This is a genomic window from Citrobacter sp. Ce006, assembly GCF_030336535.1.
Classification (GTDB): Bacteria; Pseudomonadota; Gammaproteobacteria; order Enterobacterales; family Enterobacteriaceae; genus Citrobacter; species Citrobacter europaeus.
The window spans coordinates 1-57,671 of sequence record NZ_JAOWDO010000074.1; the positions used below are offsets into that span (position 1 = coordinate 1).

A 57,671-nucleotide genomic window follows, 5' to 3' on the forward strand; every position below is an offset into this window, starting at 1 on the left:
ACGCTACAACCAGGGTTACCAGCTGCACGGCGCGGTGTGCCAGCCGGGAACCAGCCATGTCCGGGAGCGGTTTGCGCTGATGTGGACGGTGGGGGATAAAGAGGCGCTGCGCGAGCTGTGGTGCTACTGCTGCCACTATATGCTGCACCGTCCGGTGCCTGAGACGGCGCGTTTTGCAGAACACCCGCAGCAATGGGGCCATATTCACTGGCCGGAAGCGCTTGACGTTGAATCACGGACGGCATCGAATAATGATTCAACCGCCGGTGTGTAAGAATGTAATCACACTTTTCCGCAATCAAATCTTATTTATCTCTGTCGCAATAATAAATCATGCCCGTAAATTTAAAGTTGATTCCACCGGTGGCTCAGAAACCTAAACTTCCGATCGGCAGACGCTGGTTGAAAGGTCTGACTGGATTACTGGTGATAGGTTCCGGTTGGGCTTATTTTACCGGGTTGTCATTTCATTCGTCGGTATTCTGGATATTTTCAGCCGGACTCCCACTTACCGTGTGGCTGGTTGCAATATGGCTGCGTATTATGGTTTACCTTCCCGTGTTAATTCAGGCCCAGGCCTGGGATCGACGAAGAGAGGAGTTATTACTGCGTGAAATTCGTCGTGGTCGTCGCGCATTGCAGATATTGCACTGCGCATTTATTACGCCACACAGTGAGCACCAGCCAACGGGCAGCTCTTCTGTAAATATGTTAAAGCAGAATAAGCCGCTCCTGCATATGCAACCATCATGGCATGGAATAGAACGTTTTCGCCATAGTCGCTTACCCCTGGAGCCAGGGATGAAGCGAGATGACCTGGTTAAGCAGATATTCGACAGATTAATGGCTGGAATTGCACGACATCTTAACCAACTGCCGGACCATCAGCCCATAGCGCTATTGTTTGAAACCAATACATCACTATCTCGCCAGCGGTTGCACACGCTTTGGTGCAATGCCTGGCAACAACGTGATATTCGTCAACCCATCGAGCCTGTGACCGGGTACGGGTTGAACGTTATTGATAGCTGGCTGGACAGTCGAATCCACGAAGAAACGGTATTACTGATCATCGCGCTGCAGGTTGCTCCAGACGATCCAGATGGGACCGGGGAGGCGGCCGTTGCACTGCTGCTTGGCAATCACATGACCCAAAATATCCTTCCTCCTCTGGCATGGGTTCATCGACCGGAAGCGAGTTTTGCCGACACGTTGGCAGAGAGCATTGCTCAAGCGTTGGATTGGGTGCCCGTTCAACCTGAAGATGTCCACGATCTCTGGTCATCCGGTCTGTCGCACCAGCAGCAAAGTACGATAGCTGCGCTGAATGCGCATCCGCCTCTTCAGGGGATAGAGATGAATAGCCGGTTATATAACCTTGACCGAACGTTAGGTGAAACGGGGTGCGTCGCCCCCTGGCTGGCTATCGCTGCCGCAGCACAAGGTACAAAAGAGTCGCAACTGATTATGAGTGGTGAAACAGGGAGCACAAAAATGTGGAGCGTGGTGGTTTCACCTTGTCAGACTGCAAAGGAGAAGGTCTAAGTGATGCGGTTTTTATTACCGATTAAAAATCCGACAGTGCGTTACTGGCTGATAGCAATGGCACCTATGCTGATTTCGGCAATTGCCTGCCTGATAATCTGGTACTGGCCAGAAAAAGTCGGCATGGTGCCGGGAAGCCTGAAACACTCTCGCTGGATAACCGGGTTGGGGGCGACAACTGCGGTAACCGGTGTATATGCGGTATTGACCTGGTTTAGCGCGCGATCTTCTGGTCGCCAGAGTTTCGACCTTACCCGGGCGCATATCCAGGGTGATGATCAACCTCGCATTAGTGAGAGTTACCAACATCACCAGCAGTCGACCCCATTTGCGGATATGTACGCGTATCTACACCGTCAGTATGGACTCTTCTGGCGTCAGCGGGTGCGTGTAATACTTGTCATCGGGGAAGAGACTGAAGTCGCATCGATTGCGCCAACGCTTGCCGAGAAACAATGGCTGGAAGGTGAGGGTACCGTACTGATTTATGGTGGTAGCCCGCAGGAATCAGTAGATCTCGGACCTTTATCGACGTTGCGTAAATTACGCAGTGCCCGACCTGTGGACGGAATCATTCTGTCGCTCAGCTACGAACAAGCATCAAGCTCTCAATGGATGAGTGATTCGCGACGAAGCCTGGAGCAAACAGGTAACGCATATCACTGGCTACCGCCAATATGGTTGTGGCAAACGGACCCGAGCATGCAAGGGACCCGCATTACTCAGGCGGTAGGTGTTTTCTTTCACGAAAAGACTTGCCCGGAGAGTGTGGGTCGCGAGCTAACCCGTTTGCTGCCGCAGCTATGTGAACAAGGGATGCGTCAGATTTTTACTGATAACCGCCATGATTATCTATTGCGACTTGGGCAGTGGCTGAAGTTGGGAGGGATTGAAAGCTGGCAGCGGATCCTCACGCCGTGGCTGTCTGGTAAGCAATGGCGGATGCCCATATGTGGGCTGATGTTTAGTCCCTCTGTAACGGTCGCGGCGGCGTCAGTTATTCATGCGCATTACTGGTCACCACCAGCCGCGTTTCATGGCGTACTGAAAAGGGGGACTCAGGCTACTGGGCGGCATATGGGGTTATCCCAAGGTCGGATAATGTGTTACGTGGTGGCGGTAGTTATCGGTCTGTGGGGCGTTGGCAGCCTGCTATCGTTTGCCGCCAATTATTATCAAATGACTTCCCTGACAAACAAAGCGCAGCAGTTGGCGATCGGTGAGCAGGTATCAGATGCTGAACTGATACAACTGAATGAACTGCGAAATGATATTGAGCGCATTCAGACACAAAAAAACACAATAGGGTGGCGTCATTTTGGTCTGAATCATGATACTGAATTATTGGCCGTTTTACTCCCGATTTATGGGGTGGCAAATAATCGCCTGATGAGAGACGAGGCTGCGCGGGTGTTGTCTGAAAAACTCGATGCTCTGACGCATCTTCCGCCGGGAAGTCAGCAACGCGCTGACCTGGCAAAATCGGCATACGATCAGCTTAAAGCCTGGCTGATGATGGGCCGCCCGGAAAAGGCCGACCCCGCCTTTTTTTCTCAGGTGATGACGCAGACACAACCGACGCGTAAAGGGATTTCTACCGGTATCTGGCAGAGTCTGTCGCCGGACTTGTGGGGATTTTACATGCAAACTTTACCTGGGCAGCCTGACTGGAAAATTATCCCAGATGCACAGGTGATGATGGCAACCCGGCAGATCCTGCTAGCGCAGATTGAACAACGTAATGGCGATAATGCTATATATCTGAAAATGCTGGGATCCGTTTCCCGCAATTTTCCGGATATGCCCTTGGCGCAGATGACGAATGATACGGATGCCGCGCAATTGTTTACCACTTCGGAAACCGTTCCTGGGGTATTTACCCGCCAGGCATGGGAAGGGCAGGTGCAGCAGGCAATAGCTGACGCAGTGGCATCACGCCGCGAAGAAATTGACTGGGTGCTGAGCGACAATCAAAAAAATAGTCGTGCTGAGGTTTCTCCTGAAGCATTAAAACAACGACTGACAGATCGCTATTTTAGCGAATACTCTGGGTCATGGCTTAAGTTCCTCAACAGTTTACGCTGGAAGCCGGCGCGAAATCTTTCAGATGTTGTGGATCAGCTTACGCTAATGAGCGATGTACGCCAGTCACCGGTAGTTGCACTGATGAATACTGTGGCATGGCAGGGGCAGGCAGGTAAAAAACGTGAAGCCCTGTCCGATTCATTAATGAAATCGGCAGAAAAAATATTGCAGAAAGAAGAGGAGGCACCGGTTATTGACCAACATGCAAACGATATGACCGGTCCGTTAGATGAAACGTTTGGCCCATTACTGGCGATAGCCGGTAAGGGTGATACGCCGAATAACCTAACGACTGAAACCTCATTAAGTTTTCAAACATTTCTCACTCGCGTGACCCGAGTCCGCCTGAAGCTGCTCCAGGTCACTCATTCAGCCGATCCGCAGGTCATGATGCAGCAACTGGCACAGACGGTGTTTCAGGGCAAAAATATTGATCTTACCGATACGCGGGAATATGGCAGTTTGTTAGCAGCGGGGTTAGGAGAGGAGTGGAGTGGTTTTGGTGACGCGCTTTTTGTGCAACCCCTGACGCAGGCATGGGAGCAGGTCCTGCAACCATCGGCTGCGGGAATAAATGAGAGCTGGCAACGTACGGTTGTTTCTGACTGGCAGGAAGCAACAGATGGCCGATATCCGGTGAGTGAGGGGCGCAGTGATATTCCACTGCCGGTTCTGGCTGAGTTTATTCGACGTGATACCGGAAAGATCGACCAATTTCTTCATGAGAATCTCGCGGGTCTAATGCACCGTGAGGGGCGTCGCTGGGAAGTAGACGAAATGAATACCCAGGGATTAATTATTAATCCGGAATTTATCCAAGCCGTTAACCGTCTTGGTGAGGTTCGCGACGCCTTATTTGCTGATGGTAGTCAGGGGATGCGTTTTGAGCTGCGCGCGCGCCCAGTACCGGACGTTGTGGAAACGATACTTTCCATTGACGGACAGCGACTGCACTACTTTAACCAGATGGAAAGCTGGCAGAGTTTCCGTTGGCCGGGAGAAAGCCAGAGACCCGGCGCCATGCTGACCTGGACAACCACGCAGGGAGGGGCAAATCTTTACGGGGACTATCCGGGAGAATTAGGCTTAATTCGTTGGCTGGAACAAGGACGAGCGGAGAAACGTGATGATGGAATGTGGCAACTCACCCTCAGTGCGCCAGACGGTAAAAAACTGTGTTGGTTAATGCGCACTGGGCCGGGCGGTGGGCCGCTGGCATTATTAAAATTGCGAGGTTTTGTCCTGCCGAAGGATATTTTTTTGGTGAGTCGCCAACGAAATTCAGACGCCGGAATAAACTAGCCCAGCCTTCAGATGCTCAAATACGTTCCTGACGAATGTGTCCCTCTTATGTCACTTCAACGCAACTCGAAATCTATCGGTATATAAAAATAATATGCTGACGATAAAGAGCAGTAAGGAGAATATATGGCTGGATGTTATTTGGTTGTAGGCGATAAAACCACCTGCGGAGGGGTAATTATTGAAGGTGATCCCACGCATACTATTATGGGGATACCTGTAGCAAGAGAATTTGACCGGGTTACCTGTGGGCGTTTTATTGGCATATTCAGCATTGTTGGCGGAATTGTGCCCGATACTATCAACGGTCGAATGCCTGCCGGCTCGCAGGAAAGTCAAAGTACCTGTCCATGTCAGTCTTTGTTTATTCCTTCCATGATAACTGACACCTACACTATTTAATAAATGAGTATTCCATGGATGATTTAACCCTGCGTTACTTTGACGCCGAAATGCGCTACCTGCGCGAAGCGGGCGAGGAGTTTGCCCGCGCCCATCCTGACCGGGCGGCGATGTTGAATCTGGATCGCCCTGGTGCTCGCGATCCTTATGTCGAGCGGTTGTTTGAAGGCTTCGCTTTTCTTATGGGGCGGCTGCGGGAAAAACTGGATGACGACCTACCGGAACTGACCGAAGGGTTGGTGAGTTTACTATGGCCGCATTATCTGCGGACGATCCCTTCGTTAGCGATTGTGGAGTTGACGCCACAATGGCGCGAGATGAAAGAGCGGATGGTTGTAGAGAAAGGATTTGAGGTGCTTTCTGGCCCGGTAGGTGATAAGCGCACCCGCTGTCGTTACACCACTACTCGGGATGTCACATTGCTGCCGTTGTTACTGGAGATGGCGCGACTGGACACCGATCCGGACGGACGTTCCGTGATCAAACTGCGTTTTTCCTGCAGTGAGCTGGCCGACTGGCAGCAGGTAGATCTGAGTCGACTTGCATTTTATCTCAATGCCGATGCGCCGCTGGCCTGTGCATTACATGAAGCGTTGTCGCTAAATGTGGCGACTATACGTTTGCGATTGCCAGGACAGACAGATGATCAAGCGCTGGAAGCCTGGTTCACGCCAGGGGGATTTGGCAATGAGGATAACCTCTGGCCGAAGGATAGCGGTGCGTTTGGCGGTTATCAGCTGTTGTTGGAGTACTTCACTTTTCGGGAAAAATTTATGGCGCTGGCGCTCTGCGGACTTGAACAGGTTGTTCTCCCGCAAAGGCTCCCCTGGTTCGAACTTGATGTCGTTTTGAAACGCCGCTGGGATTATGACTTCACCTTCAGTGAAAAACATATCCGCCTGCACTGTGTGCCAGTGATAAACCTTTTTCCTCTGGAGTCTGACCCGCTGACCCCTGATGCCTTGCAGACCGAATATTTGTTACGTCCGATGCGTATTCAGGATGGCCACACTGAAATTTACTCTGTAGATTCCGTTATTTCGTCAAAGCACTCCGGGCATCAGGTTTTTGTGCCATTCACCAGTTTTCGCCACAAAGGGGGAATGTTACGCCATGACGCACCAGAATATTATTATCACACCCGAGTAAAACGTGGCCCTTCCGGTCTACATGATACCTGGCTAATCCTCGGTGGTGAGGCTTTTGATAACTACAGCGTACCTGAAGGCGAAAGCCTGTCATTAAGTCTTACCGGTACGAACGGTCAACTACCTCGTCGGGTATTACGCAGTACGTTGCTCGACACCGTTGTAAAGTCTACCGCGGCGAATGTCCGAGTCCGTAATCTGACGGCGCCAACGCTTCCCTGTTATCCACCAAACCGTGACCGTTTTCACTGGCGTGTATTAAGCCATCTGGGGAGCAGTTTTCTGTGGATGATGGATAACCCGGAAGTATTGCGTGGAACTCTGGCGCTTTATGACTGGACGGACGATGAAATGAATCGACGCCGTCTGGCCGCTATTGTTGACGTTAAGCACAGCGAAACGGAGCGTTTCGAGCGCGGGCATCTGCTACGCGGTGTGCAGATAGAGGTCACCCTTGATAGCAATGGTTTTGCCGGCCGCGGAGACATCTGCCTGTTTGGTGAAATGCTCAATCGCTTTTTTGCACTCTATACCGACATCCACCTGTTTAATCGGTTGATTCTGATCTTACAACCTACGGGGGAGCAGCTAGCATGGGACGAAAATCCGCGCAACCCAGGGATGCGCTAACATCACGTCTGAAAGAAGATATTAGTCGTATTAATTTTTATCGATTTTGCCAGCTTCTGGAAAACCACGGCGCTCACCGACTGGGGGAAAGTGATAACCCGCATGATGATATGGTGCGTTTTCGTCCCCATCCTGGTGTAGGGTTTCCCGCTAGCGAACTGAAAGCTATTGAGTGCGATCCTGAGCATCCGGATGCCCCTCTTACGGTCCGCTCAACCTTCATGGGGCTTTACGGTGTGGATTCACCGCTGCCGACAACATACATAGATGACATCACGCAAAGGCGCGATGGCCACGAGGTACTGGAAACCTTCCTCGATATTTTCAACCATCGTATTTTGACGCAGTTTTACCGCATCTGGCGAAAATACAGTTACCCGGCCACTTTTGAAGCGGGGGGGCGCGATAGTACTTCGCGCTGCTTATTGGGACTCATTGGCTTAGGGATCGCCGGTACACAGGAGCATATTGCCACACCGTCATCGCGTTTCCTCGCCCTGTTGGGGATTATGCGCCAGCCCGGGAGAACGGCAGAAGGTATTGCCCGGTTGGTCAACTTACTGGCGCCGAACACGCGTACTGACGTCATAGCACACGATCTGCGTACGGTGGCGATTCGACAACCTGCAGGACTGTTTGATGAACAACCATTAAGGCTGGATGGCCATACGATACTGGGGGATGAGGCAACCGATGCAGCCAGTCAGTTATTAATTTCACTCGTGACTGATGATGCAACAGAAACGGAGGGCTGGTTACCCGATGGGGGGCTTTTGACCGACTTGCTGGTATTACTGCGTGTTTATCTGGGGTGGCGCTATCGGGCGCGGATTATGTTGACTCTTCCCACCCGTCTGCTTCCTGAGCCTGTGCTGGGTGAGTCACCTGTGCGACTGGGTCTTACCTGTGTTAATGGTCTGCAAAAAGGAGACAGGGACTTACCGGACGACTTCACGGTAGAACTTGAACATTACCGTGGTCTGACACCCGCTATGATAAATAAGGACATAAAGCGTGTTCATTACCGTTTTTAAAATGAAAAATATTCTTCCCGTACTGGCATTAATACTCAGTGGCTGCGGCTTCTTTCAGTCAGTAAGTGACGGTACCCGCTCCGCTGCAAGCTCTCTTTTTTATAAACAGATTAAGATATTACATCTTGATATCTCTGGCCGGGCCGCGCTCAATACTGACAGCCGCGAGCAAAACAGCGCGCCACAGTCGGTTATAGTGCGTATTTACCAGTTAAAAGATGAGAAGCGTTTTAATCAGACTCAGTACGAACAACTGGTCGGTTACGGGGCTAACCTGTTAAAAGAGGATTTACTGGCTGAGCAGTTTGTGGTGGTTAAGCCCAATAGCGCCGTGACGCAGGATATGCCGATGGAAGAGGGAACACAATTTGTGGCGATTGTGGCTCTGTTTCGCGATCCTGATATGACCAAGGGCAACTGGCGGTTGGTGGTCAAACGCAACGATCTTGACCCCGATGAGGCACGTAAAATCGTGCTTGATGGCCATAGTATGACGATGCTGCCAGAGGAAAAGTAATCCCTCATAGAAAAGGGCGCATCGGCGCCCTCTGTTTTATTAGTCAGTGAACGGGATGATGATTTCGCCCGGTTTCACCTCAATACCTTTCGCCAGTTTTTTCGCCAGCGCTTCACCCTGGCTACTGTCATCCTGCAGAATATACGCTGGTTGCTGATTGAAATAGTTTCGCAGCGACTGATTCAAATAAGGCATCAGCGTTTGCAGCACCGACTGCATTTTTTCCGGTGTGACGGTGGCATCCACAACTTCCATCTCTTGCAGATAAATCGCGCCTTTTTCTTTATTGAAGACCGGTAAGGCTTTGAGTTTCAGCTTCATGGTCGCTTTTTGAGTGCCAAACAGCGAGTTCATGTCCAGGTTGGCATCACCGGTCAGCGTCACTTTATTGGGTTCTTCACGGCCTATCTGGCTGGCGAGATTGTTTAGTACGATATGCGCTTCAGCGACGCCAGGCAATCCGATATCTTTAGAAAAGTTATTATGTTTCGCCAGGGCCTGATTAATCTCTTGCTCGCTAACCGTGTATTGAGTGAGTTGATTACAACCAACCAACAGGCCGCTGACAATGAGCGCAGCGGCAAAAAGAAGCTTTTTCATGGGGTTCCTCAACATGATGCTTGTGGTGTAATCGTGACACAAAGCATCATCGAGTACCAGCGCCGCGGCTACCAGCAGAAAAAACTGAAAAATGCGCGTACGCCGGATTGGCTATCAGGCGTCAGGCTCCAGCATACCCCTCGTTGGGCGTTTGAGGCTGAATTGCCAGCCCAGCGCCAGGAAAGTGATGAAGCCGATGATACCGAGCATCATCCAGGGCAGTTCAGGCTGCGCCAGGGCTTTACCCATGTCAAACAGCCAGCCGCCGCCGACATAACCAATTGCACCACCGATAGCGAGCCCCAGTCGACTGAATCCCATATAGCTTCCTCGGGCACGTGCATTCGCCAGCGAGGCGCTCAGGGTTTCACGCGCCGGTTCGGCGATGATCGAGCCAATATAGAAGGTGCAGATCAGGGTAAACAACTGCTGCAAATTCCCGACCAGCCCGATGGGCATCATGCTCAGAGACATCACCAGCAGCCCGGCCATCAGGCGATGCTCAAGGCGAAAGCGTTTTTCGCTCCAGCGAGCAACCGGGTAGAGCAACGTTAAAGAGAGGCACGCCTCGATGGCGTACATCCATTTTACAGCAGCCGGTGAGCCAGCGATGTCGTTCACCATGATTGGCAGCATCAGCATCACCTGCACTGCCAGCATGTAATAGCCTGCCAGCGTCAGCACATAGGTGACAAAGCGCTTGTCATGCATGACATGGCTCATCCCTTCGCGCACCGGTATTTTTACCGTCGACAGCTTCCATGCCGGGAGCAGCCAGGCGTTAAACGCCGCGCACAGAACGAATAAAATTGCGCCGGTGGCACATACCAGACGAAAATCGTATTGTAATAACCAACTGCCGAGCAACGCGCCGACCACGGCCCCGGCGCTATCCTGCATCATCAGAATAGAGAAAAAACGCCCGCGCTTTTCCGGGCGAATCAGTTTGACCACCAGCGCCGAGCGGGGAGGGTCGAACAGCGTACCGCCCAGCCCGGAAAGAAAGCAGGAAAACCACAGCAGCCACGGCTCATGGGCAATGCCCATGGTAGCAAATCCGGCAGCGCGCATCAGCATGCCGGTGACGATCATTGGTTTGGCGCCGAAACGGTCCGCAATAGCGCCGCCGAAAATACCCAACCCCTGCTGGATAAATTGACGTAATCCAAGTGCGATACCGACCATCACGGCAGCCCAGCCCATTTGGTCGACGAAACGAATTGAGATCAGCGGGAAAACGACGAAGAAACCCAGCACGACCAGCATATTATCGATGAGAAGGAAGTATTTACCCAGGTTCCTTGCCTGCGAGACTTGCGACATTTCCCCTCCAGGGAAAAACTCGTCACTCTGGATAGAGTTTAAAAGATAAGCACCTCCTATTCTGCGGTGTCGTCATCGCTTTTCCCACCCTTCGCGGGACAATATTTTTTTATCAAAAGTCCGTCTTGATAGAGAGTTTTCATCAAAATGTGTGAATAATTCAAAAAATGGCATTTTGCTCTTTTCACAGGGTGTATTCGCACAGGTATAGTAATGCGAATAGCGTATTGAAGACGTTACGGGAAGGAGTAGGTATAGAATGTTTGGCTATCGCAGTAACGTGCCAAAAGTGCGCTTAACCACGGACCGCCTGGTCGTGCGTTTGGTGCATGAGCGTGATGCCTGGCGTCTGGCAGATTATTACGCAGAAAATCGTCATTTCTTAAAACCCTGGGAACCCATTCGCGATGAAAGCCACTGTTATCCGTCCGGCTGGCAGGCGCGTCTGAGTATGATCTCTGAGTTTCATAAACAAGGCACCGCTTATTACTTTGCGCTGCTTGATCCGGAAGAAAAAGAAATTATCGGCGTCGCTAACTTCTCGAACGTGGTGCGGGGATCCTTCCACGCCTGCTATCTCGGTTACTCCATTGCGCAGAAGTGGCAGGGACAGGGGCTGATGTATGAAGCCTTAACGTCGGCCATCCGTTATATGCAGCGTACGCAGCACATTCACCGCATTATGGCTAACTACATGCCACATAATAAACGCAGCGGTGACCTGCTGGCGCGACTGGGTTTTGAAAAAGAAGGATATGCTAAAGACTACCTGCTGATTGACGGGCAGTGGCGCGATCACGTGCTGACGGCGTTGACGACATCAGAATGGACCCCCGGCCGCTAAGTTTCAGATGCAGCCATGATTAATGGAGAAGACGATGAAATACGAATTAACCGCCACCGAAGCACGAGTGATTGGCTGTTTATTAGAAAAACAAGTGACTACGCCTGAACAGTATCCGCTCTCCGTAAACGGAGTGGTAACCGCCTGCAACCAAAAAACGAATCGTGAACCGGTGATGAACCTGTCGGAATCGGAAGTACAGGATCAGCTTGATAACCTCGTGAAGCGGCATTTCCTGCGCACGGTAAGCGGCTTCGGCAATCGCGTCACGAAATATGAGCAGCGGTTCTGCAATTCGGAGTTTGGCAATCTTAAACTCAGCGCGGGGGAAGTGGCGCTCATCACCACGCTATTGCTGCGCGGCGGCCAAACGCCGGGTGAACTGCGTAGCCGCGCATCCCGTATGTACGAATTCAGTGACATGGCCGAAGTGGAGTCGACGCTGGAGAAGCTGGCGACCCGGGAAGATGGTCCTTATGTCATTCGCCTGGCGCGCGAGCCGGGCAAACGGGAAAGCCGTTATATGCACCTGTTTTGTGGTGACGTTGATGAAGCAATTGCCGCGGCAGATGAACCTCCGGTAGCAACGGGGGATCTGCAGGCGCGCGTTGAGGCGCTGGAGTCAGAAGTTGCGGAGCTCAAGCAGCGGCTTGATTCCTTACTGGCGCATTTGGGAGACTAACGTGAATAAATTACGCATCGGCGTTGTCGGCCTCGGTGGGATTGCACAAAAGGCCTGGCTACCCGTGCTGGGCGCTAGTGCCGACTGGACGCTGCAAGGGGCATTTTCACCTTCGCGGGAAAAAGCGCTGCGTATCTGTGATACCTGGCGGATCCCCTACGTTGATTCTCTGGTGAATCTGGCGCAAACCTGCGATGCGGTTTTCGTTCATTCCAGTACCGCGACGCACTATGCGGTAGTAAGTGAACTGCTAAACGCCGGGGTGCATGTGTGTGTGGATAAACCGCTGGCGGAAAATTTGCGCGAGGCAGAGCAATTAGTGGAGCTGGCCGCGCGGAAAAAGCTGACGCTGATGGTCGGGTTTAACCGACGATTTGCGCCGCTTTATCAGGATCTCAAAGCTCAGTTGGCTAATGCGGCGTCTGTCCGTATGGATAAGCACCGTACGAACAGCGTCGGGCCGCACGATCTGCGCTTCACTCTGCTGGACGATTATCTGCACGTAGTCGATACCGCATTGTGGCTGGCGGGAGGAAAGGCGCAGTTAAACAACGGCACGCTGTTAACCAATGAATCCGGTGCGATGCTTTATGCTGAACACCATTTTTCTGCCGGTCAAATACAGATAACGACCAGTATGCATCGCCGCGCAGGTAGTCAGCGTGAGAGTGTGCAGGCGGTGACGGACGGCGGCCTGATAGACGTAACTGATATGCGGGAATGGCAGGAAGAGCGTGGGCAAGGCGTGGTGCACAAACCGATAGCAGGCTGGCAAACCACTCTGGAACAGCGGGGTTTTGCCGGATGCGCACGTCATTTTATTGAGTGCGTGCAAAATCAGACGGTTCCCCAGACGGCAGGCGAGCAGGCGCTACTGGCCCAGCGCGTTGTCGAAATGCTGTGGCGGGAGGCGATGGCTGAATAACCCCCTGTAACATCTGGCGGTAGTAATTCATTGTAATCCAGGTACTATATGCCAACTCAAAAATAACACCTCTTTTCAATCATAGGCTGGTTTGTTGGCCTGGTAAGATGCTGCGGCGTCGCCATCAGGCACAGCAAAAGTGTCGGATAGCGGCGAGCATGCCTTATCTGACCTACGGGCAGGTTTGTCGGGGTTTTGCCTCAGAGTCTGGAATACAACATAGATGAATTTATTAAAGTCGCTGGCAGCCGTCAGCTCGATGACGATGTTTTCACGTGTGCTGGGTTTTGCGCGTGATGCGATTGTCGCCAGAATCTTTGGCGCAGGGATGGCGACAGATGCCTTTTTTGTGGCATTCAAACTTCCTAACCTGCTGCGCCGAATCTTTGCTGAGGGCGCTTTTTCGCAGGCGTTTGTGCCTATCCTGGCTGAGTACAAAAGTAAGCAAGGTGAAGATGCGACCCGCGTGTTTGTCGCTTACGTTTCCGGGCTGTTGACCCTGGCGCTGGCCGTGGTGACGGTCGCCGGGATGCTGGCTGCCCCGTGGGTGATTTTAGTCACCGCGCCTGGGTTTGCCGACACCGCCGACAAATTTGCGCTGACTACTCAACTGCTGCGCATAACCTTTCCGTATATTCTGCTGATCTCACTGGCTTCGCTGGTTGGTGCGATCCTTAACACCTGGAACCGCTTTTCTATTCCGGCGTTTGCGCCGACTTTTCTGAATATCAGCATGATCGGTTTCGCGCTGTTTGCAGCACCTTATTTTCATCCTCCGGTGCTGGCGCTGGCGTGGGCCGTTACGGTTGGCGGCGTGCTACAGCTGATTTACCAGCTGCCGCATCTGAAAAAAATTGGCATGCTGGTGCTGCCGCGGGTGAACTTCCACGATGCGGGTGCGATGCGCGTCGTCAAGCAAATGGGCCCGGCGATCCTTGGGGTTTCCGTCAGCCAGATTTCACTGATCATCAATACGATTTTTGCCTCGTTTCTGGCCTCTGGCTCGGTTTCATGGATGTACTATGCCGACCGTCTGATGGAGTTTCCGTCCGGCGTACTTGGCGTAGCGCTGGGGACTATCCTGCTGCCATCGTTGTCCAAAAGCTTTTCCAGCGGGAATCATGATGAGTACTGCCGTCTGATGGACTGGGGGCTGCGTTTATGTTTCCTGCTGGCATTACCGAGTGCCGTAGCATTAGGGATTCTGGCCAAACCGTTGACGGTGTCTCTGTTCCAGTACGGGAAATTTACTGCCTTTGACGCCGCCATGACTCAACGCGCGCTGGTGGCGTACTCGGTCGGTTTGATTGGCTTGATCGTGGTGAAAGTGTTGGCCCCAGGTTTTTATTCGCGCCAGGATATTAAAACGCCGGTCAAGATTGCCATTGTCACGCTGATTATGACCCAGGTAATGAACCTGGCGTTTATCGGACCGCTGAAACATGCCGGGTTGTCGCTGTCGATTGGTCTGGCGGCGTGTCTGAACGCTTCACTACTGTACTGGCAGTTGCGTAAGCAGAAAATCTTCACCCCGCAACCGGGCTGGGCCTGGTTCCTGACGCGACTGGTGATTTCTGTACTGGTGATGTCGGCGGCGCTGGTCGGGATGCTATACATTATGCCGGACTGGTCGCAGGGAACGATGTTGTGGCGCCTGCTGCGTCTGATGGCTGTCGTAGTGGCAGGTATTGCCGCTTACTTTGCCGCGCTCGCCGTGCTGGGCTTTAAAGTGAAAGAGTTTGTGCGCCGGACGGCGTAACAGATCAATGCCGGATGGCGGCTTAACGCCGTATCCGGCCTACAAAACGCGTAGGCCTGATAAGCAAAGTGTTATCAGGCTTGCATCAGATAGAGAATTTTTTCCCGCCGCGGTGCGCAGCAGAGGTTTGACCGTTTGCGCCATACAGCGCCGGTTCCTGGTGCGGTTTCAGCACTTGTATTGCTTGTTGATTGCGCTCGATCTGTCCTTCCAGCAGCCAGCCATTGTGCTGATTGAGGTCGCGTAGGTGCTGTGTTTTCATGGTGATGGTTTGCCAACGCTCGGCAATTTCATCATTAGCACTGCGCGTGGCGTCATGCTCCAGACGGCGCTGTTGCTCCAGATAATCAAGGGTTGCCAGCAAAGAGCTTTTTTCTTCTGTAATACGCTGAAGCAGGCTGCCGTTGATATATCCTGCGGAAAGTTGCTGTTGTTCAGCATCCATTACCGTTTTCAGGTCATTGAGGACGGTCGTCATCTGGTCAAGTATTTCTGACAAACGAGTCATACTTTATTTACTCTGTAAGTAGCTCTGCGCCTCGCGGATCAGCGAGTCGGCAATTTTTCCAGTGTCCATCTTCAGCTCACCGTTACGGATCGCGGTTTTCAGTGCTTCGACGCGTTCCATATTGATGTCATTGGTGCCGGGCTGCATCAGTTTAGCCTGGGCGTCGCTCAGCATGACGCTGGTGCTGGTGGTGGCGGTGGTTTTTTCCTTCCGCGCTTTTTGTACCGGCGCATCGCTGGTTTCACGTGGCTGAACGGTACTTACTGGTTTCAATGGTGAGGTACGATCAATGCTCATTTTGTTTTTCCTCATCGAGGGGTTACGCTATAGCGGCCCGCTGTAATCATTGGTTGTTTATCTATCGGCACACGCTAAAAAATCTTTAACCTATTATAGGTTAATCAGAATATTCCCATCAGAATCGACGATGCCGCTCACCACCTGGCCTGAAACCATCCGCACTCGCGCATTCTGTGCAACGGCGGCATTGTTCAGCGCTTTGCCTTCGGCATTCACCCGAAAACCCTCTCCGTTGGCGATAACCAGTACGCGCTGACCGGCCTTGATCCGCCAGGCCTGGCGCAACATTGAAAGCTGTATCGGTTGACCTGGCACCAGATCGCGCAGGCTTACGGCATCCTGTACTTGACTCATATCCAGCACCGCGCGCGGTGGTAGTTGGTCCAGTCGACCTCGTTTTAACGTTACGCTGGCCTGAGTCAGGGCGCTACCCCGGGCTACGGGCGCGGCGGCTACCACGTAGTTTCCTGTGGCCTGCACGCTCACCTGCAGATAACGTTTTTCGTTGGCGCATCGCGCCAGCACGTTCACATTGCCCCACAGTTTTGCACTGCCGGACACGCTTAATGCGGGTTGCTCGCAGCTCGGCAGTAAGTTTGGTGACGTTCGGATAGTGACCATCACCTCATCGCTAAATCCGGCCAGACGCTGGGAGAACCATGCTGTTAGCTGAGAATTCAGGTCTTGCGCCAGCGTCATAGGGCTGAACAGCAGTGCTGCAACGACTATTCCACGTTTAAACGTTTGCATCAAAACCTCGTGCTTTTTCAGGTAGTGGCAGGATTTTACCTGTGTGACGCAGTCATCAACGCAACAAATAGCGACGCATTTTGCGTTTATTCCGGCGATAACGCGCGCGTAATGGGATTTAAGCTGTCGGCTGAATTTTGTCATTTGCGGAGGAGATATGCTCGATAAGCTCGACGCCGCCTTACGTTTTCAACAGGAAGCGCTGAATTTGCGCGCCCAACGCCAGGAAGTATTGGCGGCCAACATAGCCAATGCCGACACGCCGGGGTATCAGGCGCGTGACCTGGATTTCGCCAGTGAATTGAAAAAAGTCATGGTGCGAGGACGGGAAGAAACCGGCGGTGTCTCGTTGACGCTGACCTCTGCACAACACATTCCGGCCCAGACCGTTTCCGCGCCTTCTACGGAGCTGCTCTACCGTATTCCTGACCAGCCGTCTCTCGATGGTAACACAGTGGATATGGACCGGGAGCGTACGCAATTTGCCGACAACAGCCTCAAATATCAAATGGGGCTAACCGCGCTGGGTGGACAAATCAAAGGCATGATGAACGTGCTGCAAGGAGGGAACTAATTCGTGGCGCTGTTAAATATTTTTGATATCGCAGGCTCTGCGCTGACGGCTCAGTCTAAGCGTCTGAACGTGGCGGCCAGCAACATGGCGAATGCGGATAGCGTCACCGGACCCGACGGTCAACCGTATCGTGCGAAGCAGGTTGTTTTTCAGGTTGATGCCGCGCCAGGCGCAGCAACCGGTGGCGTGAAAGTTGCTGATGTCATTGAAAGCCAGGCGCCGGATAAGCTGGTTTATGAACCGGGTAATCCGCTGGCCGATGCGAATGGTTACGTAAAAATGCCGAATGTGGACGTCGTCGGCGAAATGGTCAACACCATGTCAGCCTCGCGTAGCTACCAGGCAAACGTCGAAGTGCTCAACACCGTGAAAAGCTTGATGCTCAAAACGCTGACGCTAGGCCAGTAAAGGAGGCGCACATGTCTATTGCTGTAAAAATGAATGACCCAGGCACCACTGGCGTTAATGACGCCACGGGGAAGAATTCGCTGACGGGCAGCAACGCTGCTGATCTGCAAAGCAGCTTTCTGACGCTGCTGGTTGCACAGCTGAAAAACCAGGATCCAACTAACCCGCTGCAAAACAACGAACTGACCACCCAACTGGCGCAAATCAGTACCGTGAGCGGAATAGAAAAACTGAACACCACGTTGGGGTCGATCTCCGGACAGATCGACAACAGCCAGTCGCTGCAGGCCAGTACTCTGATTGGCCACGGCGTCATGATCCCGGGCACTACCATCCTGACCGGTAAAGGTACGGAAGAGGGCGCCAAAACCACCACCACGCCGTTTGGCGTTGAGCTGCAGCAACCAGCAGATAAGGTTACCGCAACCATTACCGATAAAGACGGCAAGGTGGTACGCACCATTGATATTGGCGGTTTGAAAGCGGGCGTTCATACCTTTACCTGGGACGGCACCATGACCGATGGCACGGATGCGCCAAGCGGTTCTTACAACGTGTCAATTGCTGCCAGTAATGGCGGAACGCAACTGGTGGCGCAGCCGCTTCAGTTTGCGCTGGTGCAGGGAGTTATTCGCAGTAACGGCGGTAATACGCTGGACCTGGGCACCTATGGAACCACCACCCTCGACGAAGTACGGCAGATCATTTAAGCCTTCACACTTATCAGGAGTAAGTCATGGCCTTTTCACAAGCGGTCAGCGGTCTGAACGCTGCAGCGACCAACCTCGATGTCATTGGTAACAACATCGCCAACTCCGCCACCTACGGTTTTAAGTCCGGTACGGCATCCTTTGCCGATATGTTTGCCGGTTCTAAAGTGGGTCTGGGCGTTAAAGTTGCGGGTATTACCCAGGACTTTACCGACGGCACTACGACCAACACCGGTCGCGGGCTGGATGTTGCTATTAGCCAGAACGGTTTTTTCCGCATGGTAGACAGCAACGGTTCCGTATTCTTTAGTCGTAATGGTCAGTTTAAGCTCGATGAAAACCGAACGCTGGTTAACATGCAGGGGCTGCAATTAACGGGATACCCGGCTGCCGGTACGCCGCCAACTATTCAGCAGGGCGCAAATCCAGGCCCAATCACTATCCCGAATACGCTGATGGGGGGAAAATCCACCGAAACGGCGACGATGCAGATCAACCTGAACTCATCAGCAAAAGTACCGACGAATAAGTTTTCGCCGTCTGATGCTGACAGCTATAACAAACGTGCGCCGCTGACGGTATTTGACAGCCAGGGGAACCAGCACGACGTTAACCTTTATTACGTTAAAACCGGTGATAACACCTGGGATATCTGGACTCAGGATTCCAGCGTAGCAAACTCGCCGCTGGTGAAATCAAGCCAGATGACCTTCGACACCAATGGCTCTCTGGAGGCCGTTAAAGGTTATACCGAAGTGAAGCCGACGCCTCCTGCGACTGAATCAACCTGGACGCTGGGCGCGGCAAATGCAACACCTTCGTTTTCGATCACTACCGGCACGATAAACGGCGCAGTCCCTGCGACATTCACTCTTAGCCTGCAGAACTCTATGCAGCAAAACACGGGTACAAACAGTGTGATTGCCGCTACGCAGAATGGCTACAAGCCGGGCGATTTGGTTAGCTACCAGATTAATAATGACGGTACCGTGGTTGGTAACTACTCCAACGAGCAAACGCAGGTTTTAGGACAGATCGTGCTGGCAAACTTCGCCAACAACGAAGGTCTGGCTTCTCAGGGCGACAACGTCTGGGCTGCGACTCAGGCTTCCGGCGTGGCGTTGTTGGGTACGGCAGGCTCAGGTAACTTCGGCAAGCTGACCAACGGCGCGCTGGAAGCGTCAAACGTGGATTTGAGTAAAGAACTGGTGAATATGATTGTCGCTCAGCGTAACTATCAGTCGAACGCGCAGACCATCAAAACCCAGGATCAGATCCTCAACACGCTGGTCAACCTGCGCTAAGCGCCTGACGGGATGGCTTAATGGATCACGCAATTTATACCGCCATGGGCGCGGCCAGTCAGACGCTGAATCAACAGGCGGTGACGGCCAGCAACCTGGCAAACGCTTCAACGCCGGGTTTTCGTGCGCAGCTCAATGCCCTGCGTGCGGTTCCCGTTGAGGGATTGTCTTTACCGACGCGTACGCTGGTGGTGGCCTCCACGCCGGGGGCCGATATGACGCCGGGTCAGATGGACTATACCTCGCGTCCACTGGACGTGGCGCTGCAACAGGATGGCTGGTTAGCTGTGCAGACCGCGGACGGTAGCGAAGGATATACCCGAAATGGCGCCATTCAGGTAAGCCCTACGGGTGAACTGACTATTCAGGGTCACCCGGTGATTGGCGAAGCCGGACCAATAGCCGTACCGGAAGGTTCAGAAGTCACCATTGCGGCAGACGGTACGATCTCGGCGCTTAATCCTGGCGATCCGGCCAATACGGTCGCGCCAGTCGGGCGACTGAAGCTGGTGAAGGCGACGGGGAGTGAAGTACAACGTGGTGATGACGGCATGTTCCGTCTGACTCAGGCCGCGCAGGCTACTCGTGGTGCGACGTTACAGGCCGACCCCAGCATTCGCGTCATGTCGGGCGTGCTGGAAGGCAGTAACGTCAAACCGGTTGCTGCGATGAGTGACATGATCGCCAACGCCCGCCGCTTTGAAATGCAAATGAAGATTATCAGTAGCGTGGATGATAACGCGGGCCGCGCCAACCAACTGCTGTCGATGAGTTAACACAGGACATTTTATGATCAGTTCATTATGGATCGCCAAAACCGGCCTGGATGCGCAGCAAACCAACATGGATGTGATTGCCAACAACCTGGCAAACGTCAGCACCAACGGATTTAAGCGCCAGCGTGCGGTGTTTGAAGATCTGTTGTACCAGACGATTCGCCAGCCTGGCGCCCAGTCATCTGAACAAACCACACTGCCGTCTGGCTTGCAGATAGGTACCGGTGTGCGTCCGGTCGCGACCGAGCGTTTACACAGCCAGGGGAACCTGTCGCAGACCAACAACAGTAAAGATGTGGCGATTAAAGGGCAGGGATTTTTCCAGGTTATGCTGCCTGATGGCACGTCCGCCTATACCCGTGACGGTTCATTCCAGGTGGATCAGAACGGTCAGTTGGTGACGGCGGGTGGTTTTCAGGTTCAGCCAGCCATCACCATTCCGGCTAACTCGCTCAGTATCACCATTGGCCGCGACGGTATTGTCAGCGTGACCCAGCAGGGCCAGGCTGCGCCGGTTCAGGTAGGCCAGCTTAACCTGACAACCTTCATGAACGATACCGGTCTGGAAAGTATTGGTGAGAATCTGTACACCGAAACGCAGTCATCCGGTGCGCCGAATGAGAGCACGCCGGGTCTGAACGGCGCGGGTCTGCTGTACCAGGGCTATGTTGAAACCTCTAACGTCAACGTGGCGGAAGAGCTGGTAAACATGATCCAGGTTCAGCGCGCTTACGAAATCAACAGTAAAGCGGTGTCGACCACCGATCAGATGCTGCAAAAACTGACGCAACTCTAAAGTGTGGTCCGGTGGGGTGAAAGCCTCACCGGCACACTGATTTTGAAGATGACCGCAATGCGAAAATACGCGCTTCACCCATACCCAATTTTAGCCCTGCTGGTGGTTTCACTGACAGGATGCGCCTGGATCCCGTCCACACCCCTCGTGCAGGGCGCGACGTCTGCCCAGCCTGTTCCCGGTCCGACGCCGGTGGCGAATGGTTCAATCTTCCAGTCGGCGCAGCCGATTAACTACGGTTATCAGCCGCTATTCGAAGACCGCCGTCCGCGCAATATTGGCGATACGTTAACCATCGTATTGCAGGAAAACGTCAGCGCGAGCAAAAGTTCTTCGGCTAACGCCAGCCGTGACGGCAAGACTAACTTTGGTTTTGATACCGTCCCGCGCTATCTGCAAGGTCTGTTCGGTAACGAACGTGCTGACGTAGAAGCGTCAGGGGGTAACTCCTTTAACGGTAAAGGCGGCGCGAACGCCAGCAATACCTTCAGCGGTACGCTGACCGTAACGGTCGATCAGGTACTGGTGAATGGCAACTTACATGTCGTGGGTGAAAAACAGATTGCCATTAATCAGGGCACTGAATTCATTCGCTTCTCCGGGGTCGTTAACCCGCGCACCATCAGTGGCAGCAACTCCGTACCGTCAACTCAGGTTGCGGACGCGCGGATTGAGTATGTCGGCAACGGCTACATCAATGAAGCGCAGAATATGGGCTGGTTGCAGCGTTTCTTCCTTAACTTGTCGCCGATGTAAGCGAGGTACCCAGTGTTTAAATCTTTAGTTGGAATGGTACTGGTGCTGATAGCCACCATTGCGCACGCTGACCGTATTCGTGACCTGACCAGCGTTCAGGGAGTGCGGGAAAACTCGTTGATAGGTTATGGGCTGGTAGTCGGTCTGGATGGTACGGGCGACCAGACCACCCAGACGCCGTTTACTACGCAAACGCTCAACAACATGCTTTCGCAGTTGGGGATAACCGTGCCAACTGGCACCAACATGCAGTTGAAAAATGTGGCGGCGGTGATGGTCACCGCGTCATTTCCTGCATTCGGTCGGCAAGGACAAACGATTGACGTGGTGGTTTCTTCCATGGGGAACGCCAAAAGCCTGCGCGGCGGCACGCTGCTGATGACTCCACTGAAAGGGGTCGATAGCCAGGTTTATGCGCTGGCGCAAGGGAATATTTTAGTTGGCGGTGCGGGCGCAGCTGCGGGTGGCAGTAGCGTGCAGGTTAACCAGCTCAATGGCGGACGTATTACTAACGGCGCAATTATTGAACGTGAATTACCCAGTCAGTTCGGCGGCGGTAACACCATTAATCTGCAGCTCAATAATGAAGATTTCACGATGGCGCAGCAGATTACCGACACCATTAACCGCTCGCGTGGCTTTGGTAGCGCAACAGCGTTGGATGCCCGAACCATTCAGGTGCGCGTGCCAAGCGGCAACAGTTCGCAGGTACGTTTCCTTGCTGACATCCAGAATATGGAGGTGAACGTCACGCCGCAGGATGCGAAAGTGATTATCAACTCGCGTACCGGATCCGTCGTAATGAACCGCGAAGTCACGCTGGATAGTTGTGCCGTGGCGCAAGGCAACTTGTCGATTACGGTAAACCGTCAGGCGAATGTCAGCCAGCCGGATACACCGTTTGGTGGTGGACAGACAGTGGTAACGCCACAAACCCAGATCGATCTGCGCCAGAGCGGTGGTTCGCTGCAAAGCGTGCGTTCCAGCGCCAACCTGAATAACGTCGTACGTGCGCTTAATGCGCTGGGGGCAACGCCGATGGATCTGATGTCCATTCTGCAATCGATGCAGAGTGCGGGATGCTTACGCGCCAAACTGGAAATCATCTAATGATTGGTGACAGCAAACTGCTGACCAGCGCCGCCTGGGATGCGCAATCACTGAACGAACTGAAAGCGAAAGCGGGTCAGGACCCGGCGGCGAATATCCGCCCGGTCGCCCGTCAGGTTGAAGGGATGTTCGTGCAGATGATGCTGAAAAGCATGCGTGAAGCGCTGCCGAAAGATGGTGTGTTTAGCAGCGATTCGACACGTTTGTATACCAGCATGTATGACCAACAAATTGCGCAGCAGATGACCGCAGGTAAAGGTCTGGGGCTGGCGGAAATGATGGTTAAGCAGATGACCGAAGGGCAGGCGCAACCCGCAGACGACGCGCCGCAGGTGCCAATGAAGTTCTCGCTTGAAACGGTGACCAGCTATCAAAACCAGGCGCTGACGCAACTGGTGCGTAAAGCCATTCCCCGGGCGACGGAAAGCATTGATGAGCCGCTGTCAGGTGACAGTAAAGACTTCCTCGCCCAGCTATCGCTGCCAGCTAAGCTTGCCAGCCAGCAAAGCGGGGTTCCGCATCATCTTATTCTGGCACAGGCGGCGCTGGAGTCCGGATGGGGGCAGCGACAAATCCGTCGTGAAAATGGCGAACCAAGCTTTAACATTTTTGGCGTGAAGGCTTCGGGAAGCTGGAAAGGCCCAACCACCGAAATCACCACTACCGAATATGAAAATGGTGAGGCGAAAAAGGTGAAAGCCAGATTCCGCGTGTATAGCTCTTACCTGGAGGCGCTGTCGGATTATGTCGGTCTGATATCGCGTAACCCGCGCTATGCGGCGGTGACCGCTGCCGCGACAGCCGAGCAAGGCGCACAGGCATTGCAGAATGCCGGTTACGCAACTGACCCTAACTATGCGCGTAAATTAACCAACATGATCCAGCAGTTGAAATCGATGAGCGAAAAAGTGAGCAAAACCTACAGCACGAACATCGATAATCTCTTTTAAATAGCTCAAGTCTACCGACCTGCTGCCGATAATAACGAGTATTGAAGGATTACAAGGAACCTCCATGTCCAGCTTGATTAATAACGCGATGAGTGGACTTAGCGCAGCGCAGGCCGCGTTGAATACCGCCAGTAATAACATCTCCAGCTATAACGTTGCCGGGTACACCCGCCAAACGACAATTATGGCGCAGGCGAACAGCACGCTGGGTGCGGGGGGCTGGGTTGGCAATGGCGTCTATGTTTCTGGCGTACAGCGCGAATATGATTCTTTTATCACGAATCAGTTGCGTGCAGCGCAGAACCAGAGCAGCGGCCTGACAACGCGCTATGAGCAAATGTCGAAAATCGACAATCTGCTTTCCAGTAAAACCAGTTCAATTTCCACCTCAATGCAGGGTTTTTTTACCAGCCTGCAGACGCTGGTCAGTAATGCAGAAGACCCGGCTGCGCGTCAGGCACTGATTGGTAAAGCTGATGGTTTAGTGAATCAGTTCAGAACAACCGATCAGTATCTGCGCGATCAGGATAAGCAGGTCAATACTGCGATCAAAGCCAGCGTAGATCAGATCAACAACTACTCAAAGCAGATTGCCAGCCTCAACGATCAGATTTCCCGTCTGACCGGCGTTGGCGCGGGCGCATCGCCTAACGATCTACTCGATCAGCGTGACCAACTGGTTAGCGAACTGAACAAACTTGTCGGCGTTGAAGTCAGTGTCCAGGATGGCGGCACCTATAACGTAACGATGGCGAACGGCTATTCACTGGTACAGGGCAGCAACGCCCGCCAACTGGCCGCAGTACCGTCCAGTGCCGATCCAACACGCACTACGGTGGCCTATGTTGATGGCGTTGCCGGAAATGTTGAAATTCCTGAAAAACTCATTGATACCGGCTCATTGGGCGGTTTGATGACGTTTCGTTCTCAAGAGCTGGACCAGACGCGTAACACGCTGGGGCAACTGGCACTGGCGTTTGCCGATGCATTTAATACGCAGCATAAAGAAGGTTTTGATGCCAATGGTGATGCTGGTAAAGACTTCTTTGCTATCGGCGGTCCATCTGTGCTCAGTAATACCAAAAATACTGGGACAGGGTCGTTAACTGCAAAAGTTACTGATAGCTCAGCAGTGCAGGCTACTGATTACAATATTACTTTTGATGGTACTGACTGGCAGGTAACTCGCCTTGCAGATAATACCAGCTTTAAGGCGACCGTCACTGGTGGAAAAATGTCCTTTGATGGGCTGGAGATAACCGTAGGGGCGGGAGCGAAAGCGAATGATAGCTTTACGGTGAAGCCAGTGGGTAATGTCATTGTTGATATGAAAGTGGCTGTGACTGATGAGTCGAAAATCGCCATGGCCGAAGTATCCAAAAATGATATCGATCCAGATAAGGATAAAGGGAAAAGCGATAACCGTAACGGCCAAAAATTGTTGGATCTGCAAACCAAAGCGACTGTCGGAAATAAAACCTTCAATGACGCGTACGCAACGCTGGTGAGCGATGTCGGGAATAAAACCGCTACCCTGAAAACCAGCGCCACCACCCAGAACAACGTAGTTACGCAGCTTTCTAATCAGCAACAGTCGATTTCCGGGGTTAACCTCGATGAAGAGTACGGCAATTTGCAGCGTTATCAACAGTATTACCTGGCCAACGCACAAGTGCTGCAAACAGCAAATTCGCTCTTTGATGCGCTTCTGAATATTCGCTAAGGGAGAGGGACTCAATGCGTATTAGTACTCAGATGATGTACCAGCAGAACATGCGTGGCATTACCAACTCTCAGGCCGAATGGATAAAATTTGGTGAGCAGATGTCAACGGGCAAACGCGTGATCAACCCGTCTGACGATCCGATTGCCGCCTCGCAGGCTGTAGTGCTTTCTCAGGCTCAGGCGCAAAACAGCCAATATACGCTGGCGCGTACTTTCGCGACGCAAAAAGTGTCACTGGAAGAGAACGTTTTAAGCCGGGCGACGACCGCGATTACCGCGGCGCAGGAAAAAATTGTCAACGCCGGCAACGGTACATTGAGTGATGACAACAGAGCATCGTTAGCGACTGATTTGCAAGGGCTCCGCGATCAACTGATGAATTTGGCTAACAGTACCGACGGTAATGGTCGCTATATCTTTGGCGGCTACAAAACCGAAGTTCCACCATTTGCCCAGACTGATGGTACTTATAGTGGTGGAACTGAAAATATCACCCAACAGGTTGATGCCGCTCGGTCAATGGTGATTGGTCATACCGGAGATAAAATTTTTAACTCGGTGACCAGCAACGCGGTTCCGGAGCCAGATGGTAGCAAGTCTGAAACGAACTTATTCGTAATGCTGGATACAGCTATTGCAGCCCTGAATACGCCGATTGAAGGCGATGATGTGGCGAAAGCAAAGGCCGCTGAGGCGATTGATAAAACCAACCGTGGTTTAAAGAATTCACTCAATAATGTGTTGAGCGTCCGTGCGGAATTAGGCACGCAGCTTAGCGAATTAAGCTCGCTGGATTCACTGGGAGCCGATCGTGCATTGGGGCAAACTCAGCAGATGAGCAATCTGGTGGATGTTGACTGGAACGCAGCGATTTCGTCCTACGTGATGCAGCAGGCTGCGCTGCAGGCATCGTACAAAACGTTTACCGATATGCAGGGCATGTCGCTGTTCCAGCTTAACCGGTAACGACCTTTTTTGAACATATCATGAAACTGGATATGTTTGTCTGCCCGCTCCTTTAACACCCCGGAGCGGGCATTTTTTTAGGCCACGGTTGTTTTTCTCAGTGACAGATTCCCCGTTAATCTTATTACCAGCGCAATCGCACCGCTAAACGTTGCCAGCGTAACCACACCTTCCCAGTCTGCCTGCGCGTAGACCTGACTTCCGAGAACCGAACCCAACGCCATACCGATAAATACCATTGTAAACAGTAGCGCGTTCAGGCGTCCACGTGCCTGGGGCTCGAGGCCATAGACCAGGTTCTGGTGGGCAACCAGGCTGGATTGCAATCCGAGATCAAAACCTACCGCCGAAAGGGCAATAAGCAGCCACTGCCCCTGTACTGGCAGGGCGGGTAACAGGAACATCAGGGCGAAAGATACTGTTACCAGCAAAGCACCTAACTGCGCCACTTTCGCTGCGCCCACTTTGTCGGCAAGATGGCCTGCCAGCGGCGCGGCAAGCGCACCAGCCGCGCCCGCGATACCAAACGCGCCAGCCATAGCGCTACCCATGTGATAATGCTCAGATAACATCACTGCCAACGTGGACCAGAAGGCGCTAAAGGCAACAGACAGAAAGCCTTGTGCCAGCGCCGCGCGGCGCAATGCGGGATACCGCTGCCACAGTTGCGCCATTGAGAGCAGTAATGACGGGTAGCTCAGCGTGGAATGGACAGCAAAACGAGGGAGCACTTTCCACATGATGGTGGAAATCACAGCAATGCTGAAGGCTGCGAGTTGATACATTTCGCGCCAGCCAAACGCCTCACCTATTAGCCCGCTAACGGTACGTGAAAGTAAAATTCCCAGCAGCAGGCCCGTCATCACGGTACCTACCGTTTTTCCCTGCTTGCCTTCAGGGGCCAGAATTGCCGCAGCGGGAACGATGTCCTGCGCCATGGTTGCCGCCATTCCCATCAACAGGCTGACCAGTAAAAGCGAATGCAATTGGCCGGTAAAGCTGCAGGCCAGAAGCAGTACGGCGAGCGCGAGGCTTTTCAACAGGATTAGCGTCCGACGGTCATAGCGGTCGCCTAATGGTAATAAAAAGAAAATCCCCAACGCGTAACCCGCCTGGGTTAGCGTCGGAACCAGCCCCATGCCGGTGATGCTTAGGGCCAGATCCTGACCCATTAAGGGCAGAAGCGGCTGGGCATAATAGATGGATGCCACGCTGAATCCGGCGCCTGATGCCAGTACAAAAATAACCCAACGGGTAAGGGCGGTATGTGTGTTCACAGTTGATTCCTCAATCACAGGATGTGCGGCTATTTTTAACCTTCAGCGGGTGGCGCGGTAGCGAGCGCGGTGGTAAAACAGTTATACGTCAGACGTATGAAGAAACTTGGAATGGTAAAAACTGAGCGTATAGATAGAGTGGAGCTGATGCGCACGTTTGTGCGTATCGTCGAGGCGGGGTCGCTTTCAGCAGCGGCAAAGCAGATGGGGACAACGCAGGCGACCGTCAGTCGACGGTTACAATCCCTGGAAGCGCTGCTGGGTGTAAAACTGATCATGCGCACCACGCATGCGATGAAACTGACCGACGACGGCGAACGCGGCTACCAGCATGCCAAGAATATTATTGATGCCTGGCTGGCGCTGGAAGATGGACTCAATGTTACGGAGGATGAACCGGTGGGAACGCTGCGAGTACGTGCTCCGCATGCGTTCGGGCAGCAACAGCTTCTTGAACCGCTTTTGCAGTTTCTTTCGCGCTATCCGCAGTTGTCGGTAGAGTGGATGCTCAATGATAAAACCGTTGATTTCCTGAGCGATAATATTGATTGCGCCATCAGGGTTGGGGCAGAGGTTGATCCAGCGACGGTCTCGGTTTTACTGGCTGAGGTTCCTCGTAGCATGGTAGTGAATCCTGCTTTGCTTGAGCAATATAGCGAGCTTTCGCATCCGGAGCAGTTATCAACGCTGCCATGGATTGCAGTGAACACATTTTACCAGCACAGCGTTTCGTTGCTGCATCGACCACGTAATGAACCTGTTACGCTGAATATTACACCCAGATTAAGCACCGACAGCATTTATGTCGCAAGAAATGCCGCCCTGGCAGGGTTGGGTGTGGCCATTGTTTCAAGCTGGATGGTCGAGGAGGATATTGCTCGTGGACGACTGGTTACGCTGCTACCCGAGTGGCATGCGGCGTCGTTGCCTGTACATTTGGTTTATCCCTGGGCGCGTTACTATCCCACCCGATTACGCAAGTTTCTGGCGTTAATGAAAGATGTCATGCCGCAGCTAACGGGGATGAAACGCGTAGAGCAGGTATAAAAAAGCCGACCCGAAGGTCGGCTTTGATGTTGATTACGTCTTACTCAACGGGCTGTGGGCGTGTTGCTGGCGCAGTCGCCTGGTGTGTGGCGCTGTGTCCACCTGCGGCACCTTTCCCTTCAAAGGCGAATGCCGGGCGCTGCCACTCGCTATGACGCGGCGCTTCAGGCACATACTCTGGTGCCGGTGCGCGCGTCATCGGCGCGGTTGCATGGCTGTGAAGATGTTCCGTGTCAACGCTGGTTGCGACAACTTCAGCCTTAACGACTGCGGCTTCGACGACAGGTGCTGCAACAACTTCTTTCGGCGCTGCAACTTCTTCAACAACCGGTGCGGTTTCCACAACTGGTACTGTTTCCACAACCTCAGCGATCTCTTCAACCACTTCAGGCTGTGAAATAACAACTTCCGCAGGCGCATCGACAACCGGCGCAGTCACGACTTCAGCGACAGGTTCGGCTTTCGCAACGGTTTCCTCGGCAACAGGTGCGTCGGATTCAGCGATAATTTGTGGTTGTTCCTCGACCGGAGTAGCAATGAATTCCGGATGTGTGGTTTCTACCTGTGCGGTTTCAACAGCGGCGGCCTGAGGTTCGGCAATAACCACCTCTGGCTGTACGGTTTCAACCGACGCCGGGGCGTCCACAATGTGCTCAACGGCAGCTGCAACCTGAGGCTCTACGGCCACAGTCGCAGTTTGCTCCTGAACCATTTCCTGTTCGCGCTGCTCTTCAACCTGCTGATCCTGAGGACGAGCGACAGGGTAGCGGATCCATACTTTGCCGGACGCTAATTCTGGAGATGCGCAGGCGACCGTTAATGGCATCGGCGACTGAACCGGATAACGCTCGTCACGATAACGACGACGACGCTGACCACTTACGCGCAGATGGCGAGGAGAACGACGGGAACGACGCGGCATACCATTTGAGTCGCGCGCTTCGCTGTTGTCATCCTGCTCAGTCGCAACGACGGCTGGCAGATCAACTTTCGCCAGTTCGGTACGCTGTGCCGGTGCTGGCTGTTCAGTTGGTTGAACGACTGCCGTTTCAGCGATCGCAGCGGCAGTTACCACTTCAGCTTCAACAGCCGGGCTATCTGTAAAACGAACTTTCTGATTCAACTGACGCTGTTTACGGCGAGTCTGAGGCTGACGTACGCGCTCTTCCTGCTCGGTATCCTGCGCCGGTTGTTCAGCCAGGTTCAGCTCTTTAACTTCTTGCTGCGCCTGACGTTTGTCATCGTTACGACGGCGGTTGCGCTCGCGACGCGGAGCCTGCTGCTCATCACCGGATTTCGCTTTGTCGGCGACGTCAACGGACTGCTGGCGGTTATCGCGCGCTTCCGCATTTTGCTGCTGAGACTGACGACGGTTACGGCGGTTATCTTCACGGTTTTCGCCGCTTTCTGAACGCTCGTTACGGTTATCACGATCGCCACGGTTGTCGCGATTATCACGACGGTCGTTACGGTCGCGACGATTGTTCTGCCGCGGTTTACGACGATCCTGCTGGCGTTCGGCTTTCTCTTCAGCTTTTGGTGCAGGTTGTTCAACCGGTTTCACTTCTTCGCTGCCACCGAAGATGGACTTCAGTGCGCCAAAGAAACGGCTAATCAAACCCGGTTGTGCGGCGACGGCTGCGGTCGCTGCTGCGGCTTTAGGCGCGGCGGCTTTCGCTGCAGGCTCCTGCGGTGCAGGGGCTGGCGGCACGTCTGGCATAGCAAAGGTAGCTAATGCCGGCTGTTCTGGCTGTTTACGCTCGACGTATTCTTCTTCCGTCGGCAATGCCATTGCTTCTTCATGCAGTTTTGGCAGCAGGTAGCTCAGGGTTGGTGTTTCTTCCCCTTTGCGTACACGCAGTACGGAGTAATGCGGGGTTTCCATCTGATCGTTTGGCACAATCACACAGCGCACGCCATTCTGACGCGTTTCGATGGCATTTACCGCGGTACGTTTTTCGTTGAGCAGGTAGGATGCGATCGGCACAGGAACAATAGCATGAACTTCCTGGGTATTTTCTTTCAGCGCTTCTTCTTCGATCAGACGCAGAATAGACAGCGACAGTGATTCGTTGTCACGTACGGTACCCGTACCGGAACAGCGTGGGCATACGTGATGGCTGGATTCACCCAGAGACGGGCTCAGACGCTGACGGGACATCTCCAGCAGGCCGAAGCGTGAAATATGACTGATCTGAATACGCGCTCGGTCCTGACGCACGGCTTCGCGTAGACGGTTTTCAACCGCGCGCTGGTGGCGAACCGGAGTCATATCGATGAAGTCGATGACAATCAGGCCACCGAGGTCGCGCAGACGCAGCTGACGAGCAATTTCATCGGCAGCTTCAAGGTTGGTGTTGAACGCTGTTTCTTCGATGTCGCCGCCGCGGGTAGCGCGTGCGGAGTTGATATCGATAGCGGTCAGCGCTTCGGTGCTGTCGATAACGATTGAGCCGCCTGACGGCAGGCGCACTTCGCGCTGGAACGCAGACTCAATCTGAGACTCGATTTGATAGTGGCTGAACAGTGGAATTTCACCGGTGTACAGTTTGATTTTGCTGCTGAAATCCGGACGACCCAGCGCGGCGATGTGCTGACGCGCCATCTCCATCACTTTCGGGTTGTCGATGAGGATTTCGCCGATGTCCTGACGCAAGTAGTCACGGAATGCGCGAACGATAACGTTGCTTTCCTGATGGATCAGGAACGGAGCAGGGCGACTGTCAGCGGCTTTTTGAATCGCTTCCCAGTGCTTAAGGCGGAAACTCAAGTCCCACTGCAGCGCTTCGGCGGATTTGCCGACACCTGCGGTACGCACGATAAGCCCCATACCATCAGGCAGTTCCAGACTTGCCAACGCTTCTTTTAATTCGGTACGGTCGTCGCCTTCAATGCGACGGGAGATGCCGCCCGCGCGCGGGTTGTTCGGCATCAGGACCAGATAACTCCCTGCCAGGCTGATAAAGGTAGTCAGCGCAGCGCCTTTATTGCCGCGTTCTTCTTTATCGATCTGAACGATGACTTCCTGACCTTCGCGCAACACATCTTTAATGTTGGGACGGCCATGGGAGTTGTAATTAGCGGGGAAGTATTCGCGGGCAATTTCTTTTAACGGGAGGAAACCGTGACGTTCAGCGCCGTAATCAACAAAAGCCGCTTCCAGACTCGGTTCAATACGGGTAATTTTGCCTTTATAGATGTTGGCTTTTTTCTGTTCGTGTCCAGGACTTTCGATATCCAGATCGTACAGACGCTGCCCATCTACAAGGGCGACACGCAACTCTTCCTGCTGAGTCGCGTTAATTAACATTCTTTTCATCGTAACTTACTCATTATTCTTACATTGACGACTAAGCTGCGGGCAGAGTAATGCCTTTCCGGGTGTGAACCGATGGCCTCGTGTCTATTCGCGTCGCCAACCTCACGGTTATCGTCAGCTCAAAGAGGCGCAGAGTGTCGGTTGCCTGTATTTCATACGGAAACACAGCGCAATTATCAGGGGAACAGTCTGGGTGTTACTCTCCAGAAAAGCTTCCTTATTACCGGTAAGGACTGCAACCCGCAGCCCGCTAACTGCCTGAAAGATCAATACGTCTTACGCCATTGCTGCGTTGATGATCGGTCGGGCAAAATTGGGTCATTCCGGAAAAGTTCTTGTTTTAACAAGATTCAACACGGAAACAACCTCATTATTCCACTGCTAACCTTGTTATAGCAAGATGACTTTTGCCATTTATCACCCGGTTACTCACAGTTTTTTCACTTCCGCGTAGTGATTGCTTTAATAACCACCAAATCGGCTATGTCAAACTTAAGTAATAAGGTATAGCAGTTAATATAAGCATAGAAAAATGTGTGGCGCGAATCTTGATGGCTATTTAAAATCGGCCCCCATGAAAACAGAGACTCCAGCCGTAAAAACAGTTGCCATTACTGCCGACGAAGCAGGGCAACGCATCGACAACTTTTTGCGCACCCAACTCAAGGGTGTGCCAAAAAGTATGATTTATCGCATTTTGCGTAAAGGCGAAGTGCGGGTGAACAAAAAACGCATTAAACCCGAGTACAAACTCGAAGATGGGGACATTGTGCGTATTCCACCTGTACGTGTCGCTGAACGTGAAGAAGAGGCCATTTCACCGAATTTGCAGAAGGTCGCGGCGCTGACCGATGTCATTTTATATGAAGATGACCACATTCTGGTGCTTAACAAACCCTCAGGTACGGCCGTGCATGGCGGGAGCGGGTTAAGCTTTGGCGTCATTGAAGGTTTACGTGCGCTGCGACCGGAAGCGCGCTTCCTTGAACTGGTACATCGTCTCGATCGGGATACCTCCGGCGTGTTGCTGGTTGCTAAAAAGCGCTCAGCCTTACGTTCATTGCATGAACAACTGCGTGAAAAAGGGATGCAGAAAGACTACCTCGCGTTGGTACGAGGCCAGTGGCAGTCACATGTGAAAAACGTGCAGGCACCGTTGTTAAAGAACATCCTGCAAAGCGGCGAGCGTATCGTGCGGGTGAATCAGGAAGGCAAACCATCGGAAACGCGTTTTAAAGTGGAAGAGCGCTACGCGTTTGCTACGCTTGTGCGCTGTAGCCCCGTGACCGGGCGCACGCACCAGATTCGCGTGCATACTCAATATGCCGGACATCCTATTGCCTTTGATGACCGCTACGGCGACCGCGAGTTCGATAAGCAACTGGCGGATACCGGGCTGAGCAGGCTCTTTTTGCACGCCGCAGCGTTGAAATTTACGCATCCGGGTACCGGTGAAGTGATGCGTATTGAAGCGCCGATGGATAAACAGTTGAAGCGCTGCCTCGAGGTATTACGCCGCAAAGCCTGACGCGCGTTGCTTATCAGGCCTGCAATCGTGTTATGCATCGTAGGCCTGATAAGACGCATCGCGTCGCCATCAGGCAGATTAATCAGGCGTTCAGCGGGTTCATCTCTTCCCGGCGCAGCATTTGACACAGCGCGATCAGCGGCAAACCGATCAAGGTATTTGGGTCACGACCTTCCAGGCGCTCAAAGAGTGCAATGCCCAATCCTTCGCTTTTAAAACTACCGGCACAATGCAGCGGACGCTCTTTGCGCACGTAATCTTCAATTTCCGTTTCGCTTAAATGACGGAAATGAACGTCAAACGGTTCAACTTCAGTTTGTAAATGTCCGGTCGCAGAATTATACAGCGCCAGTCCGGTATAAAACGTCACAATATTGCCCCGGGCTTTGAGTAGCTGCTGGCGCGCATTTTCTTCTGTTAACGGTTTGCCGGTTATTTCACCATCAAGAACACAAATTTGATCGGAGCCGATAATAAGGTGCGATGGATAGCGGTGGGCGAGAGATTGCGCTTTTTTCTGCGCCAGTCGCAAGACTAAGTGTCGCGGAGCTTCACCCGGTAACGGCGTTTCGTCAACCTCTGGTGCGGCGCATTCGAACGGGATTGCCAGTTTTTCCAGTAAAGCGCGGCGCCAGGGAGAGGTCGAAGCAAGAATAAGTTGAGGCATATTTTTTCCCTCGCATATAGCGTATTGATGAGAGCCATTTTAAACTATGGACTTCGTCCTACAAGCTGGCTGTAATGGCTTGTGTTGAGCGATTTTAAGTCGATGACCCGCAATGTGTGCGAATTATTGGCAAAAGGCAACCACAGGCTGCCTTTTTCTTTGACTATATGACGTTACAAAGTTAATATGCGCGCCCTATGCAAAAGGTAAAATTACCCCTGACTCTTGATCCGGTTCGTACGGCTCAAAAACGCCTCGATTATGAAGGTATCTATACTTCTGATCTGGTTGAGCGCGTCGCCGATTCTGTAGTCAGTGTGGACAGTGATGTGGAATGCTCCATGTCGTTCGCGATCGATAACCAGCGCCTTGCCGTCATAACCGGTGATGCAAAAGTATCGGTTACGCTCGAATGTCAGCGTTGCGGGAAACCGTTCCCACTTCATGTTCACACAACATATTGTTTTAGTCCTGTCCGTTCTGACGAGCAGGCTGAAGCACTCCCGGAAGCGTATGAGCCGATTGAGGTTAACGAATTCGGTGAAATCGATCTGCTTGCAATGGTTGAAGATGAGATTATCCTCTCCTTGCCGGTAGTTCCGGTGCATGATTCTGAACACTGTGAAGTGTCCGAGGCGGACATGGTCTTTGGCGAATTGCCTGATGAAGCGCAAAAACCAAACCCATTTGCCGTATTAGCCAGCTTAAAGCGTAAGTAATTGAGGAGTAAGGTCCATGGCCGTACAACAGAATAAACCAACCCGTTCCAAACGTGGCATGCGTCGTTCTCATGACGCTCTGACCGCAGTCACCAGCCTGTCTGTAGACAAAACTTCTGGTGAACAACACCTGCGTCACCACATCACTGCCGACGGTTTCTACCGTGGCCGTAAGGTAATCGCTAAGTAATCACGCATGACTCGATGGCTTTCCCACTACGGTGAGAAAGACAAAGAGTACACGCGTGATGAAGCTTAGTGAGGCTTTCCCCGGGTAACTGGGGAAACACCTAACCGGGCAGCGACGATACCTTGACACGTCTAACCCTGGCGTTAGATGTCATGGGGGGAGATTTTGGCCCTACCGTGACAGTGCCTGCAGCATTGCAGGCACTGAATTCTAATTCGCAACTCACACTTCTTTTAGTCGGGGATCCCGATACAATCACGCCATTACTTGCCAAAGCTGACTTCGAACAACGTTCACGTCTGCAGATTATCCCTGCTCAGTCAGTTATTGCCAGTGATGCCCGGCCCTCGCAAGCTATTCGCGCCAGTCGTGGAAGCTCAATGCGTGTTGCCCTGGAGCTCGTGAAAGAAGGTCGAGCGCAAGCCTGTGTGAGCGCCGGTAATACGGGCGCGCTAATGGGACTTGCGAAGTTATTGCTCAAACCTCTTGAGGGGATTGAGCGTCCTGCGTTGGTGACGGTTTTACCCCATCAGCAAAAGGGCAAAACGGTGGTGTTGGATTTGGGCGCCAACGTGGATTGTGATAGCACGATGTTGGTGCAATTTGCCGTCATGGGTTCCGTGCTGGCAGAAGAGGTGGTTGGCATTGCCAATCCCCGAGTTGCGTTGCTCAACATCGGCGAAGAAGAAACCAAGGGTCTCGACAGTATTCGGGATGCTTCTGCAGTGCTAAAAACAATCCCTTCTATTAATTATATCGGCTATCTTGAAGCCAATGAGTTACTGACTGGCAAAACCGATGTGTTGGTCTGTGACGGCTTTACAGGTAATGTCACATTAAAGACGATGGAAGGTGTTGTCAGAATGTTCCTTTCACTGCTGAAGTCTCAGGGTGAGGGCAAAAAACGGTCGTGGTGGCTGCTGTTATTAAAACGTTGGTTACAAAAAAGCCTGACAAGGCGATTTAGTCACCTCAACCCCGACCAGTATAATGGCGCCTGTCTGTTAGGATTGCGCGGCACGGTGATTAAGAGTCATGGTGCAGCCAATCAGCGAGCATTTGAAGTCGCGATTGAACAGGCAGTGCAGGCGGTGCAGCGACAAGTTCCTCAGCGAATTGCCGCTCGCCTGGAATCTGTATACCCAGCTGGATTCGAACTGCTGGACGGTGGCGAAAGCGCAACCTCACGAGCACACAGATAACGATGTGTTTGTGAATGCTGCCAACGTATCAGCGATTTGCTCGTGGCGGTATATAACCAAAAAGTGACTGAGCGTACATGTATACGAAGATTATTGGTACTGGCAGCTATCTGCCTGAACAAGTGCGTACTAACGCCGATTTGGAAAAAATGGTTGAGACATCTGATGAGTGGATCGTTACTCGTACAGGTATCCGTGAACGCCATATTGCAGCGCCAAATGAAACAGTTGCGACGATGGGCTTTGCCGCCGCAAACCGCGCAATTGAAATGGCGGGCATCGACAAAGAACAAATTGGTCTGATTGTGGTTGCCACCACGTCATCCACTCACGCATTTCCAAGCGCGGCATGCCAGATCCAAAGTATGCTGGGGATCAAAGGCTGTCCGGCGTTTGATGTTGCGGCCGCTTGTGCTGGTTTCACTTACGCGCTGAGCGTTGCCGACCAGTACGTTAAGTCTGGCGCAGTGAAGCATGCTCTGGTGGTTGGCTCAGATGTTCTGGCCCGTACCTGTGATCCAACCGATCGCGGAACGATCATTATTTTCGGAGATGGCGCGGGTGCGGTTGTACTGAGCGCATCTGAAGAGCCAGGCATTCTCTCCACGCATCTGCACGCGGATGGTCGCTATGGCGAACTGTTAACGCTGCCCAATGCCGATCGCGTTAACCCGGAAAACCCGATCCACCTGACGATGGCGGGTAACGAAGTCTTTAAAGTCGCGGTAACCGAGCTTGCACACATCGTTGATGAAACGCTGGAAGCGAATAATCTCGACCGTTCTGCGCTGGACTGGCTGGTGCCGCATCAGGCAAACCTGCGTATTATCAGCGCAACAGCGAAAAAGCTGGGTATGTCGATGGATAATGTTGTCGTGACGCTCGACAGACATGGCAATACCTCCGCGGCCTCCGTACCGTGCGCGCTGGATGAAGCCGTCCGCGACGGGCGTATTAAAGCTGGGCAGTTGATATTGCTTGAAGCCTTTGGGGGTGGATTCACCTGGGGCTCTGCGCTGATTCGTTTCTAGTATAAGGATTTAACCATGACGCAATTTGCATTTGTGTTCCCGGGGCAGGGTTCCCAGACCGTTGGGATGTTGTCCGAAATGGCGGCAAACTACCCAATTGTTGAAGAAACTTTTGCTGAAGCATCAGCTGCGCTGGGCTATGATCTGTGGGCGTTGACTCAGCAGGGTCCGGCCGAAGAACTGAATAAAACCTGGCAGACGCAGCCAGCGCTGTTGACCGCCTCGGTCGCGCTTTATCGCGTATGGCAGCAGCAGGGTGGCAAAACACCTGCGCTGATGGCGGGTCACAGCCTGGGCGAATACTCTGCGCTGGTATGTGCGGGTGTTATCGGTTTTGCCGATGCCGTACGTCTGGTTGAACTGCGTGGTAAATTCATGCAGGAAGCCGTGCCGGAAGGCACTGGCGGCATGTCTGCTATTATCGGTCTGGATGACGCAGCTATCGCTAAAGCGTGTGAAGAGTCTGCCGAAGGCCAGGTGGTTTCACCGGTTAACTTTAACTCACCGGGTCAGGTGGTTATTGCCGGGCACAAAGAAGCCGTAGAACGTGCCGGCGCTGCCTGTAAAGCTGCTGGCGCTAAGCGTGCTTTGCCGCTGCCGGTCAGCGTTCCTTCTCACTGCGCGCTGATGAAGCCTGCTGCTGAGAAACTGGCTGTTGAATTGCAAAAAATCACGTTTAACGCGCCGACCGTTGCGGTTGTCAACAACGTCGACGTGAAGTGCGAAACCGACGCTGACGCTATTCGCGATGCGCTGGTTCGTCAGCTGTACAGCCCGGTTCAGTGGACTAAAACCGTTGAATTTATGGCATCCCAGGGCGTTGAGCACCTGTATGAAGTTGGTCCGGGTAAAGTTCTGACCGGTTTGACGAAACGTATTGTTGACACCCTGACTGCTTCGGCACTGAATGAGCCGGCGGCACTGTCTGCGGCGCTAGAGCAATAAAAGAGGAAGACCATGAGTTTTGAAGGAAAAATCGCGCTGGTTACCGGTGCAAGCCGTGGCATTGGCCGCGCAATTGCTGAGACACTCGTTGCCCGTGGCGCGAAAGTTATCGGTACTGCCACCAGCGAAAGCGGCGCGCAGGCCATTAGTGATTACTTAGGTGCAAATGGTAAAGGTCTGATGTTGAATGTGACCGATCCGGCATCTATCGAATCTGTTCTGGAAAATATTCGCGCAGAATTTGGTGAAGTCGATATCCTGGTCAATAATGCCGGGATTACTCGTGATAACCTGTTAATGCGCATGAAAGATGACGAGTGGAACGATATCATCGAAACCAACCTGTCATCTGTTTTCCGTCTGTCAAAAGCGGTAATGCGAGCTATGATGAAAAAGCGTCATGGGCGTATTATCACTATCGGTTCTGTGGTTGGTACCATGGGAAATGCGGGTCAGGCTAACTACGCTGCGGCGAAAGCGGGTCTGATCGGCTTCAGTAAATCACTGGCGCGCGAAGTTGCGTCTCGTGGCATTACTGTAAACGTTGTTGCTCCGGGCTTTATTGAAACGGACATGACGCGTGCGCTGTCTGATGACCAGCGTGCGGGTACGCTGGCGGCAGTACCTGCGGGTCGTCTTGGCGAACCGAAAGAAATCGCCAGTGCGGTTGCATTTTTAGCTTCTGACGAAGCAAGTTACATCACAGGTGAGACTTTGCACGTCAACGGCGGGATGTACATGGTTTAACCACGATGAAAAATATTTGCGTTATTGTAGGTCTTGGCCTCAAAATAACGTAAAATCGTGGTAAGACCTGCCGGGATTTAGTTGCAAATTTTTCAACATTTTATACACTACGAAAACCATCGCGAAAGCGAGTTTTGATAGGAAATTTAAGAGTATGAGCACTATCGAAGAACGCGTTAAGAAAATTATCGGCGAACAGCTGGGCGTTAAGCAGGAAGAAGTAACCAACAATGCTTCCTTCGTTGAAGACCTGGGCGCAGATTCTCTTGACACCGTTGAGCTGGTAATGGCTCTGGAAGAAGAGTTTGATACTGAGATTCCGGACGAAGAAGCTGAGAAAATCACTACCGTTCAGGCTGCCATTGATTACATCAACGGCCACCAGGCGTAAGTGAACATCTCCAGGCGGTCATTCGACCGCCTGAGTTTTATCTTTTTATCCCACTTGAATTATTTTCCCTCCCTGGAGGACAACCGTGTCTAAGCGTCGTGTAGTTGTGACCGGACTGGGCATGTTGTCTCCTGTCGGCAATACCGTAGAGTCTACCTGGAAAGCTCTCCTTGCCGGTCAGAGTGGCATCAGCCTGATCGACCATTTCGATACTAGCGCCTATGCAACGAAATTTGCTGGCTTAGTAAAGGATTTTAACTGTGAAGACATTATCTCGCGCAAAGAACAGCGCAAGATGGATGCTTTCATTCAATATGGAATTGTCGCTGGCGTTCAGGCCATGCAGGATTCTGGCCTCGAAATTACGGAAGAGAACGCTCACCGTATTGGCGCCGCTATTGGCTCTGGTATTGGCGGTCTCGGTCTTATCGAAGAAAACCATACCTCTCTGGTAAACGGTGGACCGCGTAAGATCAGCCCGTTCTTCGTTCCGTCGACGATTGTTAACATGGTGGCAGGTCACCTGACCATCATGTACGGCCTGCAGGGCCCAAGCATCTCCATCGCGACGGCCTGTACTTCAGGCGTACATAACATCGGTCATGCCGCACGTATCATTGCATACGGCGATGCAGACGCGATGGTTGCGGGTGGTGCAGAAAAAGCCAGTACGCCGCTGGGCGTGGGTGGTTTTGGCGCAGCACGTGCGTTGTCTACGCGTAATGATAACCCGCAAGCGGCAAGCCGCCCGTGGGACAAAGATCGTGATGGCTTCGTGTTGGGCGACGGCGCAGGCATGGTGGTACTGGAAGAGTACGAGCATGCGAAAGCGCGCGGTGCAAAAATCTATGCTGAAGTCGTTGGCTTCGGTATGAGCAGCGATGCTTACCACATGACGTCGCCACCGGAAAACGGTGCAGGCGCTGCGCTGGCAATGGTCAACGCACTGCGCGATGCGGCTATCGAAGCGGGTCAGATCGGCTATGTCAACGCGCATGGTACGTCTACGCCTGCAGGCGATAAAGCTGAAACCCAGGCCGTGAAATCTGTCTTTGGCGATGCGGCAAGCCGTGTGATGGTCAGCTCCACTAAATCTATGACCGGACACCTGTTGGGTGCGGCGGGCGCGGTAGAGTCTATTTTCTCTATCCTGGCGCTGCGCGATCAGGCTATTCCACCAACCATCAACCTGGATAACCCGGATGAAGGTTGTGACCTGGACTTCGTACCTCACGAAGCGCGTCAGGTTAGTGGTCTGGAGTTCGCCCTGTGTAACTCCTTCGGCTTCGGTGGTACTAACGGCTCTTTGATCTTTAAAAAGATTTAAGTTCGTCAGGTGATGCGTTAGCATCGATAGCAATTTAAAAAGGTCCGCTTGTCGGGCCTTTTTTTATTCGGTTTTCCACCCTTGTCCTGTGTACCTCATCCTGCCAAACTAGCGGACCAGAAATAAGGAGCCACCATGTTCTTAATTAATGGCTGCGAGCAAAATATGCTGGCCGCAAGCGATCGAGCGACCCAATTTGGTGATGGCTGTTTTACCACTGCGCGCATTATTAACGGTGAAATATGCCTCTTTGCAGCGCATCTTGAACGTTTACAAAACGCTTGCCAAAAATTGCTGATCTCTTTCGAACATTGGTCAGAGCTGGAAAGTGAAATGAAAATGCTGGCGCAAGGGCACTCGCGTGGTGTGTTGAAAGTTATTGTCAGCCGTGGCAGCGGTGGCCGGGGTTACAGTGGTGCAAACTGTCGCAATGCCACACGTATTATCTCTGTTTCAGCCTGGCCCGATCATTACGATCGTTGGCGGCAAGAGGGGATTACGCTGGCGCTAAGCCCAGTGCGACTGGGGCGTAATCCGCTACTTGCCGGACTTAAACATCTGAATCGACTGGAGCAGGTGTTGATTCGCTCTCATCTTGAGCAGACGGACGCAGATGAAGCGCTGGTCCTTGACAGTGAGGGATGGGTTACGGAATGCTGTGCGGCTAATTTGTTCTGGCGTAAGGGCGATGTGGTATACACTCCCAGGCTGGATCAGGCAGGCGTGAACGGCATTATGCGACAATTCTGTATCCGGATGCTGGCACAATCGCCGTTCAGTATTGTCGAAAAGTATGCCGGGTTGGAAGAGGTTATGCAGGCCGATGAAATTGTCGTCTGTAACGCGTTAATGCCTGTTATTCCCGTGCGTGCTTGTGGCGACACATTGTTGTCTTCACGTTTGTTATTCGATTTTTTAGCCCCACTTTGTGAGCACCCGAATTAGTCATGAAAAAACTGTTACTCGTTGTCCTGTTATTGCTGGTTGTGCTGGGCATTGCCGCGGGAGTGGGAATGTGGAAAGTTCGCCATCTGGCGGACAGTAAATTATTGATTAAAGAAGAGACGATTTTTACGCTGAAAGCGGGTACGGGCCGTCTGGCTCTCGGCGAACAGCTGTATGCCGACAAGGTTCTCAATCGTCCGCGCGTGTTCCAGTGGTTGCTGCGAGTGGAACCCGAACTGTCGCATTTTAAAGCCGGAACCTACCGTTTTACGCCCGATATGACGGTGCGGGACATGCTGCAACTGCTGGAAAGCGGTAAAGAGGCGCAGTTTCCGTTACGTCTGGTTGAAGGGATGCGCCTGAGCGATTACCTCAAACAGCTGCGTGATGCCCCGTATATCAAACATACGCTGAGCGATGATAGCTACGAGACCGTTGCCGAGGCGCTGAAGCTGGAAAATCCGCAATGGGTGGAAGGCTGGTTCTGGCCAGATACCTGGATGTATACCGCCAATACAACCGACGTGGCGTTGCTAAAACGTGCGCATCAGAAGATGGTTAAAGCGGTGGATACCGTCTGGGAAGGGCGCGCTGAAGGCCTGCCTTATCAGGACAAAAATCAGCTGGTAACCATGGCCTCCATTATCGAAAAAGAGACAGCGGTAGCCAGCGAGCGCGATCAGGTGGCTTCAGTCTTTATTAACCGCTTACGGATTGGCATGCGCTTACAAACCGATCCGACGGTGATTTACGGGATGGGGACACGGTATAATGGCAAATTGTCGCGTGTGGATTTAGATACCCCAACCGCCTATAACACCTACACCATTACGGGGCTACCGCCTGGCCCGATTGCCATGCCGGGAGAGGCCTCGTTGCAGGCCGCGGCGCATCCGGCAAAAACGCCGTACCTCTATTTCGTGGCTGACGGTAAAGGTGGCCATACGTTTAATACCAATCTTGCCAGCCATAACCGGTCCGTGCAGGATTACCTGAAAGTGCTTAAGGAAAAAAATGGGCAGTAACTATATCGTCATCGAGGGCCTGGAAGGCGCCGGAAAAACCACCGCGCGTAACGTGGTTGTAGAGACACTTGAGCAACTCGGTATTCGTGACATGGTTTTCACCCGTGAACCTGGTGGAACGCAGCTCGCTGAGAAACTAAGAAGTCTGGTGCTGGACATTAAATCGGTGGGTGACGAGGTCATCACCGATAAAGCCGAAGTTCTGATGTTTTACGCCGCACGCGTACAACTGGTCGAAACCGTTATTAAACCTGCGCTGGCAAAAGGCGCATGGGTAATTGGCGACCGCCACGATTTGTCGACTCAGGCGTATCAGGGGGGCGGGCGCGGCATCGACCAAAACATGCTGGCAACCCTGCGCGATGCGGTGCTCGGTGATTTTCGCCCGGACCTGACGCTCTATCTGGACGTGACTCCGGAAGTCGGATTGAAGCGCGCACGCGCGCGCGGCGAGCTGGATCGTATTGAGCAGGAATCTTTCGATTTCTTTAATCGCACCCGCGCGCGTTATCTTGAGCTGGCGGCCAAAGATGCCAGCATTCGTACTATCGACGCGACGCAGCCGCTGGAGTCTGTGATGGCAGATATCCGCAATACCATCACCCAGTGGGTGAAGGAGCAGCGCGCATGAAATGGTATCCATGGTTACGACCGGATTTTGAAAAACTGGTAGCCAGCTATCAGGCGGGTCGTGGTCACCATGCGTTACTGATTCAGGCGTTACCCGGCATGGGCGACGATGCGCTGATTTACGCGCTCAGCCGCTATTTAATGTGCCAGCAGCCCGAAGGACATAAAAGCTGCGGACAGTGCCGGGGCTGTCAGCTGATGCAGGCGGGGACGCATCCTGACTACTACTCGCTGCTGCCGGAAAAAGGCAAAAGCACGCTGGGGGTTGATGCGGTACGCGAAGTCAGTGAGAAATTGTACGAGCATTCACGCCTGGGGGGGGCGAAAGTGGTGTGGATCCCGGATGCCGCCCAGCTAACTGACGCCGCCGCCAATGCCTTGTTAAAAACGCTGGAAGAGCCTCCGGCGCAGACCTGGTTCTTCCTCGCCAGTCGAGAGCCTGCACGTTTATTGGCCACGCTACGTAGCCGCTGTCGGTTATATCACCTTGCGCCACCGGCTGAGTCGTACGCTATTTCCTGGCTTGCCCGAGAAGTGACCGCGTCTCCAGAAGCGCTGCTTAGCGCATTACGCCTGAGCGCAGGTTCGCCTGGCGCAGCAATTACGCTGTTACAGGCTGAAAGCTGGGCGCATCGCACAGATTTTTGTGCGGCACTGGGGAACACATTAAACGCAGGCGACTGGTATATCTTGCTCGCGGCGTTAAACCACGATCAGGCTGCCGCCCGTTTACACTGGCTGGCAACGTTGTTGACGGATGCGTTGAAACGTCCATATGGGGTTTCCCATTTAACGAATCCTGATGCGCTGGACCTGATATCTTCTATCGCAGAACGGTTATCCGTCGCCCAGATACAGGCGATACTCGGTGACGTTTGTCATTGCCGTCAGCAGTTGCTGAACATTACAGGCATAAACCGTGAACTGATACTAACCGACCTTATCCTGCGTATTGAGCATTACCTGCAACCGGGCACCGTACTGCCTGTTCCCCATCTTTGAGAGAGACATTATGTTTTTAGTCGACTCACACTGCCATCTTGATGGCCTGGATTATCAATCTCTGCATAAGGACGTGGATGACGTGCTGGCGAAAGCGGCCGCACGTGATGTGAAATTCTGTCTTGCCGTTGCGACCACTCTGCCAGGATATCGCAGTATGCGCGAACTGGTCGGTGAGCGTGACAATGTGGTTTTCTCCTGCGGCGTGCATCCGTTAAATCAGGATGAAACCTATGATGTTGAAGAGCTGCGCCGCTTTGCTGCCGAAGAGGGGGTGGTGGCGATGGGAGAAACTGGTCTGGACTATTTTTATACGCCGGAAACAAAGGTGCGCCAGCAGGAATCTTTTATCCACCATATTCAGATTGGCCGCGAATTACAAAAGCCGGTCATCGTGCACACCCGCGATGCGCGAGCCGATACGCTGTCTATTCTGCGCGAAGAAAAAGTGACGGATTGTGGCGGCGTACTACACTGTTTTACAGAGGACAGAGAAACGGCGGGGAAATTGCTGGACCTCGGTTTTTATATCTCGTTTTCCGGCATCGTCACGTTCCGCAACGCAGAACAGCTCCGTGATGCCGCCCGCTATGTTCCTCTGGACCGGTTATTGGTTGAGACGGATTCTCCCTACCTTGCGCCTGTACCGCATCGTGGGAAAGAAAACCAGCCCGCCATGACTCGTGACGTTGCGGAGTACATGGCCGTAGTGAAAGGTGTTGCCGTTGAAGAACTGGCGCAGGCAACCACTGATAACTTTGCCCGCCTGTTTCACATCGACGCTTCTCGCCTACAATCAGTTCGTTAACTGACTTTTTTTAAAGCTCGTAATTAATCACCAATGCGAGTAAAGTTCACCGCCACAAAATGGGCGGTGAATAACCAGTTTGACACATTCAGAAACTCATTTTATCGGAATGTGCGGATTTTGCGGCCATCCACGACTGAATTGTGATAGCCGTCAAACAAAAACAAACTGAATTATTTTACTCTGTGTAATAAATAAAGGGTACTTAGATGCCCTGTACACGGCGAGGTTCTCCCCCCTCGCCAATGCGTGAGAACGTAGAATACACAAAGTCATTCAGGCTGCATCAAGGCGGCAAGTGAGTGAATTGCAGGAGCTTACTTGAGTAAGTGACTGGGATGATCGAGCGCAGCCAACGCTGAGGCGGTTTGAAGGATGAAGTGTATAAGCACAAATACTCAGGAGCACTCCTAATTATGTTTAAGAATGCATTTGCTAACCTGCAAAAGGTCGGTAAATCGCTGATGCTGCCGGTATCCGTACTCCCGATTGCAGGTATTCTGCTGGGCGTCGGTTCCGCTAACTTCAGCTGGCTGCCAGCCGTTGTATCGCACGTAATGGCAGAAGCAGGCGGTTCTGTTTTTGCAAACATGCCGCTGATTTTTGCTATCGGTGTTGCGTTAGGCTTCACCAACAACGACGGCGTATCTGCACTGGCATCCGTTGTTGCTTACGGCATCATGGTCAAAACCATGGCTGTTGTTGCGCCGCTGGTTCTGCATTTACCTGCTGAAGAGATCGCCGCTAAACACCTTGCTGATACGGGTGTTCTCGGGGGGATTATCTCCGGTGCGATTGCAGCGTATATGTTCAACCGCTTCTACCGTATCAAATTGCCTGAGTATCTGGGCTTCTTTGCGGGTAAGCGCTTCGTTCCTATTATTTCTGGTCTGGCCGCCATCTTCACGGGTGTGGTTCTGTCCTTCATTTGGCCACCAATCGGTACTGCTATTCAGACGTTCTCCCAGTGGGCTGCATACCAGAACCCGGTCGTGGCGTTCGGTATCTATGGCTTCATTGAACGCTGCCTGGTGCCGTTTGGTCTGCACCATATCTGGAACGTTCCATTCCAGATGCAGATCGGTGAATACACCAACGCTGCAGGTCAGGTTTTCCACGGCGACATCCCTCGCTATATGGCGGGTGACCCGACTGCAGGCAAACTGTCCGGTGGCTTCCTGTTCAAAATGTACGGTCTGCCGGCTGCTGCTATCGCTATCTGGCATTCTGCAAAACCAGAAAACCGCGCGAAAGTGGGCGGTATCATGATCTCCGCGGCGCTGACCTCGTTCCTGACCGGTATTACCGAGCCGATCGAGTTCTCCTTCATGTTCGTGGCGCCGATCCTGTACATCATCCACGCGATTCTGGCTGGTCTGGCATTCCCGATCTGTATCCTGCTGGGTATGCGTGACGGTACGTCGTTCTCCCACGGTCTGATCGACTTTATCGTTCTGTCCGGCAACAGCAGCAAACTGTGGCTGTTCCCGATTGTCGGTATCGGTTATGCGATCGTGTACTACACCATCTTCCGTGTGCTGATCAAAGCGCTGGACCTGAAAACGCCGGGTCGTGAAGATGCTACCGAAGACAGCAAAGCAGGCGCATCCGGTGAAATGGCTCCGGCTCTGGTTGCAGCATTCGGCGGTAAAGAAAACATCACTAACCTCGACGCGTGCATCACTCGTCTGCGCGTCAGCGTGGCTGACGTTGCCAAAGTGGATCAGGCTGGCCTGAAGAAACTGGGTGCGGCGGGCGTTGTGGTAGCTGGTTCCGGTGTTCAGGCTATCTTCGGGACGAAGTCCGATAACCTGAAAACTGAAATGGATGAGTACATCCGTAACAGCTAAGCAGTAAGAAGTTGGGGAGAACTAAGGCAGCCTGCGGGCTGCCTTTTTTATTGTATTAATTAGCCTGAACGCGAATCGGCGCGGTAGCGGCGAACAGCCACGGACGTGCCTCTGCGTTCACGCGAGGGGATAACGACTCTCTGACCTGCTGGTGATAATCATCAATCCACTGCTTCTCTGCATCGCTGAGCAGATGCCGTTCAACCAGATTCAAATCAATCGGCACCAGCGTCAACGTTGAGAAACGACAGAAACCAGGACGACTGTTGATAATCTCCACCTGATTCTCAATACGGATCCCATATTGCCCGGCCAGATAATAACCCGGTTCGATGGTAATGATATTGCCTGTTACCAAAGGCCAGGGGTTTACTTTTTTGGCGATGCGATGGGGCTGCTCATGAATAAGTAGCTGATGGCCGACCCCGTGTCCTGTTCCATGATCAAAATCCAGACCTAAATCCCACAACGCCCGACGACTAAAGGCATCCAGTTGATGTCCCTGAGTACCGCTGGGGAACTGCAGCGAGATAAGCGACAAAAAGCCTTTCAACACGGCGGTGTAATGCAGACGACGCTGCGGATCCTGTGGACCAAACGCGAGGGTGCGCGTCGTATCCGTCGTACCATTATGGTACTGGCCGCCGGAATCATTCAGGTACATGGCCTGAGAGGTAATTGGCGTATTGGTTTTTTCACTGGAGTGGTAATGGCACATTGCGGCATTGCTGGCAGAGGCTGAAATCGTGCTGAAACTTTGCTCGATAAATCCCAGCTGCTGCTGGCGAAATTCCAGTTGCTTTGCCTGCGCTTCCAGTTCGGTGACCGGATTGCCTGCAGCTTCGCGCAAGGGGACTTCATGCGTAAGCCAGGCGAGGAAGTTAACCCAGGCAGCGCCATCCTGTTCATGGCATTCCCGATAGCCTGCCAGTTCCACGTCATTTTTGTGCGCTTTCATCAGGGTGATGGGGTCAGGAGCCCACAAGACGTTGCCGCCGTGTTCTTCAATGGCAAAACGCAACGCAACCGGGGCGTAGTCTCTATCGACCAGGAAGCGCTTACCCTTAGCCAACTGCTGGCAGCGCGCCAGGAAACTCTCTTGCGGGGCCAGCGTAAGCGTATTCAGCAGCGATGCGGGGAGCTGTTGCGTTTTGTTGCTATCCACAAACCATTCCAGCTCACCGCTGCGATGGAGCAGGGCAAACGAAAACGGCACTGGCACCATGGCCAGATCCGAACCGCGTACATTCAACAGCCAGGCAATGTTATCCGGCAGGGTGATCGCCAGGACGTCGGCCTGGTGTTGAATGAGTTGCTCCACGACGCGGGCACGCTTTTGCGTACTGCTTTCCCCGCTGATTTCAATGGGCATTTCACGAATGATTCCACAGGGTGCCGCCGGGCGGTCGAGCCACACCTGGTCAAAAGGATCCTGTGCAAGAGGCACCAACTCGCAATGCGTTGCTGAAAGCGCTTCAAACTGGCTGTTGACCATCAGCAGCGGTTCAAAGCCGATACGCGCGCCCGCTGTAACGTGAGACTGCAAATAGTCAGCCAGCGGTTCATCGTGTAAATGATGAATTTCAAAATCATCCAGCGAGACTTCATTGCGCACCTGGACCTGATAACGTCCATCGACAAACATTAATGCGCGGTCTTGCAGGACCAGCGCGAGTCCCGCAGAGCCGCTAAAACCGGTCAGCCAGGCCAGCTTATTGTCATGCGGCGTACAATCTTCGCTTTGATGAGCGTCGGCGCGCGGGACAATCATGCCATCCAGCCCCTGCGCTATCAGCAGGTTACGCAGGGCGGAAAGAGGAGTTGAGTTGTGCATAGTTACCTTCAGGCCTTAACGGAACGGCGGTTCGTTGAACGTACGTAATTTACGGGAGTGCAGTCGGTCGCCTTCAGCACGCAGACGATCGATAGCCCGGATACCTATTTGCAGGTGCTCGGAAATGGCGCCTTCATAAAAACGGTTGGCCTGACCAGGCAGTTTGATCTCGCCATGGAGCGGTTTATCGGAAACGCACAGCAGCGTGCCGTAAGGAACGCGGAAGCGGTAGCCCTGGGCGGCGATGGTGGCGCTTTCCATATCGATAGCCACCGCGCGGCTGAGGTTGAAACGCAGCGCAGAAGCGGAATAGCGTAGCTCCCAGTTACGATCGTCAGTGGTGACGACGGTACCGGTACGCAGGCGCTGTTTAACCTCTTCGCCAGGCATGCCGCTGACTTCTTTGGTGGCGTCATACAGTGCGCGCTGTACTTCCGCAATGCTCGGAATTGGGATATCCGGCGGTAGAACTGCATCCAGCACGTGATCGTCACGCAGATAAGCGTGGGCCAGAACATAGTCGCCAATCGCCTGGCTTTCACGCAGCCCGCCACAGTGCCCAATCATCAGCCAGACGTCAGGGCGCAGTACGGCCAGATGATCGCAAATGGTTTTGGCGTTAGACGGGCCAACGCCAATATTGACCAGCGTGATCCCCTGACCGTCGGCGGTGATTAAATGCCAGGCAGGCATCTGGTGTTTCTTCCAGGCGAGGTCGGAGATGGCTTCTTCCGGAGCTTCAGTTTCTGCGGTGATCCAGATCCCGCCCGCGCATGACAGCGCGATATACGGACTGTCCGGGTCGAGGATCTGGCTGCAGCCCCAGCGCACGAACTCATCGACGTAGCGGGTGTAGTTGGTGAACAGCACAAAAGGCTGAAAATGTTCAACCGGTGTTCCTGTGTAGTGACGCAGTCGTGCCAGCGAAAAATCTACGCGTCGGGCGTCGAAGTGTGACAACGGGGAGAATTCCGCCGGATGAAAAATCCCATCTGCCGTTTCGTCACCAATCTGGGACAATTCTGTAGTGGGAAAATGGCGCGTTAATCCGGCGCTCATCGAGCGGTCAAGCGTCAGTTCAGAACCGTCAATGACGTATGGATAGGGAATTTCATGCAGCGATGGTTCGACGGAGATATGCGCATCATAATCCTGATACAGCAGCGTGAGCTGTTCCTCAAGATATGGACGAAAAAGCGACGGACGGGTAATCGTTGTGGTGTAGCTGCCCGCGTGGGTAAAACGGCCATAGGCGCGGGTTTTCGGGGGATTTGTGGCGCTGCCGTCCCAGGTGACACAAAGCGACGGGTAAACAAAAAGACCATTATGGCGGGCTGTTACGTCAGGGAGTATCCCTGTTTCAATATACTTACCAATGGCGCTTCGCAGTGCTTTAACCGACTGCTCGTACAGCGCGTCCAGTTTATCCAGTGCCTGAGCCGGTGTCAGGCTGGAGCCCTTATTGATCATGTCTGTCTCCTTGTTCCACAGATGTACTGCACTCCCGATAGTATGTCACAGGAATATGAAACAAAAGTCAGACGTTGAGGAAGATTGTGCGAAGGCCGGACGACCTTCGCACCATGGCTTAACCGTGCTGCTTATCCCGCATCAGCAATGCGGTGGCGGCAGAAATAAGACAACCAGCCATCAGATAAATGGCCACGCTATGCCAGTCTCCGCCCGAAAATGTCACCAGTGCCGCAGCAATGAAGGGCGTAAAACCGCCGCCAACCACGCTTGCTACCTGATAGCCAACGCCTGCGCCGCTGTAGCGGTAGCTTGCGCCAAACAAACCGGTAAACATAGGCTGCTGCACGCAGACCACCATATCGTGCGCGATGTTGGCTAACATAATCGCGAAGAACACGATCCAGAAAATAGACTGTGCTTCCAGCGCCATAAAGAACGGGAAGGCGCTCAGCGTACCGACCAGTGCGCCGGTAATGTAGACGCGCCGACGACCAAAGCGGTCCGCGAGCCAGGCAAAGCAGGGGATAGTCAGACAGCTCAGTCCACCCACTAACAAGCCAATATTCAGAAACAGCTCGCGGGGCAGACCCAGGTTCTGCGTGGAGTAATTAAGTGCAAACGCGGTGACGATATACATCGTCAGCAATTCACATAAGCGCAGAGCGATAATTTTTAAAAATGCGCCCGGATGACGGATTAACGCCTCGACTACCGGTAGCCGCTTTTTCTCTGGCTGCGGTGCCTGCTGCTGCTGTTCAAATTCGGCAGATTCATCCATACGGTTACGCATCCACAATGCCCCCAAAACCAGCACGATGCTGAACAGGAACGGAATACGCCAGCCCCAGCTCAGGAACTGCTCATCGGTGGTTTGCGAGCTAATCAGCGAGACCAGACCGGTAGAGAGCAGCAGTCCGACGCCGTAACCTACCTGAACGCCACTGCTGTAGAAGGCTTTTTTGTTTTTCGGCGCGCTTTCGACTGAGAGTAACGCCGCGCCGCCCCATTCACCGCCAACGGCGAATCCCTGAATAGCACGCAGCGTTACCAGCAGCACAGGGGCCCACCAGCCAATGGTGTCAAAGGAAGGAATAATCCCTATCAGCGCAGTAGCAATCCCCATCATCCAGACGGTGAGCATCAGCATACGTTTACGGCCCAGGCGATCGCCGAAGTGGCCGAAGATCACCCCGCCTAGTGGGCGGAACAAAAATCCGACGCCAAAGGTGGCGAATGCGGCAAGCGTTCCCATCGCTGGGCTGACCTGCGGGAAGAACTCGCGATTAAAGACCAGCGCGGCGGTGATGCCATAAAGCAGAAAATCATACCAGTCGACCACGGCGCCAGCGAAGCTACCAAGCGCAGCGCGTCGGGCACGATGAAGCGAAGAGGCGTCCTGTTGGGGACCCGTGGAGGTGAGGGTGGAATCCATAGTTATCCTGTCTGTACTGTCTTTTAGTTATTAGTATTTAGGTTGGGTTGCACACATTGCAGTCGATATATTAACGACCGTTATGAGATTACCGCGACAGATGCGATGAGAAAACGATTATCTCTCTCAACATGGGACAAGATGAAAAATAAGACGAATGAAAAACAGTAATGCAGAAAAGCAAAAAGCCCGCTAAAAAGCGGGCTTTTCTAAATATGGCTCCTCTGACTGGACTCGAACCAGTGACATACGGATTAACAGTCCGCCGTTCTACCGACTGAACTACAGAGGAATCGTTTGAACGAGGCGCATATTAGCGAGGGTGATGAGGCTTGTCAAAGGGGGAAATACATTTGTGCGTTCGTTTGCTGACAAAATCAGCAAAGCGGCGATCTTTCCATCTTTTTAAGCTTTTGCCCCATTCTGGTGCGCGCCTACCTCTTCCAGGGCAATCAAAGTAAGCCATACAGATGTAAATAATGTTCTTTGTGCACCTTTGCTCCAGACTTTACGCGGTTTTAGCCGTAAAACACGGCATATGACGAAACTGGCAAGCATCTTGCAATCCTGAATTCAATGACTGCCAGCACGGGTTCTGGTATTCCGACAGGAGGCAAAATGAACTTCAGACGACTGAAATATTTCGTGAAAATCGTCGATATTGGTAGCCTGACCCAGGCAGCGGAAGTGTTGCACATTGCGCAACCTGCGCTAAGCCAGCAGGTCGCCACGCTGGAAGGCGAGCTTGATCAGCAATTGCTGATTCGCACCAAGCGTGGCGTCACGCCGACGGAAGCGGGGAAAGTGTTGTATACCCATGCCCGGACCATTTTGCGTCAGTGCGAACAGGCGCAGCTTGCGGTTAATAATGTGGGCCAGACTCTTGGGGGACAGGTCTCTATTGGCCTTGCGCCAGGTACGGCGGCGTCATCCATCACTATGCCGTTATTACAGACAGTACGTGCAGAACTGCCAGATGTACTGGTCTATTTGCATGAAAACAGTGGGGCGGTGCTGAATGACAAGCTGCTCAGCGGGCAATTAGATATGGCGGTACTCTATGAGCGTTCACCCGTGGCGGGTATCAGCAGCCAGCCGTTGCTAAAAGAGGATCTTTACCTGGTCGGCACGCGTGAGTGTCCGGGGCAAAGCGTCGATCTGGCCACAGTGGCGCAGATGAATCTGTTTTTACCACGGGATTACAGCGCAGTTCGTCTGCGTGTGGATGAAGCTTTCTCGCTACGTCGCTTAACCGCTAAAGTCATTGGCGAAATTGAGTCTATTGCCACCTTAACGGCTGCTATTGCCAGCGGTATGGGCGTTACGGTATTGCCTGAGTCGGCGGCTCGTTCATTATGCAATGCTGCAAACGGCTGGATGGCGCGGATAACAACCCCATCGATGAATCTGCCATTATCATTGAACGTCTCGGCCAGAGGGAGCTTATCGCCTCAGGCACAGGCCGTGAAGGAAATCCTGTTATCGCTGGTTAGCCGCCCTGCGCTGGAAAACCGTGAGCTGCAGCTGGTCAGCTAAACCTTATTCCCGCGAGGAATAAGATGCAGGTTTTTATTATTTGTTATGCCGGGCGTCAGACTTTAACAATAGCGTAATGTCTGATGTGCCCGGAGCGAAAAGTGAATTTCCAGCAACTTAAAATAATCCGCGAGGCGGCCCGTCAGGATTACAACCTGACGGAGGTCGCGAATATACTGTACACCTCCCAGTCTGGCGTCAGCCGACACATTCGTGAACTTGAAGATGAACTGGGTATCGAGATATTTATCCGTCGCGGTAAACGCCTGCTGGGCATGACCGAACCGGGTAAAGCCTTACTGGTTATTGCTGAACGTATTTTGAATGAGGCCAGCAACGTTCGCCGACTGGCGGATCTGTTTACCAATGACACGTCCGGTGTACTGACGATCGCTACCACGCATACCCAGGCGCGTTATAGCCTGCCAGCAGTAATTAAAGCCTTTCGTGAGCTGTTCCCTGAGGTGCGACTCGAACTGATCCAGGGCACGCCGCAGGAAATCGACGTGCTGCTGCAAAATGGCGGGGCAGATATCGGGATCGCCAGTGAGCGACTCAGCAGCGATCCACTGCTGGTGGCTTTTCCCTGGTTTCGTTGGCATCACAGCCTGCTCGTGCCATATGATCATCCCTTAGCGAAGACTTCTCCACTTACGCTGGAATCCATCTCACACTGGCCGTTGATTACCTATCGTCAGGGGATCACGGGACGTTCCCGTATCGATGAGGCGTTTGCGCGTAAAGGGTTAGTGCCGGATATTATCCTCAGTGCCCAGGATTCGGATGTGATTAAAACCTATGTGTCGCTGGGTTTGGGGATTGGACTGGTGGCAGAACAATCCAGTGGCGAGCAGGAGGAGGGGAGTTTGACCCGTCTGGATACCCGGCACTTATTTGATGCAAACACGGTCTGGCTGGGCCTGAAACGCGGGCAACTGCAGCGCAACTACGTCTGGCGATTTATCGAGCTATGCAACGCAGGGTTATCCGTCGATGAAATCAAACGCCAGGCGATGGAACCGGATGACACCGTGATTGACTATCAAATTTAAGGATAACGTTATATCTATCTCATGAATTGATAAACCAATGGCTCAGGTTATAAGTGCGGTTTTGTTATGGTGATTTTCGGCTGTAACATATCGCGCTTTAACAAGACTCTAACGCATTGTTTAACCTGAGCCCCAGAATTATTGTCATTCAGTTTTTGATTTGGAATATAACAGACTGAGCTGTTCGGGAAGGCTGATGACTTCTGTTAAAATACCACGTGAAAGATGGATGTAGCCTTCGGTTTTGAGTATTGCCAGGATCCGCATTATACCGCTGCGCGAGAGAAATGAGTGATTCATGATATAATTGGCAGCGGTAATATTGTTCCTGATGGACTCAGGCTCATCTATTAACTCAAGAAGGTGAATGCGTATAATCTCATAGGAAGATAGTTGTGATACTGCCAGACAATGAGAGTAGACTTTAGCCGCAGAATAATCTTGCAGTGCAGCAAATGACTTCCAGAGGTTTAATCTGTCGACTATTTCGTATAATTCAGTCTGTGGAATAAGCAGCAGTGTCGATGTTTCTTTTGCTTTGGCATAAAGATGGCGTGAATAGGATAACTGAATGTTAGCGCCAAAGATAAATGGTGCATTTTCTGAGTTGAGCACCATTCCGTCACTGATTCTACAAAGAGATATACTGCCCTTAAGTAAAATTACGCAATGCCGCTCATTGTTTTGAGTCAGGCTAATGTGTCGTCTTTTAATGATACTAATTGTGTTACCACGGTGACCAATTGTTTGAAGTAAAATCTCTATATCTTTCGTGGGTTTAACTAATTTTATTAATACGTCATCCTTGACGCGATTTCTGCTGTTCATAGGTTTTCCCTTTTTAAAATAATGCTGTGACGTAGTGTTGTATTAAATGTATGAAACGTGATTTTAAAAATAAGTCCAAAGATAGACAAATTTAATCTTGCAAGATGTTTTTCGATATACTAAATTTCATCCGGGTAATGCACGCGGTTTAAATAGGATGAGTTAATGTAACGCGTTATTTGATTGTTGGCAATTATATTTAAATATATTTGGCGATGGTTTCTAATTGATCGAGAGAATAAATTATATAGCAAAGCCCATTCATTAGGTGAATAAATGGGCTTTGCTATATATTTAAATTCAATTTTTTATTGAGCAAAAGTGAGTGTTCTATGAACAGAGTATAGAATGCCAGATTATCCCAGTATCTCCAGCCTGAGTTCCTGTTCATCCATCAGCCCGTACTGAGAGTCTTTTCAGGTCAAATACTGACGAATATCAGAAGGCGCATAGTTTTGTTCCCATAACGCCCTCATCATCAACATATAGGGTTCAACATAAGTAAAAAAAGCCTGATAACTTTCACAAAAATAATTAAGTTGCGGAACACCGCATCGGGAAAGTGCTACGCGATCTTTTGCACAACCACCGTGGCAGGCGAATTCTACTTTGCAACTCGCACATTCTTCTACCAGTGTCGGTTTGGCTGATTCTACTCTCTGATTCATCGAGTTTTGCTGCATCGCGGTTGCAATAGGTTGATTGCGGTCACGCATAAAATATTTCGAATTAACAACGCGATCGCAATGATAATTATCATCGTTTATCTTCAGCGCTAACGTACTATCATCACATGAAGCATAAACACATGTTGGCACAGATAACCCGCACCACGCAGCAAACGCATGCTCAAAGATGGGGATTTTAATCGTACCGATATCCAGACGTACCCAGGTATAAAAGATCGTTTTCAAAAAAATTCCCAGTGCGGCTGGCCCAAGGCTTTGCGCATCCACACCGCCTTGTACAAGCGGTCTAAGTAAGGGAATAAACTGCATATGGCGGCTACCCAGACTTTTTAAATAATGGTAGATGCGCAGCGGATGGTGGCTATTTTCGGTGTTAACGACCGTCAGTGTGCTAAATTCAATATCATATTTTTGCAATAATCTCGCAGCGTTTTCAACCTGATAGTTTGTTGATTTACCGGAAATCGTATCGCAGGCATTGTCATGTAATGCAACATCGCTATCCACTGAAATGCAAATCATAAACTGGTTTTTCTTGAAGAACTCACACCATTCATCATCTAAAAGAATTCCGTTGGTTTGAAATGTATTAATAATATTTTTACTTTGCGCATATTGCTGTTGTAGCTCTATGACTCGTTCAAAGAAATGAAGTCCGCCAGGCATTGATTCACCGTCCTGCCAGGTAAAAACCACATCACTCGCCTCCTCAGTATCAATTTTTCGACGAATAAATAGCTGAAGTGTCGTATCGTCCATACAGTACGTATTGCATTCTGGGGAATGTTCCGTGTTATTAATGCAAAAGCAACTCTTACAATGTAAATGACATAATGGACTTGAGTTTTTCATCATCACATGGCAACTTTTCATTATCGATTACCCTCATAAAATTATTATGTTATTTGCTTTGTAATATGCGAGGAACAGGTGATGCCATCTATAAAATAAACAGCATCACCTGGGTTGTTTATTTTTTACTCACTTCAACACGCATTTCGTTAACTTCCTGGGGAACGATTTTGTGCCCCGATTTCAGATAATCAATCACGACATCAGACATATTATTCCCGGCGCGGACTTGTACATTTTTCCCTTCTTTAAATGCCAGAAAACCATCGCCTCCCAAAGCAAGGAAGGTCGTGGTCGCAACATGGTAAGTCTGCGTATCTTCAATCGCTTTGCCATTGATTGTGAACGATACTATGCGCTGCCCGACCGGATTCTGCGGCATGTAACGCACTTCAGCACCTTTTGACATTTGCAGTATGCCATTGGTGAGAGATGCCCCATGTTCCATGAGATTGCGCAGCTCCTTACCGCTAAGATCCATCTCAGTTAGCTCATTCTTAAAGGGGAAAGTACTGGTAATGTCACCAAAGGTAATGGGACCCGCGTTGAGATCAGCACGTAAACTACCGGAGTTAATCAGTGCGATCTGTGCATCCGGTGCAGCGACGAGCATTGCATCTGTAAATAAGTTGCCTAGTTGCGATGATTCGCCATAGGCACGGGTTAACATGATCGGGGATTCACCGACTGGCTGACGCACAATATCCGCGAGTTTTTTATTCCAGCCATCAATAACTTTTTGTGTTGTTGGATCAGGTTTCCACTCATCAGCAAAAATTGTTTTCAGCTCGAAGCTTTTAACTTTTTTTGTATTCGCCCCTGGTTCAACATCAAGTATCAATTTACCTACATCGATACCACCACTGTCAGTAGAAAGGATTAGCGTATCCCCCACT

General features: G+C 52.2%; 53 protein-coding genes, 1 tRNA gene and 1 pseudogene (1 of these 55 running past the window's edge). 40 read left to right on the forward strand and 15 right to left on the reverse strand.

Features of this window, described 5'->3' with window-relative positions; all coding sequences use genetic code 11:
• From OGV94_RS23550 to tssJ, 7 genes and pseudogenes are all read left to right on the forward strand, one after another.
• Window positions 1–274, forward strand: a 274-nt coding sequence (locus OGV94_RS23550; protein ID WP_353622575.1) for a DUF6708 domain-containing protein, incomplete at its 5' end; no start/stop codon positions are given.
• 59 nt (window positions 275–333) lie between these two features.
• Entirely contained in the window at window positions 334–1,545 is a 1,212-nt protein-coding gene (locus OGV94_RS23555) for a KPHS_23130 family T6SS system protein (RefSeq protein WP_502874144.1), read from the forward strand.
• A gap of 3 nt (window positions 1,546–1,548) precedes the next feature.
• Complete coding sequence (locus tag OGV94_RS23560; protein WP_286524554.1) at window positions 1,549–4,932, forward strand: ImcF-related family protein; 3,384 nt, start codon at window positions 1,549–1,551, stop codon at window positions 4,930–4,932.
• 126 nt (window positions 4,933–5,058) lie between these two features.
• Window positions 5,059–5,325 (forward strand): annotated as a pseudogene (locus OGV94_RS23565) (PAAR domain-containing protein); the annotation flags it as partial.
• Between the two features lie 23 nt (window positions 5,326–5,348).
• On the forward strand, window positions 5,349–7,112 hold the full coding sequence (gene tssF, locus OGV94_RS23570; RefSeq protein ID WP_043015902.1) for a type VI secretion system baseplate subunit TssF: 1,764 nt from the start codon (window positions 5,349–5,351) through the stop codon (window positions 7,110–7,112).
• Entirely contained in the window at window positions 7,076–8,146 is a 1,071-nt protein-coding gene (tssG, locus tag OGV94_RS23575) for a type VI secretion system baseplate subunit TssG (RefSeq protein ID WP_043015903.1), read from the forward strand. Before tssF ends, tssG begins: the two co-directional genes overlap by 37 nt.
• 1 nt (window position 8,147) lies before the next feature.
• Window positions 8,148–8,663: a type VI secretion system lipoprotein TssJ gene (tssJ, locus tag OGV94_RS23580; RefSeq protein WP_043017884.1), complete on the forward strand. Its 516-nt coding sequence runs from the start codon at window positions 8,148–8,150 to the stop codon at window positions 8,661–8,663.
• A 39-nt stretch (window positions 8,664–8,702) separates the two neighbouring features.
• Here tssJ and OGV94_RS23585 read toward each other — a convergent pair whose 3' ends face one another.
• Together OGV94_RS23585 and mdtH are read right to left on the reverse strand one after the other, a co-directional pair.
• Window positions 8,703–9,263 (reverse strand): lipoprotein, encoded by a 561-nt coding sequence (locus OGV94_RS23585; RefSeq protein WP_043015904.1) that lies wholly within the window; start codon window positions 9,261–9,263, stop codon window positions 8,703–8,705.
• 114 nt (window positions 9,264–9,377) lie between these two features.
• Window positions 9,378–10,586 (reverse strand): multidrug efflux MFS transporter MdtH, encoded by a 1,209-nt coding sequence (gene mdtH / locus OGV94_RS23590; protein WP_286524557.1) that lies wholly within the window; start codon window positions 10,584–10,586, stop codon window positions 9,378–9,380.
• 259 nt (window positions 10,587–10,845) lie between these two features.
• On the opposite strand from mdtH, the gene rimJ reads away from it, so the two are divergent.
• The 4 genes from rimJ (at window position 10,846) to murJ (ending at window position 14,796) form a co-directional block, all read left to right on the forward strand.
• Complete coding sequence (gene rimJ, locus OGV94_RS23595) at window positions 10,846–11,430, forward strand: ribosomal protein S5-alanine N-acetyltransferase (protein WP_006685101.1); 585 nt, start codon at window positions 10,846–10,848, stop codon at window positions 11,428–11,430.
• Between the two features lie 34 nt (window positions 11,431–11,464).
• Window positions 11,465–12,112: a YceH family protein gene (locus tag OGV94_RS23600; RefSeq protein WP_087050394.1), complete on the forward strand. Its 648-nt coding sequence runs from the start codon at window positions 11,465–11,467 to the stop codon at window positions 12,110–12,112.
• Between the two features lies 1 nt (window position 12,113).
• Window positions 12,114–13,037 carry a Gfo/Idh/MocA family protein gene (locus OGV94_RS23605; RefSeq protein WP_286524560.1) on the forward strand — a complete coding sequence of 308 codons (924 nt, stop codon included), beginning with the start codon at window positions 12,114–12,116 and terminating at the stop codon, window positions 13,035–13,037.
• A gap of 223 nt (window positions 13,038–13,260) precedes the next feature.
• Window positions 13,261–14,796, forward strand: coding sequence for a murein biosynthesis integral membrane protein MurJ (gene murJ, locus OGV94_RS23610; RefSeq protein ID WP_043015908.1), 1,536 nt, complete (start codon window positions 13,261–13,263; stop codon window positions 14,794–14,796).
• 85 nt (window positions 14,797–14,881) lie between these two features.
• On the opposite strand, the gene flgN is transcribed toward murJ, so the two are convergent.
• The 3 genes from flgN to flgA all read right to left on the reverse strand — a co-directional run bounded on the left by flgN (window position 14,882) and on the right by flgA (window position 16,354).
• The gene (flgN, locus tag OGV94_RS23615) at window positions 14,882–15,304 is read right to left on the reverse strand and encodes a flagella biosynthesis chaperone FlgN (protein ID WP_043015909.1); all 423 of its coding nucleotides are present in this window, start codon (window positions 15,302–15,304) and stop codon (window positions 14,882–14,884) included.
• Window positions 15,305–15,307: 3 nt separating this feature from the next.
• The gene (gene flgM, locus OGV94_RS23620) at window positions 15,308–15,601 is read right to left on the reverse strand and encodes a flagellar biosynthesis anti-sigma factor FlgM (protein ID WP_003832153.1); all 294 of its coding nucleotides are present in this window, start codon (window positions 15,599–15,601) and stop codon (window positions 15,308–15,310) included.
• A gap of 93 nt (window positions 15,602–15,694) precedes the next feature.
• Window positions 15,695–16,354, reverse strand: coding sequence for a flagellar basal body P-ring formation chaperone FlgA (flgA, locus tag OGV94_RS23625; RefSeq protein ID WP_181230542.1), 660 nt, complete (start codon window positions 16,352–16,354; stop codon window positions 15,695–15,697).
• 157 nt (window positions 16,355–16,511) lie between these two features.
• Here flgA and flgB point away from each other — a divergent pair, with 157 nt between their 5' ends.
• The 11 genes from flgB (at window position 16,512) to flgL (ending at window position 26,429) form a co-directional block, all read left to right on the forward strand.
• Window positions 16,512–16,928 (forward strand): flagellar basal body rod protein FlgB, encoded by a 417-nt coding sequence (gene flgB, locus OGV94_RS23630; RefSeq protein WP_016152626.1) that lies wholly within the window; start codon window positions 16,512–16,514, stop codon window positions 16,926–16,928.
• Between the two features lie 3 nt (window positions 16,929–16,931).
• The gene (gene flgC / locus OGV94_RS23635) at window positions 16,932–17,336 is read left to right on the forward strand and encodes a flagellar basal body rod protein FlgC (protein ID WP_006685091.1); all 405 of its coding nucleotides are present in this window, start codon (window positions 16,932–16,934) and stop codon (window positions 17,334–17,336) included.
• Window positions 17,337–17,347: 11 nt separating this feature from the next.
• Window positions 17,348–18,046 (forward strand): flagellar hook assembly protein FlgD, encoded by a 699-nt coding sequence (gene flgD, locus OGV94_RS23640; RefSeq protein ID WP_043015910.1) that lies wholly within the window; start codon window positions 17,348–17,350, stop codon window positions 18,044–18,046.
• Between the two features lie 26 nt (window positions 18,047–18,072).
• Window positions 18,073–19,350, forward strand: a complete 1,278-nt coding sequence (gene flgE, locus OGV94_RS23645) for a flagellar hook protein FlgE (RefSeq protein WP_043015911.1) — start codon at window positions 18,073–18,075, stop codon at window positions 19,348–19,350.
• 20 nt (window positions 19,351–19,370) lie between these two features.
• Complete coding sequence (locus tag OGV94_RS23650; RefSeq protein ID WP_016156188.1) at window positions 19,371–20,126, forward strand: flagellar basal body rod protein FlgF; 756 nt, start codon at window positions 19,371–19,373, stop codon at window positions 20,124–20,126.
• 13 nt (window positions 20,127–20,139) lie between these two features.
• Window positions 20,140–20,922, forward strand: a complete 783-nt coding sequence (gene flgG, locus OGV94_RS23655; RefSeq protein WP_003036202.1) for a flagellar basal-body rod protein FlgG — start codon at window positions 20,140–20,142, stop codon at window positions 20,920–20,922.
• A gap of 57 nt (window positions 20,923–20,979) precedes the next feature.
• Complete coding sequence (gene flgH / locus OGV94_RS23660) at window positions 20,980–21,678, forward strand: flagellar basal body L-ring protein FlgH (protein ID WP_043015912.1); 699 nt, start codon at window positions 20,980–20,982, stop codon at window positions 21,676–21,678.
• A gap of 33 nt (window positions 21,679–21,711) precedes the next feature.
• Entirely contained in the window at window positions 21,712–22,788 is a 1,077-nt protein-coding gene (locus tag OGV94_RS23665) for a flagellar basal body P-ring protein FlgI (protein WP_087050398.1), read from the forward strand.
• Window positions 22,788–23,738: a flagellar assembly peptidoglycan hydrolase FlgJ gene (gene flgJ, locus OGV94_RS23670; RefSeq protein WP_043015914.1), complete on the forward strand. Its 951-nt coding sequence runs from the start codon at window positions 22,788–22,790 to the stop codon at window positions 23,736–23,738. The genes OGV94_RS23665 and flgJ overlap by 1 nt, the downstream gene beginning before the upstream one ends.
• A 64-nt stretch (window positions 23,739–23,802) precedes the next feature.
• Entirely contained in the window at window positions 23,803–25,461 is a 1,659-nt protein-coding gene (flgK, locus tag OGV94_RS23675) for a flagellar hook-associated protein FlgK (RefSeq protein ID WP_043015915.1), read from the forward strand.
• A 14-nt stretch (window positions 25,462–25,475) separates the two neighbouring features.
• Window positions 25,476–26,429 (forward strand): flagellar hook-associated protein FlgL, encoded by a 954-nt coding sequence (flgL, locus tag OGV94_RS23680; RefSeq protein ID WP_080625389.1) that lies wholly within the window; start codon window positions 25,476–25,478, stop codon window positions 26,427–26,429.
• A gap of 77 nt (window positions 26,430–26,506) precedes the next feature.
• Here the strand turns inward: flgL and OGV94_RS23685 are convergent, their stop codons facing one another.
• A complete protein-coding gene (locus OGV94_RS23685; RefSeq protein ID WP_043015917.1) occupies window positions 26,507–27,706 on the reverse strand; it encodes an MFS transporter in 1,200 nt (399 codons plus the stop codon).
• Between the two features lie 96 nt (window positions 27,707–27,802).
• On the opposite strand from OGV94_RS23685, the gene OGV94_RS23690 reads away from it, so the two are divergent.
• Window positions 27,803–28,753 (forward strand): LysR family transcriptional regulator, encoded by a 951-nt coding sequence (locus OGV94_RS23690; RefSeq protein ID WP_230586299.1) that lies wholly within the window; start codon window positions 27,803–27,805, stop codon window positions 28,751–28,753.
• Between the two features lie 40 nt (window positions 28,754–28,793).
• Here the strand turns inward: OGV94_RS23690 and rne are convergent, their stop codons facing one another.
• The gene (gene rne / locus OGV94_RS23695) at window positions 28,794–32,072 is read right to left on the reverse strand and encodes a ribonuclease E (RefSeq protein WP_286524563.1); all 3,279 of its coding nucleotides are present in this window, start codon (window positions 32,070–32,072) and stop codon (window positions 28,794–28,796) included.
• A 574-nt stretch (window positions 32,073–32,646) separates the two neighbouring features.
• On the opposite strand from rne, the gene rluC reads away from it, so the two are divergent.
• Window positions 32,647–33,600 (forward strand): 23S rRNA pseudouridine(955/2504/2580) synthase RluC, encoded by a 954-nt coding sequence (gene rluC / locus OGV94_RS23700; RefSeq protein WP_167394270.1) that lies wholly within the window; start codon window positions 32,647–32,649, stop codon window positions 33,598–33,600.
• 82 nt (window positions 33,601–33,682) lie between these two features.
• Here the strand turns inward: rluC and OGV94_RS23705 are convergent, their stop codons facing one another.
• Window positions 33,683–34,267 carry a Maf family protein gene (locus tag OGV94_RS23705; RefSeq protein ID WP_043015921.1) on the reverse strand — a complete coding sequence of 195 codons (585 nt, stop codon included), beginning with the start codon at window positions 34,265–34,267 and terminating at the stop codon, window positions 33,683–33,685.
• Window positions 34,268–34,464: 197 nt separating this feature from the next.
• Here OGV94_RS23705 and yceD point away from each other — a divergent pair, with 197 nt between their 5' ends.
• The 14 genes from yceD (at window position 34,465) to ptsG (ending at window position 47,079) form a co-directional block, all read left to right on the forward strand.
• Entirely contained in the window at window positions 34,465–34,986 is a 522-nt protein-coding gene (gene yceD / locus OGV94_RS23710) for a 23S rRNA accumulation protein YceD (RefSeq protein WP_003036239.1), read from the forward strand.
• A gap of 16 nt (window positions 34,987–35,002) precedes the next feature.
• Window positions 35,003–35,176, forward strand: a complete 174-nt coding sequence (gene rpmF, locus OGV94_RS23715) for a 50S ribosomal protein L32 (protein ID WP_003036242.1) — start codon at window positions 35,003–35,005, stop codon at window positions 35,174–35,176.
• Between the two features lie 122 nt (window positions 35,177–35,298).
• On the forward strand, window positions 35,299–36,378 hold the full coding sequence (gene plsX / locus OGV94_RS23720) for a phosphate acyltransferase PlsX (protein ID WP_072033327.1): 1,080 nt from the start codon (window positions 35,299–35,301) through the stop codon (window positions 36,376–36,378).
• A 77-nt stretch (window positions 36,379–36,455) separates the two neighbouring features.
• Window positions 36,456–37,409: a beta-ketoacyl-ACP synthase III gene (gene fabH, locus OGV94_RS23725; RefSeq protein ID WP_016152639.1), complete on the forward strand. Its 954-nt coding sequence runs from the start codon at window positions 36,456–36,458 to the stop codon at window positions 37,407–37,409.
• Window positions 37,410–37,424: 15 nt separating this feature from the next.
• On the forward strand, window positions 37,425–38,354 hold the full coding sequence (gene fabD / locus OGV94_RS23730; protein ID WP_043015923.1) for an ACP S-malonyltransferase: 930 nt from the start codon (window positions 37,425–37,427) through the stop codon (window positions 38,352–38,354).
• Window positions 38,355–38,366: 12 nt separating this feature from the next.
• A complete protein-coding gene (gene fabG, locus OGV94_RS23735; protein ID WP_016149936.1) occupies window positions 38,367–39,101 on the forward strand; it encodes a 3-oxoacyl-ACP reductase FabG in 735 nt (244 codons plus the stop codon).
• A 154-nt stretch (window positions 39,102–39,255) separates the two neighbouring features.
• Complete coding sequence (acpP, locus tag OGV94_RS23740) at window positions 39,256–39,492, forward strand: acyl carrier protein (RefSeq protein WP_000103754.1); 237 nt, start codon at window positions 39,256–39,258, stop codon at window positions 39,490–39,492.
• A gap of 85 nt (window positions 39,493–39,577) precedes the next feature.
• Window positions 39,578–40,819, forward strand: coding sequence for a beta-ketoacyl-ACP synthase II (gene fabF, locus OGV94_RS23745; protein ID WP_043015924.1), 1,242 nt, complete (start codon window positions 39,578–39,580; stop codon window positions 40,817–40,819).
• A 135-nt stretch (window positions 40,820–40,954) separates the two neighbouring features.
• Window positions 40,955–41,764 carry an aminodeoxychorismate lyase gene (gene pabC, locus OGV94_RS23750; protein WP_075146321.1) on the forward strand — a complete coding sequence of 270 codons (810 nt, stop codon included), beginning with the start codon at window positions 40,955–40,957 and terminating at the stop codon, window positions 41,762–41,764.
• Window positions 41,765–41,766: 2 nt separating this feature from the next.
• On the forward strand, window positions 41,767–42,789 hold the full coding sequence (yceG, locus tag OGV94_RS23755; protein WP_043015926.1) for a cell division protein YceG: 1,023 nt from the start codon (window positions 41,767–41,769) through the stop codon (window positions 42,787–42,789).
• A complete protein-coding gene (gene tmk / locus OGV94_RS23760) occupies window positions 42,779–43,420 on the forward strand; it encodes a dTMP kinase (RefSeq protein ID WP_043015927.1) in 642 nt (213 codons plus the stop codon). The genes yceG and tmk overlap by 11 nt, the downstream gene beginning before the upstream one ends.
• A complete protein-coding gene (gene holB / locus OGV94_RS23765) occupies window positions 43,417–44,421 on the forward strand; it encodes a DNA polymerase III subunit delta' (protein WP_087050403.1) in 1,005 nt (334 codons plus the stop codon). Before tmk ends, holB begins: the two co-directional genes overlap by 4 nt.
• 10 nt (window positions 44,422–44,431) lie before the next feature.
• Window positions 44,432–45,229: a metal-dependent hydrolase gene (locus tag OGV94_RS23770; RefSeq protein WP_003036276.1), complete on the forward strand. Its 798-nt coding sequence runs from the start codon at window positions 44,432–44,434 to the stop codon at window positions 45,227–45,229.
• 416 nt (window positions 45,230–45,645) lie between these two features.
• The gene (gene ptsG, locus OGV94_RS23775) at window positions 45,646–47,079 is read left to right on the forward strand and encodes a PTS glucose transporter subunit IIBC (protein ID WP_003036277.1); all 1,434 of its coding nucleotides are present in this window, start codon (window positions 45,646–45,648) and stop codon (window positions 47,077–47,079) included.
• A 55-nt stretch (window positions 47,080–47,134) separates the two neighbouring features.
• Here ptsG and OGV94_RS23780 read toward each other — a convergent pair whose 3' ends face one another.
• The 4 genes from OGV94_RS23780 to OGV94_RS23795 form a co-directional block, all read right to left on the reverse strand.
• Window positions 47,135–48,913 (reverse strand): aminopeptidase P family protein, encoded by a 1,779-nt coding sequence (locus OGV94_RS23780; protein WP_043015930.1) that lies wholly within the window; start codon window positions 48,911–48,913, stop codon window positions 47,135–47,137.
• A 15-nt stretch (window positions 48,914–48,928) separates the two neighbouring features.
• A complete protein-coding gene (locus tag OGV94_RS23785; protein WP_043015931.1) occupies window positions 48,929–50,383 on the reverse strand; it encodes an AMP nucleosidase in 1,455 nt (484 codons plus the stop codon).
• A 118-nt stretch (window positions 50,384–50,501) separates the two neighbouring features.
• Window positions 50,502–51,818, reverse strand: a complete 1,317-nt coding sequence (shiA, locus tag OGV94_RS23790; RefSeq protein ID WP_043015932.1) for a shikimate transporter — start codon at window positions 51,816–51,818, stop codon at window positions 50,502–50,504.
• A 216-nt stretch (window positions 51,819–52,034) separates the two neighbouring features.
• Window positions 52,035–52,110: transfer RNA gene (locus OGV94_RS23795), tRNA-Asn, on the reverse strand.
• A gap of 326 nt (window positions 52,111–52,436) precedes the next feature.
• Here OGV94_RS23795 and nac point away from each other — a divergent pair.
• Together nac and cbl are read left to right on the forward strand one after the other, a co-directional pair.
• Window positions 52,437–53,354, forward strand: a complete 918-nt coding sequence (gene nac, locus OGV94_RS23800; RefSeq protein ID WP_087051065.1) for a nitrogen assimilation transcriptional regulator NAC — start codon at window positions 52,437–52,439, stop codon at window positions 53,352–53,354.
• Between the two features lie 101 nt (window positions 53,355–53,455).
• A complete protein-coding gene (cbl, locus tag OGV94_RS23805; protein WP_043015934.1) occupies window positions 53,456–54,406 on the forward strand; it encodes an HTH-type transcriptional regulator Cbl in 951 nt (316 codons plus the stop codon).
• Window positions 54,407–54,550: 144 nt separating this feature from the next.
• On the opposite strand, the gene OGV94_RS23810 is transcribed toward cbl, so the two are convergent.
• From OGV94_RS23810 to OGV94_RS23820, 3 genes are all read right to left on the reverse strand, one after another.
• On the reverse strand, window positions 54,551–55,234 hold the full coding sequence (locus OGV94_RS23810) for a helix-turn-helix domain-containing protein (RefSeq protein WP_286524566.1): 684 nt from the start codon (window positions 55,232–55,234) through the stop codon (window positions 54,551–54,553).
• Between the two features lie 416 nt (window positions 55,235–55,650).
• The gene (locus tag OGV94_RS23815; protein WP_353622576.1) at window positions 55,651–56,796 is read right to left on the reverse strand and encodes a radical SAM/SPASM domain-containing protein; all 1,146 of its coding nucleotides are present in this window, start codon (window positions 56,794–56,796) and stop codon (window positions 55,651–55,653) included.
• 97 nt (window positions 56,797–56,893) lie between these two features.
• Window positions 56,894–57,671 carry the 3' portion of a bifunctional metallophosphatase/5'-nucleotidase gene (locus tag OGV94_RS23820; protein ID WP_199994834.1) on the reverse strand. It continues 836 nt past the right edge of the window, so the window shows 778 of its 1,614 coding nt (coding positions 837–1,614); its start codon lies off the right edge, out of view; the stop codon is at window positions 56,894–56,896.

Bases quoted from the DNA above. Each gene is read 5' to 3' on its own strand.
- OGV94_RS23555 (WP_502874144.1), top strand. From the start codon at position 334: ATGCCCGTAAATTTAAAGTTGATTCCACCGGTGGCTCAGAAACCTAAA.
- OGV94_RS23560 (WP_286524554.1), top strand. From the start codon at position 1,549: ATGCGGTTTTTATTACCGATTAAAAATCCGACAGTGCGTTACTGGCTG.
- tssF (WP_043015902.1), top strand. From the start codon at position 5,349: ATGGATGATTTAACCCTGCGTTACTTTGACGCCGAAATGCGCTACCTG.
- tssG (WP_043015903.1), top strand. From the start codon at position 7,076: ATGGGACGAAAATCCGCGCAACCCAGGGATGCGCTAACATCACGTCTG.
- tssJ (WP_043017884.1), top strand. From the start codon at position 8,148: ATGAAAAATATTCTTCCCGTACTGGCATTAATACTCAGTGGCTGCGGC.
- OGV94_RS23585 (WP_043015904.1), bottom strand. From the start codon at position 9,263: ATGAAAAAGCTTCTTTTTGCCGCTGCGCTCATTGTCAGCGGCCTGTTG.
- mdtH (WP_286524557.1), bottom strand. From the start codon at position 10,586: ATGTCGCAAGTCTCGCAGGCAAGGAACCTGGGTAAATACTTCCTTCTC.
- rimJ (WP_006685101.1), top strand. From the start codon at position 10,846: ATGTTTGGCTATCGCAGTAACGTGCCAAAAGTGCGCTTAACCACGGAC.
- OGV94_RS23600 (WP_087050394.1), top strand. From the start codon at position 11,465: ATGAAATACGAATTAACCGCCACCGAAGCACGAGTGATTGGCTGTTTA.
- murJ (WP_043015908.1), top strand. From the start codon at position 13,261: ATGAATTTATTAAAGTCGCTGGCAGCCGTCAGCTCGATGACGATGTTT.
- flgN (WP_043015909.1), bottom strand. From the start codon at position 15,304: ATGACTCGTTTGTCAGAAATACTTGACCAGATGACGACCGTCCTCAAT.
- flgM (WP_003832153.1), bottom strand. From the start codon at position 15,601: ATGAGCATTGATCGTACCTCACCATTGAAACCAGTAAGTACCGTTCAG.
- flgA (WP_181230542.1), bottom strand. From the start codon at position 16,354: ATGCAAACGTTTAAACGTGGAATAGTCGTTGCAGCACTGCTGTTCAGC.
- flgB (WP_016152626.1), top strand. From the start codon at position 16,512: ATGCTCGATAAGCTCGACGCCGCCTTACGTTTTCAACAGGAAGCGCTG.
- flgD (WP_043015910.1), top strand. From the start codon at position 17,348: ATGTCTATTGCTGTAAAAATGAATGACCCAGGCACCACTGGCGTTAAT.
- flgE (WP_043015911.1), top strand. From the start codon at position 18,073: ATGGCCTTTTCACAAGCGGTCAGCGGTCTGAACGCTGCAGCGACCAAC.
- OGV94_RS23650 (WP_016156188.1), top strand. From the start codon at position 19,371: ATGGATCACGCAATTTATACCGCCATGGGCGCGGCCAGTCAGACGCTG.
- flgG (WP_003036202.1), top strand. From the start codon at position 20,140: ATGATCAGTTCATTATGGATCGCCAAAACCGGCCTGGATGCGCAGCAA.
- flgH (WP_043015912.1), top strand. From the start codon at position 20,980: ATGCGAAAATACGCGCTTCACCCATACCCAATTTTAGCCCTGCTGGTG.
- OGV94_RS23665 (WP_087050398.1), top strand. From the start codon at position 21,712: ATGGTACTGGTGCTGATAGCCACCATTGCGCACGCTGACCGTATTCGT.
- flgJ (WP_043015914.1), top strand. From the start codon at position 22,788: ATGATTGGTGACAGCAAACTGCTGACCAGCGCCGCCTGGGATGCGCAA.
- flgK (WP_043015915.1), top strand. From the start codon at position 23,803: ATGTCCAGCTTGATTAATAACGCGATGAGTGGACTTAGCGCAGCGCAG.
- flgL (WP_080625389.1), top strand. From the start codon at position 25,476: ATGCGTATTAGTACTCAGATGATGTACCAGCAGAACATGCGTGGCATT.
- OGV94_RS23690 (WP_230586299.1), top strand. From the start codon at position 27,803: ATGAAGAAACTTGGAATGGTAAAAACTGAGCGTATAGATAGAGTGGAG.
- rne (WP_286524563.1), bottom strand. From the start codon at position 32,072: ATGAAAAGAATGTTAATTAACGCGACTCAGCAGGAAGAGTTGCGTGTC.
- rluC (WP_167394270.1), top strand. From the start codon at position 32,647: ATGAAAACAGAGACTCCAGCCGTAAAAACAGTTGCCATTACTGCCGAC.
- OGV94_RS23705 (WP_043015921.1), bottom strand. From the start codon at position 34,267: ATGCCTCAACTTATTCTTGCTTCGACCTCTCCCTGGCGCCGCGCTTTA.
- yceD (WP_003036239.1), top strand. From the start codon at position 34,465: ATGCAAAAGGTAAAATTACCCCTGACTCTTGATCCGGTTCGTACGGCT.
- rpmF (WP_003036242.1), top strand. From the start codon at position 35,003: ATGGCCGTACAACAGAATAAACCAACCCGTTCCAAACGTGGCATGCGT.
- fabH (WP_016152639.1), top strand. From the start codon at position 36,456: ATGTATACGAAGATTATTGGTACTGGCAGCTATCTGCCTGAACAAGTG.
- fabD (WP_043015923.1), top strand. From the start codon at position 37,425: ATGACGCAATTTGCATTTGTGTTCCCGGGGCAGGGTTCCCAGACCGTT.
- fabG (WP_016149936.1), top strand. From the start codon at position 38,367: ATGAGTTTTGAAGGAAAAATCGCGCTGGTTACCGGTGCAAGCCGTGGC.
- acpP (WP_000103754.1), top strand. From the start codon at position 39,256: ATGAGCACTATCGAAGAACGCGTTAAGAAAATTATCGGCGAACAGCTG.
- pabC (WP_075146321.1), top strand. From the start codon at position 40,955: ATGTTCTTAATTAATGGCTGCGAGCAAAATATGCTGGCCGCAAGCGAT.
- yceG (WP_043015926.1), top strand. From the start codon at position 41,767: ATGAAAAAACTGTTACTCGTTGTCCTGTTATTGCTGGTTGTGCTGGGC.
- tmk (WP_043015927.1), top strand. From the start codon at position 42,779: ATGGGCAGTAACTATATCGTCATCGAGGGCCTGGAAGGCGCCGGAAAA.
- holB (WP_087050403.1), top strand. From the start codon at position 43,417: ATGAAATGGTATCCATGGTTACGACCGGATTTTGAAAAACTGGTAGCC.
- OGV94_RS23770 (WP_003036276.1), top strand. From the start codon at position 44,432: ATGTTTTTAGTCGACTCACACTGCCATCTTGATGGCCTGGATTATCAA.
- ptsG (WP_003036277.1), top strand. From the start codon at position 45,646: ATGTTTAAGAATGCATTTGCTAACCTGCAAAAGGTCGGTAAATCGCTG.
- OGV94_RS23780 (WP_043015930.1), bottom strand. From the start codon at position 48,913: ATGCACAACTCAACTCCTCTTTCCGCCCTGCGTAACCTGCTGATAGCG.
- OGV94_RS23785 (WP_043015931.1), bottom strand. From the start codon at position 50,383: ATGATCAATAAGGGCTCCAGCCTGACACCGGCTCAGGCACTGGATAAA.
- shiA (WP_043015932.1), bottom strand. From the start codon at position 51,818: ATGGATTCCACCCTCACCTCCACGGGTCCCCAACAGGACGCCTCTTCG.
- nac (WP_087051065.1), top strand. From the start codon at position 52,437: ATGAACTTCAGACGACTGAAATATTTCGTGAAAATCGTCGATATTGGT.
- OGV94_RS23810 (WP_286524566.1), bottom strand. From the start codon at position 55,234: ATGAACAGCAGAAATCGCGTCAAGGATGACGTATTAATAAAATTAGTT.
- OGV94_RS23815 (WP_353622576.1), bottom strand. From the start codon at position 56,796: ATGAAAAGTTGCCATGTGATGATGAAAAACTCAAGTCCATTATGTCAT.